Source organism: Leucobacter sp. USCH14, assembly GCF_037619215.1.
Classification (GTDB): domain Bacteria; phylum Actinomycetota; class Actinomycetes; order Actinomycetales; family Microbacteriaceae; genus Leucobacter.
This window is the reverse complement of sequence record NZ_JAQPZP010000010.1, coordinates 1-54,345: the sequence shown is the minus strand read 5'-3', so window position 1 is coordinate 54,345 and position 54,345 is coordinate 1. Positions and strand designations below refer to the sequence as shown.

The 54,345-nt window shown below is 68.4% G+C and carries 60 protein-coding genes and 1 pseudogene (1 of these 61 only partly in view); 35 read left to right on the top strand and 26 right to left on the bottom strand.

The window, feature by feature from the left end:
- The 18 genes and pseudogenes from PQI23_RS10765 to PQI23_RS10680 form a co-directional block, all read left to right on the top strand.
- Positions 1-1,552: pseudogene (locus PQI23_RS10765) on the top strand (heavy metal translocating P-type ATPase); it begins 357 nt to the left of the window's first position.
- Between the two features lie 64 nt (positions 1,553-1,616).
- Positions 1,617-2,045, top strand: coding sequence for a hypothetical protein (locus PQI23_RS10760; protein WP_339974382.1), 429 nt, complete (start codon positions 1,617-1,619; stop codon positions 2,043-2,045).
- Between the two features lie 439 nt (positions 2,046-2,484).
- On the top strand, positions 2,485-3,258 hold the full coding sequence (locus PQI23_RS10755) for a M23 family metallopeptidase (protein WP_336992084.1): 774 nt from the start codon (positions 2,485-2,487) through the stop codon (positions 3,256-3,258).
- A 62-nt stretch (positions 3,259-3,320) separates the two neighbouring features.
- A complete protein-coding gene (locus PQI23_RS10750) occupies positions 3,321-4,229 on the top strand; it encodes a cytochrome c oxidase assembly protein (protein ID WP_233615402.1) in 909 nt (302 codons plus the stop codon).
- Positions 4,229-4,606, top strand: coding sequence for a hypothetical protein (locus PQI23_RS10745; protein ID WP_024356173.1), 378 nt, complete (start codon positions 4,229-4,231; stop codon positions 4,604-4,606). The genes PQI23_RS10750 and PQI23_RS10745 overlap by 1 nt, the downstream gene beginning before the upstream one ends.
- Positions 4,607-4,674: 68 nt before the next feature.
- The gene (locus PQI23_RS10740; protein ID WP_238560329.1) at positions 4,675-5,112 is read left to right on the top strand and encodes a hypothetical protein; all 438 of its coding nucleotides are present in this window, start codon (positions 4,675-4,677) and stop codon (positions 5,110-5,112) included.
- 187 nt (positions 5,113-5,299) lie between these two features.
- On the top strand, positions 5,300-5,815 hold the full coding sequence (locus PQI23_RS10735; RefSeq protein WP_017883919.1) for a TlpA family protein disulfide reductase: 516 nt from the start codon (positions 5,300-5,302) through the stop codon (positions 5,813-5,815).
- Entirely contained in the window at positions 5,812-6,576 is a 765-nt protein-coding gene (locus PQI23_RS10730) for a cytochrome c biogenesis CcdA family protein (RefSeq protein ID WP_017883918.1), read from the top strand. The genes PQI23_RS10735 and PQI23_RS10730 overlap by 4 nt, the downstream gene beginning before the upstream one ends.
- Positions 6,557-8,278 carry a cytochrome c biogenesis protein ResB gene (gene resB / locus PQI23_RS10725; protein WP_339974368.1) on the top strand — a complete coding sequence of 574 codons (1,722 nt, stop codon included), beginning with the start codon at positions 6,557-6,559 and terminating at the stop codon, positions 8,276-8,278. Before PQI23_RS10730 ends, resB begins: the two co-directional genes overlap by 20 nt.
- The gene (locus PQI23_RS10720) at positions 8,275-9,015 is read left to right on the top strand and encodes a DsbA family protein (RefSeq protein ID WP_339974366.1); all 741 of its coding nucleotides are present in this window, start codon (positions 8,275-8,277) and stop codon (positions 9,013-9,015) included. Before resB ends, PQI23_RS10720 begins: the two co-directional genes overlap by 4 nt.
- Before the next feature lie 2 nt (positions 9,016-9,017).
- Positions 9,018-10,025 (top strand): c-type cytochrome biogenesis protein CcsB, encoded by a 1,008-nt coding sequence (gene ccsB / locus PQI23_RS10715; protein ID WP_339974364.1) that lies wholly within the window; start codon positions 9,018-9,020, stop codon positions 10,023-10,025.
- A gap of 48 nt (positions 10,026-10,073) precedes the next feature.
- Positions 10,074-11,735: an apolipoprotein N-acyltransferase gene (gene lnt, locus PQI23_RS10710; RefSeq protein ID WP_339974363.1), complete on the top strand. Its 1,662-nt coding sequence runs from the start codon at positions 10,074-10,076 to the stop codon at positions 11,733-11,735.
- Complete coding sequence (locus PQI23_RS10705; protein ID WP_017883913.1) at positions 11,732-12,373, top strand: signal peptidase II; 642 nt, start codon at positions 11,732-11,734, stop codon at positions 12,371-12,373. Before lnt ends, PQI23_RS10705 begins: the two co-directional genes overlap by 4 nt.
- Positions 12,370-12,702, top strand: a complete 333-nt coding sequence (locus tag PQI23_RS10700; protein ID WP_017883912.1) for a DUF6804 family protein — start codon at positions 12,370-12,372, stop codon at positions 12,700-12,702. Before PQI23_RS10705 ends, PQI23_RS10700 begins: the two co-directional genes overlap by 4 nt.
- 49 nt (positions 12,703-12,751) lie before the next feature.
- On the top strand, positions 12,752-13,954 hold the full coding sequence (locus PQI23_RS10695) for a M23 family metallopeptidase (RefSeq protein ID WP_339974361.1): 1,203 nt from the start codon (positions 12,752-12,754) through the stop codon (positions 13,952-13,954).
- A 150-nt stretch (positions 13,955-14,104) separates the two neighbouring features.
- Positions 14,105-15,145, top strand: coding sequence for a zinc-binding alcohol dehydrogenase family protein (locus PQI23_RS10690; protein ID WP_339974359.1), 1,041 nt, complete (start codon positions 14,105-14,107; stop codon positions 15,143-15,145).
- 108 nt (positions 15,146-15,253) lie between these two features.
- Positions 15,254-16,183: an SURF1 family cytochrome oxidase biogenesis protein gene (locus PQI23_RS10685; protein WP_339974357.1), complete on the top strand. Its 930-nt coding sequence runs from the start codon at positions 15,254-15,256 to the stop codon at positions 16,181-16,183.
- 63 nt (positions 16,184-16,246) lie between these two features.
- Positions 16,247-16,462: a hypothetical protein gene (locus PQI23_RS10680; RefSeq protein WP_017883907.1), complete on the top strand. Its 216-nt coding sequence runs from the start codon at positions 16,247-16,249 to the stop codon at positions 16,460-16,462.
- Positions 16,463-16,580: 118 nt separating this feature from the next.
- Here PQI23_RS10680 and PQI23_RS10675 read toward each other — a convergent pair whose 3' ends face one another.
- The 4 genes from PQI23_RS10675 to PQI23_RS10660 all read right to left on the bottom strand — a co-directional run bounded on the left by PQI23_RS10675 (position 16,581) and on the right by PQI23_RS10660 (position 19,858).
- Positions 16,581-17,273, bottom strand: a complete 693-nt coding sequence (locus PQI23_RS10675; protein WP_339974354.1) for a hypothetical protein — start codon at positions 17,271-17,273, stop codon at positions 16,581-16,583.
- A gap of 78 nt (positions 17,274-17,351) precedes the next feature.
- Positions 17,352-17,708 (bottom strand): hypothetical protein, encoded by a 357-nt coding sequence (locus PQI23_RS10670; protein WP_339974352.1) that lies wholly within the window; start codon positions 17,706-17,708, stop codon positions 17,352-17,354.
- A gap of 22 nt (positions 17,709-17,730) precedes the next feature.
- Positions 17,731-18,888 carry a heparan-alpha-glucosaminide N-acetyltransferase domain-containing protein gene (locus tag PQI23_RS10665; protein WP_339974350.1) on the bottom strand — a complete coding sequence of 386 codons (1,158 nt, stop codon included), beginning with the start codon at positions 18,886-18,888 and terminating at the stop codon, positions 17,731-17,733.
- 28 nt (positions 18,889-18,916) lie between these two features.
- Positions 18,917-19,858: a cation diffusion facilitator family transporter gene (locus tag PQI23_RS10660; protein WP_024356167.1), complete on the bottom strand. Its 942-nt coding sequence runs from the start codon at positions 19,856-19,858 to the stop codon at positions 18,917-18,919.
- A 143-nt stretch (positions 19,859-20,001) separates the two neighbouring features.
- Between PQI23_RS10660 and PQI23_RS10655 the strand changes: the two genes are divergently transcribed.
- The gene (locus tag PQI23_RS10655) at positions 20,002-20,382 is read left to right on the top strand and encodes an ArsR/SmtB family transcription factor (RefSeq protein WP_339974347.1); all 381 of its coding nucleotides are present in this window, start codon (positions 20,002-20,004) and stop codon (positions 20,380-20,382) included.
- 13 nt (positions 20,383-20,395) lie between these two features.
- Here PQI23_RS10655 and PQI23_RS10650 read toward each other — a convergent pair whose 3' ends face one another.
- Entirely contained in the window at positions 20,396-20,629 is a 234-nt protein-coding gene (locus PQI23_RS10650) for a hypothetical protein (protein ID WP_017883901.1), read from the bottom strand.
- A gap of 87 nt (positions 20,630-20,716) precedes the next feature.
- Here PQI23_RS10650 and PQI23_RS10645 point away from each other — a divergent pair, with 87 nt between their 5' ends.
- From PQI23_RS10645 to PQI23_RS10620, 6 genes are all read left to right on the top strand, one after another.
- A complete protein-coding gene (locus PQI23_RS10645; protein WP_017883900.1) occupies positions 20,717-21,094 on the top strand; it encodes a BlaI/MecI/CopY family transcriptional regulator in 378 nt (125 codons plus the stop codon).
- Between the two features lie 6 nt (positions 21,095-21,100).
- Positions 21,101-21,916, top strand: a complete 816-nt coding sequence (locus tag PQI23_RS10640; protein ID WP_339974343.1) for a M56 family metallopeptidase — start codon at positions 21,101-21,103, stop codon at positions 21,914-21,916.
- An 87-nt stretch (positions 21,917-22,003) separates the two neighbouring features.
- On the top strand, positions 22,004-22,237 hold the full coding sequence (locus PQI23_RS10635) for a heavy-metal-associated domain-containing protein (protein WP_339974341.1): 234 nt from the start codon (positions 22,004-22,006) through the stop codon (positions 22,235-22,237).
- Positions 22,234-24,294, top strand: a complete 2,061-nt coding sequence (locus PQI23_RS10630; RefSeq protein ID WP_339974339.1) for a cytochrome c oxidase assembly protein — start codon at positions 22,234-22,236, stop codon at positions 24,292-24,294. Before PQI23_RS10635 ends, PQI23_RS10630 begins: the two co-directional genes overlap by 4 nt.
- On the top strand, positions 24,291-26,531 hold the full coding sequence (locus PQI23_RS10625) for a heavy metal translocating P-type ATPase (RefSeq protein ID WP_339974337.1): 2,241 nt from the start codon (positions 24,291-24,293) through the stop codon (positions 26,529-26,531). The genes PQI23_RS10630 and PQI23_RS10625 overlap by 4 nt, the downstream gene beginning before the upstream one ends.
- Before the next feature lie 390 nt (positions 26,532-26,921).
- On the top strand, positions 26,922-27,365 hold the full coding sequence (locus tag PQI23_RS10620; RefSeq protein ID WP_339974335.1) for a CPBP family intramembrane glutamic endopeptidase: 444 nt from the start codon (positions 26,922-26,924) through the stop codon (positions 27,363-27,365).
- An 8-nt stretch (positions 27,366-27,373) separates the two neighbouring features.
- Here PQI23_RS10620 and PQI23_RS10615 read toward each other — a convergent pair whose 3' ends face one another.
- Entirely contained in the window at positions 27,374-27,982 is a 609-nt protein-coding gene (locus PQI23_RS10615) for a DUF5134 domain-containing protein (RefSeq protein WP_339974333.1), read from the bottom strand.
- Between the two features lie 147 nt (positions 27,983-28,129).
- On the opposite strand from PQI23_RS10615, the gene PQI23_RS10610 reads away from it, so the two are divergent.
- From PQI23_RS10610 to PQI23_RS10590, 5 genes are all read left to right on the top strand, one after another.
- A complete protein-coding gene (locus PQI23_RS10610; RefSeq protein WP_024356163.1) occupies positions 28,130-28,519 on the top strand; it encodes a hypothetical protein in 390 nt (129 codons plus the stop codon).
- A gap of 21 nt (positions 28,520-28,540) precedes the next feature.
- Positions 28,541-29,599 (top strand): CPBP family intramembrane glutamic endopeptidase, encoded by a 1,059-nt coding sequence (locus PQI23_RS10605; protein WP_339974331.1) that lies wholly within the window; start codon positions 28,541-28,543, stop codon positions 29,597-29,599.
- Between the two features lie 82 nt (positions 29,600-29,681).
- Positions 29,682-30,062, top strand: coding sequence for a cupredoxin domain-containing protein (locus PQI23_RS10600; RefSeq protein WP_339974329.1), 381 nt, complete (start codon positions 29,682-29,684; stop codon positions 30,060-30,062).
- Between the two features lie 101 nt (positions 30,063-30,163).
- Positions 30,164-30,778 carry a vitamin K epoxide reductase family protein gene (locus PQI23_RS10595; RefSeq protein WP_017883891.1) on the top strand — a complete coding sequence of 205 codons (615 nt, stop codon included), beginning with the start codon at positions 30,164-30,166 and terminating at the stop codon, positions 30,776-30,778.
- 82 nt (positions 30,779-30,860) lie between these two features.
- A complete protein-coding gene (locus tag PQI23_RS10590; protein WP_024356160.1) occupies positions 30,861-31,220 on the top strand; it encodes a TFIIB-type zinc ribbon-containing protein in 360 nt (119 codons plus the stop codon).
- Between the two features lie 39 nt (positions 31,221-31,259).
- On the opposite strand, the gene PQI23_RS10585 is transcribed toward PQI23_RS10590, so the two are convergent.
- Complete coding sequence (locus tag PQI23_RS10585; RefSeq protein WP_339974326.1) at positions 31,260-32,276, bottom strand: DinB/UmuC family translesion DNA polymerase; 1,017 nt, start codon at positions 32,274-32,276, stop codon at positions 31,260-31,262.
- Between the two features lie 174 nt (positions 32,277-32,450).
- On the opposite strand from PQI23_RS10585, the gene trxB reads away from it, so the two are divergent.
- From trxB to PQI23_RS10560, 5 genes are read left to right on the top strand one after another with little or no spacing between them, the layout of a single operon-like run.
- Positions 32,451-33,425 (top strand): thioredoxin-disulfide reductase, encoded by a 975-nt coding sequence (trxB, locus tag PQI23_RS10580; protein WP_339974325.1) that lies wholly within the window; start codon positions 32,451-32,453, stop codon positions 33,423-33,425.
- The gene (trxA, locus tag PQI23_RS10575) at positions 33,422-33,748 is read left to right on the top strand and encodes a thioredoxin (RefSeq protein WP_010157039.1); all 327 of its coding nucleotides are present in this window, start codon (positions 33,422-33,424) and stop codon (positions 33,746-33,748) included. The genes trxB and trxA overlap by 4 nt, the downstream gene beginning before the upstream one ends.
- Entirely contained in the window at positions 33,745-34,845 is a 1,101-nt protein-coding gene (arsB, locus tag PQI23_RS10570; RefSeq protein WP_339974322.1) for an ACR3 family arsenite efflux transporter, read from the top strand. The genes trxA and arsB overlap by 4 nt, the downstream gene beginning before the upstream one ends.
- Positions 34,842-35,843, top strand: coding sequence for a metalloregulator ArsR/SmtB family transcription factor (locus tag PQI23_RS10565; protein WP_339974320.1), 1,002 nt, complete (start codon positions 34,842-34,844; stop codon positions 35,841-35,843). The genes arsB and PQI23_RS10565 overlap by 4 nt, the downstream gene beginning before the upstream one ends.
- Positions 35,844-35,859: 16 nt before the next feature.
- Positions 35,860-36,264, top strand: a complete 405-nt coding sequence (locus tag PQI23_RS10560) for an arsenate reductase ArsC (protein ID WP_339974318.1) — start codon at positions 35,860-35,862, stop codon at positions 36,262-36,264.
- A 146-nt stretch (positions 36,265-36,410) separates the two neighbouring features.
- On the opposite strand, the gene PQI23_RS10555 is transcribed toward PQI23_RS10560, so the two are convergent.
- The 19 genes from PQI23_RS10555 to PQI23_RS10465 form a co-directional block, all read right to left on the bottom strand.
- A complete protein-coding gene (locus tag PQI23_RS10555; protein ID WP_339974316.1) occupies positions 36,411-36,719 on the bottom strand; it encodes a hypothetical protein in 309 nt (102 codons plus the stop codon).
- Positions 36,716-37,270 (bottom strand): signal peptidase II, encoded by a 555-nt coding sequence (gene lspA, locus PQI23_RS10550; protein WP_024356154.1) that lies wholly within the window; start codon positions 37,268-37,270, stop codon positions 36,716-36,718. Before lspA ends, PQI23_RS10555 begins: the two co-directional genes overlap by 4 nt.
- On the bottom strand, positions 37,267-39,177 hold the full coding sequence (locus PQI23_RS10545; protein WP_339974310.1) for a heavy metal translocating P-type ATPase: 1,911 nt from the start codon (positions 39,175-39,177) through the stop codon (positions 37,267-37,269). The genes lspA and PQI23_RS10545 overlap by 4 nt, the downstream gene beginning before the upstream one ends.
- On the bottom strand, positions 39,174-39,533 hold the full coding sequence (gene cmtR, locus PQI23_RS10540; RefSeq protein ID WP_017883886.1) for a Cd(II)/Pb(II)-sensing metalloregulatory transcriptional regulator CmtR: 360 nt from the start codon (positions 39,531-39,533) through the stop codon (positions 39,174-39,176). The genes PQI23_RS10545 and cmtR overlap by 4 nt, the downstream gene beginning before the upstream one ends.
- 235 nt (positions 39,534-39,768) lie before the next feature.
- Positions 39,769-41,253, bottom strand: coding sequence for an ATP-binding protein (locus PQI23_RS10535; protein WP_339974306.1), 1,485 nt, complete (start codon positions 41,251-41,253; stop codon positions 39,769-39,771).
- The gene (locus tag PQI23_RS10530) at positions 41,250-42,101 is read right to left on the bottom strand and encodes a hypothetical protein (RefSeq protein WP_017883884.1); all 852 of its coding nucleotides are present in this window, start codon (positions 42,099-42,101) and stop codon (positions 41,250-41,252) included. The genes PQI23_RS10535 and PQI23_RS10530 overlap by 4 nt, the downstream gene beginning before the upstream one ends.
- Before the next feature lie 61 nt (positions 42,102-42,162).
- Positions 42,163-43,626, bottom strand: coding sequence for an SCO6880 family protein (locus PQI23_RS10525; RefSeq protein ID WP_017883883.1), 1,464 nt, complete (start codon positions 43,624-43,626; stop codon positions 42,163-42,165).
- Positions 43,627-43,629: 3 nt separating this feature from the next.
- Positions 43,630-44,952, bottom strand: a complete 1,323-nt coding sequence (locus tag PQI23_RS10520; RefSeq protein ID WP_017883882.1) for a hypothetical protein — start codon at positions 44,950-44,952, stop codon at positions 43,630-43,632.
- Positions 44,953-44,969: 17 nt separating this feature from the next.
- On the bottom strand, positions 44,970-45,242 hold the full coding sequence (locus tag PQI23_RS10515) for a DUF6112 family protein (RefSeq protein WP_017883881.1): 273 nt from the start codon (positions 45,240-45,242) through the stop codon (positions 44,970-44,972).
- 83 nt (positions 45,243-45,325) lie between these two features.
- Positions 45,326-45,592, bottom strand: coding sequence for a DUF6112 family protein (locus tag PQI23_RS10510; RefSeq protein ID WP_024356150.1), 267 nt, complete (start codon positions 45,590-45,592; stop codon positions 45,326-45,328).
- Positions 45,589-46,758: a M23 family metallopeptidase gene (locus PQI23_RS10505; RefSeq protein WP_024356149.1), complete on the bottom strand. Its 1,170-nt coding sequence runs from the start codon at positions 46,756-46,758 to the stop codon at positions 45,589-45,591. Before PQI23_RS10505 ends, PQI23_RS10510 begins: the two co-directional genes overlap by 4 nt.
- A 16-nt stretch (positions 46,759-46,774) precedes the next feature.
- On the bottom strand, positions 46,775-47,437 hold the full coding sequence (locus PQI23_RS10500) for a hypothetical protein (protein WP_339974300.1): 663 nt from the start codon (positions 47,435-47,437) through the stop codon (positions 46,775-46,777).
- Between the two features lie 87 nt (positions 47,438-47,524).
- On the bottom strand, positions 47,525-48,628 hold the full coding sequence (locus tag PQI23_RS10495) for a ParB N-terminal domain-containing protein (protein ID WP_017883877.1): 1,104 nt from the start codon (positions 48,626-48,628) through the stop codon (positions 47,525-47,527).
- On the bottom strand, positions 48,615-49,493 hold the full coding sequence (locus PQI23_RS10490) for a hypothetical protein (RefSeq protein ID WP_024356147.1): 879 nt from the start codon (positions 49,491-49,493) through the stop codon (positions 48,615-48,617). Before PQI23_RS10490 ends, PQI23_RS10495 begins: the two co-directional genes overlap by 14 nt.
- Before the next feature lie 93 nt (positions 49,494-49,586).
- Positions 49,587-50,063, bottom strand: a complete 477-nt coding sequence (locus tag PQI23_RS10485; RefSeq protein WP_024356146.1) for a hypothetical protein — start codon at positions 50,061-50,063, stop codon at positions 49,587-49,589.
- A complete protein-coding gene (locus PQI23_RS10480; RefSeq protein ID WP_445238429.1) occupies positions 50,036-50,896 on the bottom strand; it encodes a DUF2637 domain-containing protein in 861 nt (286 codons plus the stop codon). Before PQI23_RS10480 ends, PQI23_RS10485 begins: the two co-directional genes overlap by 28 nt.
- A 2-nt stretch (positions 50,897-50,898) precedes the next feature.
- Positions 50,899-51,804: a bifunctional DNA primase/polymerase gene (locus tag PQI23_RS10475; protein ID WP_339974293.1), complete on the bottom strand. Its 906-nt coding sequence runs from the start codon at positions 51,802-51,804 to the stop codon at positions 50,899-50,901.
- On the bottom strand, positions 51,804-52,910 hold the full coding sequence (locus PQI23_RS10470) for an ArdC-like ssDNA-binding domain-containing protein (RefSeq protein ID WP_017883872.1): 1,107 nt from the start codon (positions 52,908-52,910) through the stop codon (positions 51,804-51,806). The genes PQI23_RS10475 and PQI23_RS10470 overlap by 1 nt, the downstream gene beginning before the upstream one ends.
- A gap of 232 nt (positions 52,911-53,142) precedes the next feature.
- Entirely contained in the window at positions 53,143-54,141 is a 999-nt protein-coding gene (locus PQI23_RS10465; RefSeq protein ID WP_339974288.1) for a helix-turn-helix domain-containing protein, read from the bottom strand.
- Positions 54,142-54,345: the final 204 nt, after the last annotated feature.

Genomic DNA, 54,345 nt, shown 5'->3' with positions numbered 1-54,345 from the left:
GACACCGCACGCGTGTCCCGATTGCGCGGCGAGGTCACGCTCCCCGTCGCCGAGGTGCGCGAACTCGACATCCTCATCATCGGTGCGGGAGAGCGCATCGCCACCGACGGCATCGTGGTCGACGGTGCATCCAGCATCGACACCTCCGCCGTCACCGGGGAGTCCATCCCGGTCGCGGTACATCCGGGGGAGGCGGTTCCGGCCGGCGCAGTGAACGGCTCCGGCACACTGCTCATCGAGGCCACCGCCGATGGTCGCGACAACTCGCTCACGCAGATCGTCGCCCTCGTCGAGCAGGCGCACGCCCGCAAGGGAGAACGCGCCAGGCTCGCCGACCGGATCGCCAAGCCGCTCGTGCCGACCGTGCTCATCATCGCCGCCCTCGTCGTCTTCGGCTTCATCGTGGGAGATCCGGCCACCTGGATCGAGCGCGCCCTCGTCGTCCTCGTCGCCGCTTCCCCGTGCGCGCTCGCGATCGCCGTTCCGGTCACCGTGATCAGCGCGATCGGCTCCGCCTCCAAGTACGGCATCGTGATCAAGTCCGGCCAGGCGTTCGAACAGCTGGGCACGATCCGCACCGTCGCCCTCGACAAGACGGGCACGCTCACCCGCAACGAACCCCAAGTTGTCGAGGTCGTGAGCGTCGGATGCACCGAACGCGAGGTGCTCGGCTTCGCCGCCGCACTCGAAGCATCCAGCACGCACCCGCTCGCGGCCGCCATCACCGCGGCCGCCCCCGATGCGGCGCCCGGGCGTGACATCGAGGAGGAGGCCGGGCACGGCATCACCGGCACCGTCTCCGGCCGGAGGATCCGGGTCGGCAATACCCGCTGGCTCGACCCCGGCGCGCACCGAGCCACCGCCGAGCGGCTCGCCGAGCGCGGCATGACCGTCGTCGCGGTCGAAGCCGACGGGGAACTCGCCGGCCTCATCGGGATCCGCGACGAGCTGCGCCCGGAGTCGGCCGAAACGATCCGCATGCTGCGGGAGATGGGCATCACCCCCATCATGCTCACCGGCGACAAACGAGCGCACCGCACGCGCACTGGCGGCCGAGGCCGGCATCGAGGACGTGCGCGCCGAGGAACTCCCGAAAGGCAAAGCCAGCGCCATTGGCACGCTTGTGACCGCGTCCCCGACGGCGATGGTCGGCGATGGCATCAACGACGCACCCGCGCTCGCGACGGCGACCGTAGGCATCGCGATGGGGGCCAAGGGTTCCGCGGCTGCCATCGAATCCGCTGATGTCGCCTTCACCGGCCACGATCTGCGCTTCATCCCGCAGGCCCTCGCGCATGCTCGGCGGGGCCGGCGCATCATGACCTGGAACATCGGGCTGGCGCTGGCCATCATCGTCGAGCTGTTCCCGCTGGCGCTCCTCGGAGTCCTCGGGCTCGCCGGAGTGGTGCTCGTCCACGAAGTCGCGGAAGTGCTCGTGATCCTCAACGGCATCCGCGCCGCACGCAGACCCACGCGAGCGAAGCCACCAGCCCTGGCGTGGAGCGCTTCGCCGACACCGGCAAACGCGCCGACGGGCGCCCTCTGGCAGTAGCATCCCCTGGCTGACCCCAGGTTCCGATGCTAAATTGTTACATAACTATGGAGGTGATGGAGTGATGAGTGCAGGCGTTGCATCGCGACGACCGCTGTCGCGGCGTGCGCTCCTGACCCTCGTCTGGGTCGGCGCCTTCGTCATCCTCGGTCTCGTCGGACTGCGCGCGCACAGCGCCGAACTCAGCAGCGTGCCGGTCATCGCCGAGGCCTCGGCGATCACCAGCGCGACCACCCCCTCAACAGCCTCGACCGCCACGCTCGTCGAGGGGGGCGAGCACGCCGCCCACGGCAGCGTGCAGAGCTGGCACCTCGATCTCATCGCGATCTGCATGCTCACCATGCTCGCCACCCTGATGCTGGTCGTGCTCTTCACCCGGCGACCGTGGCTACAGCTGCGGCTCGGCAGGATCCGCGAATGGGCGGTCGCCCTGCCGCGCGCACCCGCCCGCCCGCAGCCATTGCTGCTCCTTCACTCGATCTCGCGAACCTGATCTCCACCGGGAAACCCGTGCACGGGGATAGCCCGCGAAGCTCCGTGTGCCTCCAACCGGCACCACGTTCCCTCTGGGAGCTTCGCCGGCCCCTGCAAAAGCGCTGACATCGGCACGCCTTCCGGCATTGCGCACTCTCGAACATCACTCGGGCGCACGAGCGCCCCCGATCAGGAGCCAGCAGTTTGAACTCCACAGATTCACCGATCAAAGCTAAACACTTCCTCTTCGTCTTCGGCACCGTGCTCCTGAGCATCTGTTTCGCCGTCGTCTCGTTCTTCGTCCTCGGAGTCGTCTTTTGAGGCGGCGTCGGCACGCCGAGGAATCGGCGGGGCCGAGGCGGAGCACCTGGATCGAACCCACTGATACAGACGAACGCTCGACCGACGACTCGGCTCGGCCCCGCCGATCCAAGCATGCAGCCGCAGCACCGTCCACGGTGCCATACACCGATCTCCCGGCGCAGCCCGTCAGCGAGCGGCCTGCCGCCGAGGAGACGCCGACCGGGGGCGGAACGGAACCCGAGACCGGCACGGCACGGCGACGCTCACAACTGCGCAGCTTCGTCGCTGGCAGTACGGCGCTCGCGAGCGTCACCGTACTCGTGGCGGGTACCGTCTTCCCTGCGACCAGCGCCGCGACCGCCGATACCCCCGTCTTCGCGAGCCGACAGCAGGCCTTCGTCACGGGAGGCACAACCGACACTCCGACGCTGCTCGACGAGCTCTCGGTCTCCCCGACTGCGATCGCGCCCGAGATCGGGCTGAGCGGTGGGGCAGTGACCGTCAGCGGCCTCACCGACACCACATTGCAGTACCCCTTCGCCCAAGAGGTGCCGCTCACCGATGGCTTCGGATACCGCTCCGCACCAGTCGCAGGCTTCCACGACGCACAAGACATGGCCGCTGCCGGCGGCACTCCGATCCGCATCGTCGGTGACGGCGTGATCACTGAGGCTGGCTGGGCCTCCGACGGCTGCGGCTTCTCGCTGAAAGTCCAGCACCAGGTTGCCGGTCAAGAGGTCATCAGCCGGTACTGCCATATGCAGGAGAACTCCCACTCCTGGCAGGTTGGCCAAACCGTTCAGGGAGGCGACCAAGCCGGACTCGTCGGAACCACCGGGATGTCCTTCGGCAACCACCTGCACCTGGTGGTGCGCGTCGAAGATGAGCCCGTCGACCCGCTGCCGTTCATCGCCGCGAACTCGAAGTAGCCCCCTCCCCGGCGAGCACTCGCCAGCGTCAGTAAGGACAACCCCCGACCGTGTACCCCGCGATGGCCAGCCTCGAGCTCGGCGACCTCTTCCAGTTCGATTTGCGCAGCATGTCGCCGCTCGCCTGGCTCGCCGTCGTCTGCCTCTCCATCTACCTGACCGGGGCGATCTCCCTCTGGGTACGGGGAAAACGATGGGGCGTCGGTTCGACGCTGCTGTTCACCGTCGGCTGCCTCCTCTGGTTCGCGGCCACCGGACTGCGCGCGAACGCCTACGCCGAGGAACTCGTCTCGGTGCTGCTCTTCCAGCAGATCACGCTCATGGTCGTCGCACCCCCGTTCCTGCTCATGGGCTCTCCCGGCCGTCTGCTCCTGCGCGCGACGCCGCGCCGGGGACTCGGGCGGCCGGTGATGCGCGCCGCGCTCAGCGCCTACCGCTCGCGCACCGCCCAGGTGCTCCTGCACCCGGCCACCGTGATCGTCATCGCCGTCGTCGCCTTCCCCACCCTGTACTTCACCGACACCCTGAGCTGGTTCCTCGAGCTCCCGTCCGGGCATCTCATCCTGCTCACCCTGTTCCTCGCCTTCGGCATGATCGGTGGCGCTCCGCTGTGGTCACTCGACCCGTTGCCGCGCGCCCCATCGTTCGTGGTACGCATCGTCGACGTGCTCCTCGAGATCCAGATCCACGCGATCTTCGGGCTCGTGCTGCTGCGCAGCACCGAGCCCATGTTCCGCTGGTACGCCACCGACCCCGAAGCGTGGGGGATCAGCCGCGCTCTCGACCAGGCCATCGCTGGCGGCCTGATCTGGTCATACGGCGAGCTGCCGCTGATCATCGTGCTCATCGTCACCATTTCCAAGTGGCGCACGAGCGATCTGCGGCAAGCGAAACGTCGAGAAGCTCAAGAGGACGCGGAACTCGACGCCTACAACGCCTACCTCGCCGCGAAGTTCGGAAAGGAGCAGTGATGGCGACGATCCTGATCTTCGCGCTCACCGCGATGCTCGGCGTGCTGGCCATCTTCCAGATCGCCCTGGCTGCCGGTGCACCGCTCGGCAAGTACGCGTGGGGCGGGGAACACATCACGCTCCCGCTCAACCTCCGCCTCGGCGCGATCTCCGCTGTGCTCCGCTACGCCTTCATCGCTTTCATCGCCCTCGATCGCAGCGGCACCATCGCTGTGCTGCCCGGGGAGTTCAGCTTCTGGGTGATGTGGCTCATCGTCGCTCACCTCGGGTTCAGTGTGATCCTCAGCCTGCTCTCCAAGAGCAAAGACGAGAAGATGACGCTCGCTCCCTACACCTTCGTGATGGGCCTGCTCAGCCTGCTCATCGCTCTTCAATAGGGTGCAGTATGCCGTGCGCGTCAGTCCACTCCCATGATCGCCTTGAACCCGCTCGGTATAATCGGGGTGTGTCCTCAGTTCCCCGCAGTGCCCGCATCACGCGGCGACGATTCACGATGAGAGCCGCGACGCTGCTCCTCGCCGCAATCGTCACCGTCGTGGGCTTGTGGGGCGTCTCCCACGCCGATGATGTCGGCTTCTCCGCGCCGGCGGCCGCCTCGAACACGGTCGCAGCCACCTCCTTCGACGCCGCAGTGGGACACTTCGCCGACACCGTGGGGGAGACCACCGCCAGCGACGACATCCTGATCGGTGTTGTCACCTGCCTGCTCGGGATACTCTGCGGCTTTGCCTTGGCGATCCTGATCGTCTTCGCGCTCCGCTGCAGGCAGATGCGGTTCCAACGCCAGCGCCCCCAGATCGCTCCGATCGCCGCAACTGCAGCGTTCAATCATCGCGGCAGGCATCGCTTCGGCCTGCACGACCTCAGCCTCCTGCGCATTTAAGCGCCCCTCACGCTGCCCCCTGAGGCAGGAACGGGCCGGCACGTCCGCCATGCCCGCGACCACGCGTTGAGGAATGAGGAGAACCAGGAACTTGAGGACGTCCAAACCGACGTACCTGCTGCTGACCGCACTCGTAGCGACCGCCGCAATCAGCATTGGGCTGATCGGCTGCACAGCCGCCGCGCCGATGTCGGAACAGTACCAGCAGGGCAGTGAGCGAAGCGGCACTTCTGATGGCCGCATCGTCGAGATTCCGGTCGACGAGCGTGGCGCCGCCGTGAGCTTCAGCGGCACCACCGAATACGGCGACCCGGTTTCCAGCGACGACTACGCCGGAGAGGTGTACGTCGTGAACTTCTGGTACGCCGCCTGCGGCCCCTGCATCATCGAGGCCCCCATGCTCGAGGAGGTCTGGCTGAACTACCAGGATGAGGGCGTCGGGTTCCTCGGTGTGAACATCTACGACCAGCCCGCAACCGCCGTCGCCTTCGCCGAAGAGAACGGCATCACCTACCCGAGCATCATCGATGTGAACGACGGCCGCGTCAAGCAGGCCTTCGCCGGCGTCACCCCGATCCAGGCCACGCCCACCACGCTCGTGCTCGACCGCGAGGGGCGCGTCGCGGCCCGCATCATCGGGCAACTCGAGTCCGCCTCCATCCTCGACACGCTCGTCGCCGACGCACTCGCGGAGACGCCATGAACCCGAGCGATCTCGTTTTCGACGGCGCACTCTGGGCGGGTGTGCTCATCGCCGCACTCGCCGGCTTCGTCTCCTTCGCCTCCCCCTGCGTGCTTCCGCTCGTACCCGGTTACTTCGGCTACCTTGGCTCCGCCGTCGCCCCCGTCGAGCCGAGCTTTGCACCTGCCCGCGGCACCACCGCACAGCGCCGCCGCCTGCTCCTGGGTGTTCTCCTGTTCATCGCCGGATTCTCCATCGTGTTCGTCACTGTCACCGTGCTCGGAGGTGTCTTCGGCCAGGTCTTCCTCGCCTATGCCGACATCGCCACCCGTATCCTCGGCGTCGTCGTGATCGTCATGGGGCTCGCCTTCGTCGGGGTCTTCCGCAAGATGCAGCGCACTGTCCGACCCCGCTTCCGCTCACGCCTGGGCCTCGCCGGGGCGCCACTGCTCGGTCTCGCCCTCGGTATCGGCTGGACACCGTGCATCGGGCCCACCCTCGCCGCGATCATCTCCGTGTCGTGGAACCTCGGCGACCCCGTCCGTGCGGGGCTGCTCGGCGTCGCCTACTCGCTCGGCCTCGGTATCCCGTTCCTGCTGCTCGCCCTCGGGCTCGGCTGGGCCACCCGCTCGATGTCGTTCCTGCGGCGTCACATCCGCGCCATCAACATCGCCGGCGGAGTTGTCCTCGTCGTGCTCGGCCTGCTCATGGTAAGCGGGCTCTGGACGCGCCTCATGTCCTCCCTGCAGGGGGTGATGGCGAATGTCCAGCTCCCGCTCTGAGAACGATACCCTCCCCGGACGCCCAAGCGATCACGTCGACTCCACCGAACGCGGCAGCGGCGACGTCGGCCTCGGGTGGCAGGGCTGGCTCCGATGGGGGTGGCGGCAGCTCACGAGCATGCGCACCGCGCTCATCCTGCTCCTGCTCATGGCGATTGCCGCGATCCCCGGCTCGCTCTTCCCACAGCGCCAAGCCGACCCCAACGGCGTCGTGAAGTACTTCGACGACAACCCCGAGCTCGCCCCCACCATCGACAAACTGCAGCTGTTCGACGTCTACAGCTCGGCCTGGTTCTCGGCCATCTACCTGCTGCTGTTCGTCTCCCTCATCGGCTGCATCATCCCGCGGATCAAGCATCATGCGAAAGCGCTCCGCGCGCCGGCGCCGAAGACCCCGGCCCGGCTGCAGCGCATGGTCGGCTATTCCTCCAACGATCTGCAACTCGTCGATGATCGCACCTCCGAAGCCGACGTCGCCCAGGCCATCGCGATCGCCGAGAGCGAGCTGCGACGCCGCGGATACCGCACCGCCCGCTACGACAGCGCGACTTCCTGGTCGGTATCCGCCGAACGCGGTTACCTGCGCGAAACCGGCAACCTCGTCTTCCACTCGGCACTCGTCGGGATCCTCGTGACCGTGCTGCTGAGCACCGGCCTCAACTACACCGGCGATCGCGTCATCGTCCAAGGCACCACCTTCGTGAACAGCGAGAGCGCCTACTCCTCGTTCTCGCCAGGACGGTACTTCGACCGAAGCTCACTCACCCCCTACGCACTGAGCCTCGACAGCTTCGACGTCGAGTACGTCGACCCTGGGAAGCCCGGTGCGGGGCAGGCAGGCAACTTCGCTGCCCACCTCTCCATCCGAGAGGCCGGGGACGACGACACCCGTGCCGAGACCGTGCGGGTGAACGCACCGATCGAGGTGAATGGCGACCGCATCTACCTCCTCGGTAACGGCTACGCGCCGATGATCACGATCCGCAACGCCGCCGGAGACGTCGTCTACCAGGAACCCCAGCCCTTCCTCCCGCAGGATTCCGCGATGACCTCGCTCGGCGTGATCAAAGTCCCCGACGGTCTGCCTGAGCAGGTCGGGCTCATCGGCTTCCTGTACCCGACGCAGAGCACCTTGGACACCGGCGCCTACTACTCGGTGTTCCCCGACCTCTACAACCCGATGATGACGTTCAACGTGTTCACAGGAGACCTCGGCATTGACGACGGCACTCCGCGCTCGGTGTACCAGCTCGACACCCAATCGATGACCCAGATCACCGGCGGCGACACCGGTATCGACTCGATCGAGCTCACCCCCGGCGACACCGCCGACCTCCCGAACGGGATGGGAACTATCACCTTCGAGGATCTCACCGTCACCGAGGGCGCCGAAGAGTCGATCAAGCGCTTCGTCTCGCTGCAGATCCAGCGCGACACCGGCGCCACCTGGGTGCTTGTCTTCTCCATCCTCGCCACGGTCGGCCTCATCACCGGCCTCCTCGTGCCGCGCCGTCGGCTCTGGGTGAAAGCCACCCTCACCCGACCAGTCGTCGGCGGCCGCAAGGTCAAGATCGAGTACGCCGGCCTCGCCCGCGGTGAGGATCCAGGCCTCGAGCGCGCCGTCGAACAGTTCCGCACCAGCCACCTCTCGGCCATCGCCGAGCAACTACCGTCACCGCTTTTCAAGAAGGGAACCCCATGAACCGGCCCCCGCACACCGTGCAGAAACCGAACAAGAAGCTGAGCACCTCGCAGAAGGCGGCACTCATCGCCATTCCCGCCGTGCTGCTCATCGCGCTCATCCTGATCCTCATCTCGGTGCTCAACCGGCCCGAAGTCCAGGCGCCCGGCGAGGCGTCGAACAGCGGCGGAACGGGCGGCGGAACCCCCACGCAGAGCGAAGTGCCGCTCGTGCAGGAGAACTCGCACGTCCTCGACGACGCCGGCGAGGGTGCACCCGTGCTCGTCGAGTTCCTCGACTTCGAATGCGAGGCCTGCGGCGCCGTCTACCCGGTGATCGAGGAGATCCGCAAACAGTACGACGGGCAGATCACCTATGTCGCCCGCTACTTCATCACCAACCACACGAACTCCATGAACGCCGCCATCGCTGTCGAGGCCGCGTCGCAGCAGGGCAAGTTCGAGGAGATGTACCAGAAGCTCTTCGAGTCGCAGTCCGAATGGGCGGAGCAGCAAGACTCGCAGGCCGACAAGATCCGCGGCTATGCCGAGGAGCTCGGACTCGACATGGACGCCTTCGATGCGGCCGTCGCCGACCCTGCAACCCAAGCGAGGGTCGAAGAAGACCACAACGCCGGCATTTCGCTCGGCGTGCGCGGCACCCCGACGTTCTTCCTGAACGGTGAGCTGCTGCAACCCCAGACCATCACCGACATCACCGACGCCCTCGACGCGGCGATCGCGGAGAGCAAGGAGTAGCCATGGATCTGCAACTGCAGGCCGCGCTCGACGAGTTCTCCGTGCTCGCCGTCTGGTCAGCGATCACGATCTACGTCCTCGCGTTCCTCGCCTTCGCCTACGACCTCTCGCAGCGCGCCTCGGCCGCACCCATCAAACAGCGGGAGGCCGCGCTCGTCGGCGCGGCCGGAGGCCCCGCAGCCTCCCCGCAGAACGGGGGAGGGGAGGGGAGCCTCCGCGTGCCCAGTGCCGAACGGTCACGGCGCTACTTCGCGCGCCTCGGTATCGCGTTCACCGCCCTCGGCTTCGCGCTCCATCTCGCCGCCACGGTCACGCGCGGGATCGCGGCCGAACGGGTGCCGTGGGCGAATATGTACGAGTTCGCCCTCATCGGCACCCTGCTGATCGTCTCCGTCTACCTCGCCGCCTTGCGCTGGTACGACCTCCGGTTCCTCGGCGTCTTCATCGTCGGCATGGTGGTGTTCTTCCTCGGTGGATCGACGATCTCCTTCTACGTCGAAGTGACCCCGCTGATGGATCCGCTCAAGAGCATCTGGCTCATCATCCACGTCTTCGTCGCCTCGCTCGCCACCGCGCTGCTCGCGATCGCGGCGGGCCTATCGACGATGCAGCTGCTGCAGGCACGCCGCGAGCGGATCAAGGCCACCGGGGGCGAAGAGGTTGCCCCGGATCGCGGCTACCTGCGCACGCTCCCGAAGGCCGAGGTGCTCGAGACGCTCGCCTACCGCTTCGCGATTCTCGGCTTCATCTTCTGGACGTTCACGCTCATCGCCGGAGCGATCTGGGCGAACGAATCCTGGGGCCGCTATTGGGGCTTCGACGTCAAGGAGGTGTGGACGTTCGTGATCTGGGTGATCTACGCCGGGTACATCCACGCCCGCGCCACCCGCGGCTGGCGCGGCACGAAGTCGGCGTGGCTGTCGCTCATCGGCTTCGCCACGGTGATCTTCAACTTCACCATCGTCAACCTCTACTTCCAGGGCCTGCACGCCTACTCCGGCGTCAGCTGAGCCGCCCCCGACCACACCCGCGATTCGAGCACCAGGAAGGAGGCCGCTGTGACGACCACGGACACGCTCCCGCTGCGCGACGACCCCGACGTGCCCCGCACGGCACTCGGGCGCGGTGCGCGCGAGCAGCGCACCACCACCACGGTGCGTCGCCTGCCGTGGGGCGCGGCGATCCCGATCGCCGCCCTCTCGGGCCTGCTGCTCGACGCCGCGTTCCCGAGCCTCGGCTGGTGGCCGCTCGCCTTCCTCAGCATCGCCGGCGGGCTCTGGACGCTGATAGGCCGCAGCATCGGGGGAGCGTTTCTCGTGGGTCTCGCCTACGGCGCCGCGTTCTACTTCACGCACCTCATGTGGGTCGTGCAGTTCCTCGGCCCGATCCCGTGGGTCGCGCTCGCCGGGGTCGAATCGCTGCTCTTCGCGCTCGGTGCGATCCCGATCGCCCTCGCCTACCGCTGGGGCGCTCTCCTCGAACGCCGCGCCACCCGCCGATTCCTACTCCCGGTGCTCATCGCGGTGCTGTGGGCCGCACGCGAGCTCCTCCTCGGAACCTGGCCCTACAGCGGGTTCCCGTGGGGCAGAATCGGCATGTCCCAGGCTGGTGGCCCCTTCGCCGAAGCCGCTTCCTGGGTCGGCGTCGCCGGCCTCACCCTGCTCATCGTCTGGCTCTGCGCGTGCGTCGTCGACTGGGCCGCCCGGCCCGCACCCCGGAGACGCGCCAAGCTGCTGCCCGCAGCGGTGATCCTCGCCCTGCTGCTCGTGCCGGCGTTCCCCACGACTGCAGCGGGCAGCCTCCGCGTCGGTTGGGTGCAGGGTGATGGGCCTGCCGGCTACTTCGACACGCGCAGCCCCGGCGATGTGCTCGCCGCCCAGCGGCAAGCGAGCGACGCACTCCTCGGTGAACCGATGGATCTGCTCGTGTGGCCCGAGGGTGGGGTCGATTCCGATCCGCTGAACACCCCGGCCACCGCCCGCATCCTCGACGAGCTCGTCGCAAACGCCGAGGCCCCGCTCCTCATGAATGCGGCCACCGCGCGAGGCGAGGACACCTACAACACGTCGATGCTCTGGGAGGCCGGCAGCGCCGAGCAGATGCATGACAAGGTGAACCCGGTGCCCTTTGGCGAATATGTGCCCGACCGGTGGTTCTACGAACGCATCGTCCCCGACCTGGTCGGCCTCATCCAGCGCGAGTACACGCCGGGTACGAACCCGCCGCTCGTCTCCGTCGACGGCATCCAAGTCGGGCTCGCAATCTGCTTCGATGTCATCTACGACTCGGTGATCTGGGACGGGGTGCGAGGCGGTGCGCAGTTCTACGCCTTCCAGACCAACAACGCCGACTTCCGGGGCACTGACGAGAACCTGCAGCAGCTCGAGTTCGCGCGTATGCGCGCCATCGAGACCGGACGTGCCGTCGTGAACGTATCGACCGTGGGCACCAGCCAGATCATCGCCCCCGACGGCACCATCATCGACGGCGCACCCGCCGATTCTCCGGCGGCCGCCGTCACCGCCGTACCACTGCGCACCGGGCTCACCCCGGCCGTGCTCGTCGGCCCGACCCTCACCCTCATCATCCCCATCGCCGCGCTCGGCGGGCTCCTCGCACTGGGCCTGCTCGAGCGACGGAGCCGCACGACCTCCCTCCCGCCCGCGCCTGCCTCCGCAAAGGGCGGCGCAGCAGCCGAACTCCCGCCGAAAGCATCATGACCTACGAACTCCCGCACGACCCGCCCGCCGATGAGCGCACCGGCCCGTCGGCGCAGCCCCGAAGCCGCCGTCCCTCCCGCCGACTGCTGTTCGTCTACAGCTGCGCCATCGCCGCCCTCACGATCGCGGTCGACGTGATCAGCAAACAACTCGCCTTGCACTTCCTCGACACGGAGAACCGCATCCCCGTGCTCGGCGACCTCTTCGGGCTGCAGCTCGCCTTCAACACCGGGGCCGCGTTCTCGATCGGTGCCCAGCTCACCCCCTTCATCACGCTGCTCGGCATCGTCGCCTCCGTGCTCCTTATCCGGGCCGCCCTCCGCACGAAGTACCGCATCTACGCCGCCTCGATCGGGCTGATCCTTGGCGGTGCCCTCGGCAACCTCGCCGATCGCATCTTCGCCCCGCCAGGATTCGGCAGCGGTGCGGTCACCGATTTCCTCGCCTACGGTCACCTGTTCATCGGCAACCTCGCCGACGTCGCGATCGGGGCCGGCGTCGTGCTCTATGCCCTCGGTGCTTGGCGCCTCCACGCAGCCTCCCGCGCTCGAGATACCGACGATTCGGTCGAGAGCGCCGAGGCCGAACTGCCGACCAGTAGTCCCGTAACCACCCGAGCAGAAACGACGGACTCATGAGTCAGAAACAGCAGCCCCCGTCCTACCAGCGCAACGCGCTGCTCCCGGGATTCATCGCACTCGCCCTACTCATCGTCGCGGTCGCCTTCATCGGCACCGACTGGTTCACCGTCTTCCGCTTCATCATCGCTATCCTCGCGCTCATCGTCGCCTGGTTCGCGGTTCAAGCCCGCCACTGGTGGTGGGTGCCAGTCTTCGTCGCGATCGCCGTGCTCTGGAACCCCGTCTATCCGTTCAACTTCAGCGGCATCTTCTGGATCCTCGCCCAGCCCATCGCCGGCAGCGTCTTCCTGATCGCCGGAGCACTCATCAAACGGCCTCGCGACTAGAGACCCAGGATCCGACCGTTCACACTCCGCAGACAGGAGGAGCAGACAGATGAATATCACCTCAAGCGTTCGGAGACGCCGGCTCGTCGGCGCTCTCGCGGCCGCCCTGGTCGGCCTCGCCCTCTTCCTCTCGGGAGGGGCGACGCCCGCCCACGGGGTCGAGCTGCCCACCTGGGACGACGTGCAGGCCGCGAAGCGGAACGAGGCGGCCGCCGCCGCGAAAGTCACGGAGATCGAAGGACTGCTCGAGCAGAGCCTGGCGGAGCTCGAGCTGCTCCGGGTCGCGACCGAACAAGCGAACGCGAGCTGGCAGGACGCCGAGACCGCAGCAGCCGACGCCGCGCTCCGCGCTGAGACGCTCCAAGCGAAGGCCGACAAGAGCCGTGAGGAAGCCAACGTCGCCGCAGACCAAGCGGGGGTCGTCGTCGGCCAGATGTATCGCTCCGGCGGTATCGACCGCAGTGCCGACATGTTCTTCGAGACCGACGCAGCGACCACCGACGCCCTGCTGAACCGCCTCGCGATGATGGAGCAAGCCACCCGGCGCAACACCACCATCGCCGCGAGGGCTGAGCTCGCCCGCAACACGGCTTCCTCGCTGGGCGAGCAAGCCGACGCCGCGAGCACGGAGCGCGATCAGTTGCGAGCCGATGCCGAACAGCTGGCCCAGACCGCCGCTGAGAACCTCGACGCACAGCGCACTACGTTCCTCGCGCAAGAAGCGCAGCAGCGTGAGCTCGAGGCGCAGCTCGCCGCTCTGAAAGACGCGACCACCGACACGGTCGCCGGTTACGAGGAACGCCTCCGCGCCGAAGAGGAGGAGCGCAGAAAGCAACAGAGCGGCGGAGGTGGCGGCGGTGGGGGTGGCGGCGGGACCCCCGGCGGTGCCGGCTGGTACCAGCCGGTGCCGATCTCCTGGATCTCCACCTACTTCCGGCAACCACCGAGTCACACCGGGCTCGATCTCCCAGCCGGCTGCGGCACCCCCATCGTCGCGCCCTCCTCCGGCACCGTCGCCGTCGCCGGTTGGGTCGACAACTTCGGCGGATACATGACCTACCTCAACCAGGACAACGGCTATCAGACCCGTTTCGCGCATCAGATCGGCACACCGCCGGTGGTCTCCGGCCAATGGGTGCCCGCCGGAGCTGTCATCGGCTACGTCGGCAACACCGGGATGAGCTTCGGCTGCCATGTCCACTACGAAGTGCTCTCCGGCGGCAACTTCATCGATCCGACCCCGTTCATCTAGCACGATGTCACCTCTAGACACCGCATCCGCTCAAGACCCGCCTCTGGCACGCCGACGCCCCATGCCGTGCCGCGCGCAGAGGCCGCAACCGGTGACGCCGCACTCGTGCCGGAGCCCACGACTCATCTACATGCAGGAAAGGGGACAAACATGAAGGCCGTTGGATATACCCACCCAGGCCCCCTCGACGAAGACGGGGCTCTCCGCGACGTCGAGCTGCCGATACCCGAAGCCGAGGAACACGATCTGCTGGTGCAGGTGCACGCTGTCTCCGTGAACCCGGTGGACTGTGCGATTCGCGCCACCGAGCAACCCCGCGCCGGGCAGCCTCGCGTTCTCGGCTACGACGCCGTTGGCACAATCGTCGGACTCGGCGCGTCCGTCGAGGACGAACCGCTGCTTGAACACTTCGCCGTTGGCGACCGCGTCTTCTACGCGGGAGCGATCGACCGGCCGGGCAGCAACGCCGAATACCAGATCGTCGATGCCCACCTCGCTGCTCACGCTCCGGCCTCGCTGAGCGACACGCACGCGGCGGCGCTGCCGCTGACAGCGCTCACCGCGTGGGAGCTGCTCTTTGACCGGCTCGAGGTGACGCGGCCCGTGCCGGGAGCCGCATCCGCAGTCGTCATCATCGGCGGGGGCGGGGGAGTCGGGTCGATGGCCATTCAGCTGCTGCGCGCCCTCACCAACGTCACCGTGATCGCCACCGCCAGCCGCCCAGTCACGAAGGCGTGGTGTGCGAACCTTGGCGCCCACCACGTCCTCGACCACCGCCGGCCGCTCACCCCACAGGTGGCCGAGCTCGGCCTCGGGGCGCCCGGCTTCGTGCTCTCCACCGCGGGATCCGAGGAGAGACAGGGCGACATCCTCGAACTGCTCGCCCCGCAGGGGCGCTTCGGGTACACCGATCACCCCGAGCTCGACGTGCAGCCGTTCCAGTCGAAGTGCATCTCACTGCACCCCGAAGACGTGTTCATGCGCTCTCGCTTGCAGACCCTCGACCTGGCCGAGCAGGGCGAGATCCTCCGACAGGTCGGCGAGCTCGTCGACGCCGGGAAGCTCCGCAGCACGCTGACCAGCACGCTCGGCGAGATCGACGCCGCGACCGTCGCCGAAGCCCATCGCTTCATCGAGAGCGGCACGGCGGTCGGGAAGATCACACTCGAAGGCTTCAGCTCCCTGCCGTAGCAGCGAGGCCGCCCAGCTGCGGGCGGCTCAGGAAAGGATGACCGGCATGATGCTTGCCGCCCTCACACTCCGTGTCGACTCCGGCATGCTGCGCACCCCTTGAGCGGCATGACGACACACACCGCCACCTCCGGGCAGGGCCCAGTCCACGGAGGACATGAGCGACCCCAGGAGCCGCCCCAATCGCAACCGGGCTGGTCGTTCCTGCGATCGCGCCGCTGGCTCGGGTACTACGTCCTCCTCGTCATCTTCTGCATCGTCTGCGTCTGGCTCGCTGACTGGCAGTTCGACCGGCGAGCCGATGCCCGAGCGGAGATCGCGCGCATTGAGCAGAACTACGACGCCGCAGCTATCCCGCTCGATGACGCTGTGCCCGACCCTGCTGGCTTCGACGAAGACGCACTGAAATGGCAGACCGCCACCGTGCGCGGCGAGTACCTCGGCAACCCCTTCCTCGCCCGCAACCGACCCGGGCCCGAAGGGGTCGGCTCACATCTCCTCCAAGCTCTGCGCACCGATCAGGGGTTGATGTTCATCGTCGACCGCGGCTGGGTGCCGGTCAATGGCAACGAGGCGAATGCGGGCGACGCCTGGCTCGACAGCATTCCTGCAGCCCCAACCGGGCCGGTCGAGGTCGACGTGCGACTTCGGGCGAGTGAACCGCAGATCGCCGGGCGCCTCGCTCAGGGCAGCACGGTCGCCAGTATCAACTTGCCCGAGATCGCCCGGATCGGCGGTTTCGATGAGGCCTACACCGGGGCGTACGGCATGCTCATCGGGGAAACCCCCAAGGCCGAAACCGGGGTGCTCCCCGAGCCACCGGAGCGCGATGAAGGCCCGCACCTCTCTTACGCGCTGCAATGGTATGTGTTCATCCTCATCGCCGCCTTCGGCGTCGTCTACGCCGCCCGGCAGGAGCATCGCGGTCTGAATGCGGGCAGCGAAGCCGTGCTGCGGCAGCAGCGACGAGCCGCAGCGCGCAAGGCCCGGCGCGGCACGACCGACGCCGAAGAGGAAGACGCCTTCCTCGAGCAGTAGCGGTCGCCACCGGCCGCATGCGCCGGAGCGTCTTCCCGACCCGGGCCATCGAAAGGAGCAGGCGTGGAGATCGCCCTCTGGATCACGCAGCTGCTCATCATGTCCGCCCTGATCGCCGTCATCGGTGTCGCCGGCGCACCCCCGCGCGACAGCCGCGAGGATCCGACCGTTCGCGAGGAGCTCGACGACTTCGTCTACCGCTCGCGTCGGCTCGGCTCACGGCTCAAGCGCCGATGGCAGCAGCGCGGCAGGCGGAAGAAACGCCCTCCGCGTCGCTGATCTGTCGTCTTGCCGGGTCTTGCCTACACTGGACGATGCGGCTACACTAGTGAGTGCAAACCGGAGCATTCCAGCCCAGCGCTCGATAGCTCCGGCGGCCCCCGGTCTCTTGCTTCGGCTACCGGGGGTTGCTTTTTTCCACGGGCACGACCCGCAGCAGCGGCGCCAGCGGCACGGCATAGCCCGCGTCGCTCCCACGCTCAAGGTGGCTCTGCGCGAACGCCACGATGTCGGGCACCCACAGCAGCGGCTCCACTGACGGTGAGGTGAAGGTCACCTGCATCTGGCCGATCACCTGCGCCTGTCGCATCGTCTTGATCGTCCGCAGATCACGGGCCCGCTGTCCTTGGTGGCGTCGCTCCTCGGCCACGACGAGCGACGGCCGAGGCGTCAGCTGCCCCTCGTGCAGGTTCCCCAGCAGTGCCGTCAAGCATGCCTCGCGAGCGAGTTCATCGCCGCCAGGAGCATCTTCGATCGGCGACTGCACCGCCAACAGGAACGCTTCGTCCTCCTCGGCTGCGGCGAGGTAGCGGCAGAGCTCGTGGATCGTCTCCGCGTCGCCCTCCACGTGTGCCTCGCTCGTATGCCAGTAGCTTCCGCCGACGATCGACCCGAGATCATCACGCACCGGCTGATGGAGTCGAACCGGCGACACATATGCGGTCGCGATGTAGAACGTGCGTGCACCGTGTGCGACCTCGGGTACGACGTAGCTCTCATCGACGAACGCCACATGCGCATCTGGTCGGAGACGACGGTAGGACTCGGAGAGCAGCCGACGCCGAGTCTCATCCGTGTGCGAAGCTGCCATTCCGCCATTCTCTCAAACCTCAGCCGGGCGGCGGGCGATGTCACCGCGGCGCGGCGTGCCGGTCAGCGTCGAACTCACTCATCCCCAGATCACCATCATGCGGTAGAGCATGACGGCGACGGCGAAGTTCACGACGACCAGCACGAGGTTCGCCGTGCGGCGACGGTCGACGAGCGCCCAGAACGCCGCACCGAACGGGATGAGTAGCGCGACGATGAGATACATCCAGAACTCGAGCGGATCCCCCACGGCGGGATTGCCTGCGACAGGCTGCACGATGCCGACGACTACCTGCGCGATGAGCAGCACCCCGACAAGCAGGGTCGCGCCGAGGGTGTAGTCGTTGGGGCCTCGCTTGCGGGAGAACTCAAGGATGCAGACGAGCGCCGCGAGCAGGGCGAGGACGATCTGGGCAATGCCGAACCAGACGATCATGCGGCGAGAGCGGGGTCGACAGTCACGGCTCAAGGATATGCTGGCGCTGCTGCGCATTGCCCCCGGAGGAGCCAGGCGGCCCGCCGAACGACGAGAGCCGACCGATCAGAGCTTCCAGCGGCCCTTGCCCGACCAGCAGACTCCACACCACGGAGAGCACAATCGTGGCGAGCGTCATCGGGAGAAACGGGTCGAGATCGCGGAACGCATGCTCATGCGCGGAGCCGAGCAGGATCGTCGAGGCGAGGGCCCAGCCCACGATCTGCAGCACATAGGCCGTCAACGGCATCGACCCTACCGCCCGGAGCGGGAAGGTGAGCCACGGCAGCCGTCCGGCAGAGCACAGCAGCAGGCACACGCCGATCACCGCGATCGCGAAGCCGCCGCTCCCGATCGCCTCGAGCACGCCGCTCGAGTGCGGATCCGCCGTCCACCAGGCCTCAAGGAACGGTCGATCAGCCGACTCCTCCGACGACTCCGCGCCGGGGGAGAGACTGTATCCGGCTACCGCCAGCAACATGCCAAGGCCGAGTGCCGCCCACTGCACCCGCCGCGACCACATCCCCGCGCGCGCCAGACCGAGGCCCGCGAGGGTGAACGCGACCCACAGCGGAAACGGATAGTTCCATCCGATGTAGAGCCCGGTGAGCCAGCCTTCGTAGCTCTCCCACCACGGCGAGGCATTCGCCCACACCACCACGGGCGAAGCCACGAGCACGACGATCGCGGCTGCGAGGAACAGCCGTGAGGCGCGCTGCGCGAGCAGGGGGAGCGCCAGGACGAAGATGACCGCATAAGTCGGCAAGATGATCGCCGCCGGTACGTCGAGGCTGATGAGCAGCACGCCGATAAGCCAGATCAACAGCGCCCGGATCACCACCCGCAGCCTCGCCCGGCCGAGCCCGGCACCGCTCGGAGGCCTCGGGCCGCCCGTGGAGAGGCCGAGCGAGACGCCAGCGAGCGTGGCGAAGAGGATCGAGGAGCGACCGTTCACGATCGCCCCCCATGTCGACGGCTCCGTCCACGACAGCGAGCCGAGCCAGAGCAGATGCGCCGCCAACATGCCCAGCACCGCGAGCCCGCGAGCGAGGTCGACCCCCGCGACCCGGGCGGGGCCGTTCAGCCGCCGCCAGTTTCGTTCGATGCGGCGGCGCAGCGGAGTCGTGGGGGCGCTCGTCATGCTCCGCCGCCGATCCCGCGCCACTCGCTCATGGGTGCTTGACGCCCACCGGCTCGTCGTCGCTGATGTGCGCCGTCTCGATCTGGAAGGTCGAGTGGTTGACCGACACCTCGAAGTGCTCCGCTACGCACTCCTTCACCGCATGGAGCACTTCGGCAGCATGCCCGTCGGTGAAGCATTCATCCTCGACGACGACATGCGCGGTGATCGTCGGCAGACCGGTCGCGACCGTCGAAGCGTGCAGGTCGTGCACATCCTTGACGTGCTCGAGCTCGAGGATGTGCGCACGCACCTCGTCGAGATTGAGGCCCTTGGGGGTGAACTCCATGAGCACGCTCGTCGTCTCGCGCATCAGCTTGAAGGCGCGGGGCACGATGAGCGCGGCGATGAAGAGGCCGGCGAGGGCGTCGGCGCGCTGGAAGCCCGTGGTGGCGATCACGATGGCGGCGACGATCACGCCCAGGGAGCCGAGCGCGTCGTTGAGCACCTCGAGGAATGCGGCGCGCATATTGAAGTTTGCGCCTCGGCTCGAGGAGAGAATGAGGATGGCGGTGATGTTCGCGGCGAGGCCGACGATACCGAAGACCAGCAGCTCGGTCGCAGGCACCTCCGGCGGTTCGAATAGGCGCCGGATGCCCTCGATGGCGGTGTAAAAGCCGACCACGAGCAGTAGCGTCGCCTGCCCGAGCGCGGCGATCACCTCGATCCGGCGGAACCCCCAGGTGCGCGTCGACGTCGCCGGCCGCAGCATCAGTGTCGCCGCGATCAGCGCGACCAGCAGCCCCGAGGCGTCGGTGATGGCATGCGCGGTGTCAGTGAGCAGTGCGAGGCTTCCGGTGACGACGGAACCCACGGCCTGCGCGACGACGATCGTTGCGGTGATGCCGAAGGCGATCCAGAGCTTACGGCGATAGTCGCCGGGCTGTCCCGCCTCGGCCACGCCCGGGCCGTGATCATGTCCTGCGCCCATTCGAGATCTCCGTTCTCATTCGGTACTGGTCAATACACTTCACTATATAGATAACATCGTCGTTTGGCGATGTTATCTTTCGCCAATAGGTCGCGGCTGCCTCCAACCTAGAGTGATTGCCGATTCGGAGATAACATCGTGATATGACGATGCAAGCCGAACGTTCTCATGAGCTGCCGACGATTGCCGAAGCCGAGGCGCTGACCTCTGCGGCAGCCCTCTTCCATAGCCTCGGCGATCCTTCCCGACTGGTGATCCTGCAGCATCTGCAACTCGGGGAGCACCGCGTGGTCGACCTGGTGAAGCACCTCGGTCTCTCCCAGAGCACCGTCTCCAAGCATCTCGCCTGCTTGAAAGACACCGGCATGGTCGTCTCGCGAGCCGAGGGGCGGGCCTCGATGTACTCGCTCGCGCATCCCGACGCCGTCGTTGCGATCCTCGCAGCAGCCGAGAAGGTGCTAGCTCTCACCGGGGACGCCGTCCGCTTGTGCCCCATGCATCATGAGGGCATCACCGCTGACTGACCGGCCAGCGTGCTCACTCCGGCGTCTCTTCGACAGGCGCGGGCTCGGCAGCCGCCGGCGACTGCGCGGGAGGCTGCTGTTTCGGCGGGAGACCAGCTTTCGCGCGCTCCTCGGCCTCGATCTGCTTATAGACCCGGCGCTCCGTGCGATCGGCCCGAGAGATCGCGCGGATCACGAACCAGAAGAAGGCGCCGATGATCACCGACGGGGTGAGCGACCAGAGCGCGTTCGCCCACCAGTTCTCCATGCGCAGAGGCTACTGTTGCATGCTGTGAGAACAATGCAATAACTCGACGAGATGTAGAGTAAAAATCATCGACGAGGAGGGTACGACATGGCCGGGGTGCGCAAACGCGAATGGGGCGGTCTCGAAGACGAGGTCATGCAACGACTCCACGAACAGGAGCGCGCCGTGAGCGCGCGCGAACTGCAGACCATGTTCAGCGAACCCGTGCCGGCCTACACGACGCTCATGACGGCACTTACCCGCTTGGAAGGGAAAGGCCGCGTCGAACGGATCGGCGACTCGCCCCGGAAGATCAGCTTCCGACCGCTGCGATCAAGTGAGAAGGAGGCGAGCGAGACGATGACCTCCGCGCTCGAGCAGGCCGCCGACCGGCGGGCCGCCCTGCTCGCCTTCGCCGGGAATCTCGCCGAAGACGACGTCGCCGCGCTCATGGACGCCTTCGGCGAGGCGAAGCCCGAAGGATAACCGACCGTGCTGCTCCTTGCCCTAGTTCTCCTGGGCACGGCCCTCGCGCTCGCCGTGCTCTGCCCGCGCGTGCTCACCGCAGGACGCTGGCACCTCTTCCACCCGAGAGCCGCGCTGACGGTCTGGTTCGGGTCGTTCGGCGTGGGCATCGCGACCGCCCTCGCCGGCATCGCCCTCGGCATCGTCGCGGTCGAGTCGCTGCGGCACACCATCCCGCACACCACCAGCGTGACCGTATCAGCGGCGATCTGGGTCGCCGCCGGGATCTCCGGCGTCTTCCTCGTCTTCGCCTTCACCTTCGCCGGCTCGCTGCAGTCCCTGCGCCCGGCCTCCCACTCCCACGCTGTCGCCTACGCGAGAGACGAGCACATCGGATTCACCCTCGTCCGCTTCCACTCGGAGACGCCCGAAGCCTATGCTGTCCCCGGCAGACGTCCCGAGATCTTCGTCTCCTCAGCCATGGAGCAGCTCCTCACCCCGCCGCAGTTGCAAGCCGTGCTCGCCCACGAGTTCGCCCACCTGCGCCACCAGCACGGACTCGCCATCCGCATTGCCCAGCTCAACACGCTCGTCCTGCCGGGTACCCGAGCCAGCCGAGCGCTCGAACGCGCCACCCGCCTGCAGATCGAGCTCGCTGCCGACGATGCCGCCGCCCGTCAAGTCGGGGCCGCACACCTCGCGAATGCACTCATCGTCCTCGCAGCCGCGACGCACGATGTCGGCATGACCCTCCGGGCCGAGCGCCTCACCCGGAAACGCTGGCCTACCCCGCAGCGACGCCGCATCCCGCAGGGCCTGCACGCCGCCGCACAGTTGCGCTGACCTCGTCGCGCCGGCTGCCCGCGCCAAGCTCGCGTACGTCTACATCTTGTAGTCTTAAGCGAGTATCCCGAGGAGAGGACGACGGCGATGGACGTGACCAGCAAGCAGGAACTCACCGTCAACGGCATGACCTGCAGCCACTGCGCTCAGACGTTGACCACGGTGCTCAGCGCGCTCAGCGGCGTCGACGTCGACGACGTCGACGTGACCTCCGGCCGGGTGATCCTCGACGTCGCCCACCCCCTCAGCACCAACGCCCTCACGCAGGCCGTCAGCGAGGCCGGCTTCGAACTCACCGCCATCCGCGAGCGGGCACGATGAGCAGCAGCGCGGCCACGACCACGCCCGCTCAGGCCTCACGGGAGCGCTCGCCACGTCGCACCGCCGTCGCTCTGGCGATCGCGGCATTCGGTCTCCTTGCGATCATCGTCCCCCCGATCGTCGCCACGCTCCGCATCGGGCCGGCCGCCTATGAACAGATCTACCTCACCTTCCCTGGCTTCGACGTCGCCGTGCCGACCGCGCTCGGGCAGGGACTCGGCGATCTCGCCGCCATGCTCACCCTCGGCGCCCTGCTGTACCTCCTGTTCTTCCGTGACGCTCGCGGCAAACAGGCCAAACGGATCGAGCCATGCCTCGAACTCGCCCTGCTGCGTATCGCCTCGGTCGCCTGGGCGATGGTGTCGGCAGGCATGGTGGTCTTCGAATCGCTCGACAGCAGCGGCATGCCCCTCGCGCGTCTCACGGAGCCGGGCGCATTCGCCTTCCTCTACGAGACGAGCGCCTTCCCGCGAGCCTGGACGGTGTCGCTGGTCGCCGCCGTCATCACCTCACTCGTCTGCCAGTTCGTCACCCGGTGGACAGGACTCCTCATCCCGCTCTGGGTGACCTGCTTCGGCATCCTCGCCCCCGTGGTCGTCGGGCAGATCCTCGTCGGCCCGAATCACGACCTCGGCAGCGACGCCGGCACCTATCAAACCCTCGCCACCGGAGCAGTCTTCGGCGTCATCCTCATCGCCGCCATCCGCGCCGCGAGCGGCCGCACCCTCGACCCGGTCATCGTCACCCGCCTCACCAGCTTCGTGCTCGCGGGCATTGCGCTCATCATCGCCACCGACCTCGTTCTGACCTGGTTCAAGCTTGCCGGATCGAGCCTCCTCGAGTCCGAGACGGGCTGGCAGATCCTCGCACGCTGGACATGCCTGGCACTCCTCACCGTCGCCCTGCTCGGCTGGCGCGCGGCCCAGCGCGCAAACCCGGCACAGCCCGCTGCCCTGCCGCCCGCCATCGCGACCCTAGCGATCACCGGATGGATCGGGATCACCGCGGCGATGACGAGGATCCCGCCACCCCACTACTTCCAGCCCACCAGCATCTCCCAGGTGTTCCTCGGCTTCGACGTCGACGAGGCACCCTCGATGCTCGTGTGGTTGACGCACTGGCGGCCCAATCTCCTCTTCATCGTGCTCGCGATCGCCGCCATCGCCGCCTACCTCTGGGCGGTGCGCGTGCTACGCACGCGCGGCGACCGGTGGCCGATCGGCCGCACGGCCTCCTGGATCGGCGGGTGGTGCGTCATCGTCTTCGCCACGAGCTCGGGCTTCGGCAAGTACTCCGCCCCCGACTTCGGCACGCACATGATCGTGCACATGAGCCTGAACATGCTCGCCCCGATCCTCCTGGTGATGGGCGGCATCATCACCCTGCTGCTGCGGGCGACCCGCGCAGACCCCACCAGACCAGCAGGCCTGCACCTCTGGATCACCTGGATGCTGCACTGGAAGGCGCTCCGCCTCGTCTACAACCCGCTGTTCGTGTTCGTGCTCTTCGTCGGCTCCTACTACGGGCTGTACTTCACCGGGATCTTCGAAGAGGGCATGCGGTTCCACTGGGCGCACCAGCTCATGAACGTCCACTTCATCATCGCCGGGTACCTCTTCTACGGGCTCGTAATCGGGGTCGACCGACCGCCGCGCCCCCTCCCGCACATCGGCAAGCTCGGCTTCGTGCTCGCCGCGATGCCGTTCCACGCGTTCTTCGGCGTGATCCTGATGATGGCTGATGGCGAGTGGATCGCGGAGAACTTCTACCTCTACTTCGGGCTGCCCTGGACAAACCTCCAAGCCTCCCAATACCTCGGCGGCGGCGTCGCCTGGGCTGGCGGCGAGCTGCCGCTGCTGCTCGTCATCATCGCGCTCGGCATCCAATGGTCGCGGCAGGACGCGAAAGAGGCCCGCCGCAAGGATCGACACCTGGACTCCGGCCGCGATGAGGAGTTCGACGACTACAACAAGATGCTCGAAACTCTCGCCAATCGACGGCAAGCCGCAGGCCCTGGACGACCCGCGCCCCGGAGCGAAGAGGAGCCCCAGTCGTGACCCTCGCCCCCGATGTCGTCGAGCCGTTGCAGCTCGACGTCTCAGGCATGACCTGCGCCGCCTGCGCGGGACGCGTCGAGCGCGCCCTGAACAAGATCGAGGGTGTCACCGCGAGCGTGAACTACGCGACCGAGCGCGCCATCGTCTCTGGCCTCGGCGCCGCTCGCGCGAGCGAAGCACTCGAGCGCGTCGAGAAAGCCGGCTACGGGGCGCGCATCCACGACGACGCCGACGACGCCTGGTCAAAGCGCGCTACCGAAGTGCGCATCACCTCGCTGCGCAGACGGCTCATCCTCGCCGCCGTGCTCACCGTGCCGCTCATGGATCTCACGATCGTGCTCGCCCTCGTCCCCGAGTGGCGCTTCCCCGGCTGGGAATGGCTCTGCGTCGCCCTCGCCGTGCCGATCGTCACCTGGGCGGCCTGGCCGTTCCACAAGGCCACCCTCAGAAACCTCCGCCACGGCGACGTCAGCATGGATACCCTCGTCTCCCTCGGCATCGCCGCGTCCTTCGGCTGGTCGGTTGTGACGCTGCTACTCGGTATCGAGGGGAGCGGGGCCGGATACTGGCTTGGCATCGGCGCCACTCCCGAGGGGGCAAACGCCATCTATCTGGACGTCGCCGCCGGCATGACCACCTTTCAGCTCGCCGGCCGCTACTTCGAAACCCGCTCACGCCGCAAAGCCGGCGACGTGCTCGGCGCTCTCAGCGAGCTTGCCGCCACGCACGTCCGCATCCAGCGCGACGGCACCGAGGAGATCAGGCCCGCCACGGAACTCCGCGTCGACGACGTGTTCGTCGTGCTCCCCGGCGAAACTCTCCCCGCCGACGGCACCATCATCGTCGGTAGCGCCGACATCGACGCCAGCATGCTCACCGGCGAACCGCTCCCCGTCACTGCCTCGAGCGGCGATGCGGTGATCGGCGGCACGATCAGCACCAACGGCCGCCTCGAAGTGCGCACGAGCTCGGTCGGCGCACACACCCAGCTCGCGCAGATGACCGCCCTCGCCGAACAAGCCCAGGCCCGCAAAGCCCGCGTGCAGACCCTCGTCGACCGCGTCACCCGCTACTTCGTACCCGGAGTGATCGTTCTCGCCATCCTCGTCACCACTGGGTGGATGCTCGCCGGCCGCTCCTTTGAAGAGGCCTTCGGGATCGGGATCTCCACCCTCATCATTGCCTGCCCATGCGCCCTCGGGCTCGCCACTCCGACCGCGCTCATGGTCGGCATCGGCCGGGGCGCCAGCCTCGGCATCCTCGTGAAGGGGCAGGACGCGCTCGAGGCAAGCGGCACGATCACCACCGTGGTGCTCGACAAGACCGGTACCCTCACCACCGGCGAGATGACCGTGCGCAGCATCGCCACCGTTCCCGGCGTCGCCGAGCACGAGCTGCTACGCGTCGCCGCCTCCGTGGAGCAGGGATCGGAGCACCTCATCGCCCGTGCCATCGTCGCGGCCGCGAAGCAGCAGATCGCCGACCTCGACCCCGTCAGAGACTTCATCGCCGTGCCCGGCCGGGGCGCCTCCGGCACCGTCGCCGGCGACACCGTCCACATCGGCAGCCTCGCCTACCTGGACGAGCAGGGCGTCTCGACCGGTGCCGCCCGCGTCTACCTCACCGAGGCCGACGCCACGGAATCGACCGTGTTCGTCTCCCAGGCAGGACGCCTGATCGGGCGCTTCGGACTCGCCGACACCATCAAGCCGAACGCCCGTGCTGCAATCCAAGCGCTGCAGCAGCAGGGCCTCACCACCGTGCTGCTCACCGGCGACTCCCGAACGGCCGCAGAGGAGATCGCCGACACCCTCGGCATCGACCGCGTCTCCGCAGAAGTGCTGCCCGCCGAGAAAGGCGATGCGATTCGCGAGCTGCAAGCGGCGGGAGAGCGGGTCGCGATGGTCGGCGACGGCATCAACGACGCCGTCGCCCTCGCCGCCGCCGACCTCGGCCTCGCCGTCGTCTCCGGCAGCGACATCGCCCTCAAATCGGCCGACGTCATCCTCGTTCGGGAAGACCTCGCCGTGATCCCCGAGGCGATCGAGCTCTCCCGTCGCACCCTTCGCACCATCCGCGTGAACCTCGGCTGGGCGTTCGGCTACAACCTCGCCGCGATCCCGATCGCCGCTGCCGGCTTACTGAATCCCCTCATCGCCGCCGGCGCCATGGCACTCTCCTCGGTGCTCGTCGTCTTCAACAGCCTTCGGCTGCAGAACTACCGCCGCCGGATATAGACGGGCTCTCAAAGGTGCGACCACCCCAATACGCGCGCTTCGACGTTGCCCCGATCTCGAAGCGTCGACTGCGCTGGGAGCTCGCGATCGTGCTCGCACTGTCTTTCGGCTACGCGGGCGTGCAGTCGATCATCACGATCCTGCGCCGCCTCAGCCAGGAGACCGCGCTCGCCTCCCAGACCGCCACCATCAACCGGCCGCTGGCCGAGCAGCCCCTCTTCGACCTCGCCTACCAGCTGCTCGGCTTCGTGGGGGAACTCGCACCCGTCGCGCTCGTGGCGTATCTGCTCTGGCGCACAGCGGCCCCGCACCTGGGAAACCTCGGCCTCGGACGGCTCCCCCCCCGGCAGGGGCGGCCGGTGGTGGCTGGCAGACACCGGCTGGGGTGTCGTGCTCGCGGCTGCGATCGGGATCCCGGGGCTCGCGTTCTACCTCTTCTCGCGCATCATCGGGATCAACGCGAACGTCGTACCGACCGCCCTCGACGCCTACTGGTGGACGGTGCCCGTGCTGATCCTCTCCGCCCTGCGTGCAGCTCTCGGCGAGGAACTCATCGTCGTCGCCTACTTCTTCGACCGTATGCGACGCCTCGGGGTCGGCCCGATCTCCACCATCGTCTCAAGCGCACTGCTGCGCGGCAGCTACCACCTCTACCAGGGCATCGGCGCATTCATCGGCAACGTGGTCATGGGGCTCCTCTTCGGCTGGGTCTACCACCGCTGGGGGAGGTCGTTGCCGCTCATCGTCGCGCACTGGCTGCTCAACATCGTCAGCTTCGTCGGCTACCCGCTCGCGCTGCTGCTCTGGCCCACTCTCTTCCAAGTCGCGCCATAGCAGGCCGACTACCCGTTCATGAGCAGCAGCATCGCCGTCATCCCCGCCGCCATCAGGCAGTGGCAGAGCGCGTGCAACCGATCCCCGCGAACCGTCTCCGCGCGGAAGGCCCACCACAGTGCAATCGCTGCGCTTCCAGCCACAAACACCACGTTGACGACGTCCACCCACACCGGGGTGGTCATCGCCAACATCATCGCCTCATCAGCGGCCTCTCCGTGGCCGCCACCGTGCTCCCCGCCGCCCATGTCCGCCATGAGCAGCGGCATCGCCGCGATCATCCACACCATCGCGCCAGCGAGCCAGATATGCCCGGCGAGATCGACGCGGCGGGCCGGCAACGGCGCCTTCCAGAGCCCCGGCACTAGGGCGAGCGCAAGTACGGTGAAGACCACGATCTGCGCCCAGTTCGACGCCGCCGGAATCGACATCATCCAGCACATCGCGATCATCCCGGCGCTCATCACCAGGTGCATGAGATGGATCGCCATCGACTCGAGCACCGGGCCGCGCCGCGCGCCGGGAGGGGGCCGGTGCGCGATGAGGCGCACGAGGCAGTACACCCCGGTGAACGTGAAGACGACGGTGAGAATCAGATTCCACGGGGAAGCCAGCATACCCACGAGCTTACATCTACATCATGTAGAGTACGGGCCAAGGCCCGCATCCCTCGAGGTTCCCCGAACCCGGGGGAGGGGAGGAGACATCCCGGGCGCCCGGCGCGGCCCAGAACCCCTGCGGCGTCTGCGAAAGGAATACTGACCATGACCGGACTCACCTTCGCCGTCGGCGGCATCCTCACCGCCACCGGCGTCGTCGCCTACTTCGCGTCCGACGCGAGCAGCATGACCGCACTCATCCCCTCCGCACTCGGCGTGCTCATCCTCGTCGCAGCCGTCATCTCACGCGCGCCGAAAGCCCGCCGCCACGCGATCCACGCCGCCCTCGCGATCGCCCTCCTCGGCATCGCCGGCACCGCGATGAACGTGATGAAGATCGGGGAACTCTTCGCCGGCACCGCCGAGCGACCGAACGCCGTGATCGCGAGCACCGTCACCTTCGTCGTGCTCCTCGTATTCCTCGCCGTCGGCATCGCCTCCTTCGTCCGCGCCCGCCGCTACCGCGCGCAGCAGCCGACGAACGCCCCCGCCTGAGCCGCAACCGCAGTTCCCCGCATGTCCAGCCCCGAGTCCGAGCCCCACGCGCCGTCTGCAGTGTCGCCGTCCTGGGGCTGGGCACGGGGCACGCCGCCGCAGCTGCGCATCATGGAGACCGAACCGCTCGACTACCACAGCCTGCTGCGCGGCACCTCCGCCTACCGATGGTGGAAACCGCTCGCCCTGCTCCTGCTGTCAGGGGCCTTCTTCGGCATCCTCACCGTGGTAGTCACCGTGGCCGTCATCCCAGTGCTCCTGCTCACGGATCCCGACTATCCGGCGCAGGTCGCCGCCGGCACTGCCGCGGCGCTCGACACCCAACGGCCCGTCTCGGTACTCGTGAGCATGGTGTCGATCATCATCATGCTCCCGGCGGTGCTGCTCGCGATGCTCGTCCTCGGCATGCGGCCCATCGGCCGGATCTGGTCAGTCGCGGCCCGCATGCGCTGGGGGCTGCTCGGGCGACTGTTCGTCATCTCCGTGCTCGCGATCGCCGTGATGAACCTCGTCGGTATCGCCGCAGGCGTGCTCCTCGAGCCCGCCACCGACCCTGCAGCGGCTGCGAACGAGACTGCCTTCGATGCACGCGCCGCGCTGCTATCGATGCTGCTCGTGCTGCTCCTGGTGCCGCTGCAATCCACTGCCGAAGAGATCGTCTTCCGGGGACTCTTCATGCAAGTGCTCGGAGCCTGGCTCAGAAACCCCTGGTTCGCGATCCTGATCCCCTCGATCGGCTTCGCGTCCCTCCACATCTACGACATCTGGGGACTCCTCGCCGTCGGGTTGCTTGGCGCAGTATCCGCCTGGCTCACCTGGCGCACCGGCGGCCTCGAGGCAGCGATCGCGATCCACGTCGTCAACAACTACGTCGCTTTCGGCATCATGGCGTCGGGCCTCACCGGGGAAACCGCGCAGACCACAGGCGACGGCAGCGCCGCCGGACTGATCGGCCAGATCGCCGGTCTTGCGCTCTTCGCCTGGCTCACGCTGCGCGTCTTCACACGGGGCGGGTACGGCCGGCAGCGCATCGACCTCATCCAGCACACCTCCGCGCCGAAGGAGCGGGGAACCCGGTAGAGCGCCGCCGAGTCGACACCGGGAGAGCAGTCCCGCGTCGCACGCCCACACTAACCCAGAAATCGAGAGTAAGAGAGACACCATGGACGCCGACACTCGCCGCATCCTCGTGCACGCCCTCGGAGCCGTCCTAACAGTCGGCCTGCTCGGAGGACTCGCCGCCTGTGCCGCCACGAAGCCCGAGGTCACCCCCTCTGCCGAGGACGCCGCCCCCGCCGTCACGGTACGGGCCTACGACAACGCCTACGACATGGCCGAGGTCGAGGTTGCCGAGGGCGAAGCGGTGCGCTGGGTGTTCGAGGGACAGAACGAGCACGATGTCGTCGCCCAGGATGCGAGCTTCGTGAGCGATCTCATGCGACAGGGCAGCTTCACCCACGTCTTCGACCAGGCCGGCAGCTACGAATACGACTGTTCCATTCACGCGGAGATGAAAGGCGTCGTCAACGTGACGGCCGACTGACCCGTGCCGAGGATCTCACACGCAGACCGTCCCTGCCCGGCCGCCGCATCCGTCTCGAGCAGCCGTCATCCGTTCAGCCTCCCCTTGTGTAGATTCGAACCATGACCACGAGCGCTGAGACACCGCTACGCCGACGACGCATCGGCTTCGCCTGGTTCTCGATCGTGGCCGGCATCGTCGGCTGGTTCGCCTCCTTCGAGCTGCTCACCGAGTACATCAAGACCCTGCAGGAACCCACCCACGCGCCCAACTGCAACATCTCGAAGCTCGTCACTTGCGGGCCGAACATGGACTCCTGGCAGGGTTCCCTCTTCGGGTTCTCGAACACCATCATCGGCGTCACCGCCTTCACCGCGCCGATCCTCGTCGGGGCCGCGATCCTCGCCGGAGCACACTTCGCCCAATGGTTCTGGCGGCTCTACTGCCTCGGCCTCCTCGGAGGCATCGTCTTCATCACCTGGCTGCAGTACCAGAGCTTCTACTCTCTCGGCACCCTCTGCCCCTGGTGCATGGTCGTCTGGACGGCCATGATCCCGCTCTGGTGGGTCACCGTCGCGAAAGCCGGCGCCGACGGCCTCCTCCTCCCGGGCGACTCCGCCATGCGCGCGCTCAAAGGATTCGCGTCCTGGGCATGGGTCGCGATCCTCCTCCACTTCGTCATTGTCGCCACCGTCGCGCAGCTCGCCGTCGACTGGCTCTTGGAGTTCCGACTCTGACTCGGCAACGCGCGACGAACTCCCAGGCTGCGGCAGTCAACTTCACAGCCAGGGAGCGACCCGGCTGCTTTACGCTGACATCATGAACTGCCCCAGCGATGGAACCACCCTGTTGATGAGCGAGCGACAGGGAGTCGAAGTCGACTACTGCCCGCAGTGCCGGGGCATCTGGCTCGACCGGGGCGAGCTAGACAAGATCCTCGAGCGTATGCAGGCCGAAAGCGACGCGGCGCCAGGCTCGCAGTATGCAGAACCCCGCTATGACGACTACGAGGCACCCCGGTACGACGATCGACGTCGCGACAGTCATCACGACGACCGCCGACGAGAAGGCCACCACGGTGATCGACGCGGCGGCTACTCCGACGATCGCCAACGCGACCCCCGCTACCGCAAAAAGAAGAGTCCCTTCGAGTTCCTCGGAGACATCTTCGACTCCTGAGAGCTTCAGCACAGTCGTAGCTGCAGACGGTAGTCGGCCCTACGCCCGGACGATCATGAGCTCGTCCCAATGAGTTGTCGCCCTGGGCGTCAGCAGTCCACGCTTCATCTGCCAGGCCGGGCCGGGCCGGAGACCGCCATAGCCGAGCCCGAGCACCTCTCGGCCGGCCTTCTTCTGCACCGCGTCCACGAGCGTCGCGATACTCGCATCCTCGTGGACGTGCCTGAACAACTCGAGGGCCTGGTGCGCCTCAGCCGCGTGCAGATCCGTAAGCAGGAGCCCGGCCCGCGCATACCGCGTTCCCTCCTGAATCTGCGGGAGCAGCAGATGTGCCGCTCGCGTCAGCATGACCGGATCGGCCGTCGGATAGGGGAGCGGCACCCGGACAGCCGGATAGTGCTGCTGCTCGTGCCAGTGACTCGTGCCGGCGAACGCCTGCACCGACTTCGCCACCTGCCGGTGCTTCACCAGGCGCGCCGCGGCCTGCTGCGCATAGATCGAGAGCGCCTGCCGCATCCCCTCAATCGTGGACACCTTCTCTGAGAAGGAACGCGACACGATCAGCTCGTCTTTCTTCCCCGTGCGATCCTCCCCCGGGTCGATGCACGCGACCCCGCGCAGCTCGAGCGCGGTACGCATGACGACCACGGAAAAGCAGCGTCGGATCTGCGCAGGATCCGCGGTGGCGAGATCCCACACGGAGGTGATGCCGTACCCTGCGAGCCGCCGCTCGAGGCGCCGCGCGATCCCCCAGACCTCCGAGACCGGCAGTCGGCGCATCAGCTGCTCGCGCCACGCCTCCCGCGTCGCCGGCCACACGCACACCCCTTCGAAGACCGGGATCTTCTTGGCCGCGCGGTTCGCGAGCTTCGCGAGGGTGCGGGTCGGCGCGATCCCGACGCAGACGGGCACGCCGACGAGCCGGCGCACCTCGTCTCTGATTGTGCGCCCGAGCACCGACATGGCCTCGGGATCGGCCGAAGTGCGACGATCCACCGCGGCGAACGCCTCGTCGATCGAATACACGTCGAGCTCGTGCGTGAAGCGCTCGAGCACCTCTACTGGTAGGTCCGATTGTTGAAGAGTGCACTTTTCATGCACTGTTCGTCGATGATGCGGAGGTCACGCGCGAAGGGCGTTGGCAGCCCTGCCTGAGCACGGTAGGTGAACATCCGGTGACGAAGCCGGCATGGGCTCGCGAACTGATTCGATAGATGTCAATATAGAAGTATGTCGAATCAAGAAGTCGAACTGGTCATCGTCGGGTCCGGTCCCGCCGGATACACCGCGGCGGTCTACGCGGCCCGCGCGGGTCTTGCGCCGAACGTGATCGCGGGCTCGGTCACCGCGGGCGGTGCGCTGATGACGACGACCGAGGTGGAGAACTTCCCCGGCTTCGTCGATGGCGTGCAGGGGCCGGAGCTGATGGAGTCGATGCGGGCGCAGGCTGAGCGGTTCGGCGCTCGGATCGTCTACGACGACGCGATTCGCCTCGAGCTCGACGGCGACGTGAAGACCATCGAGACGGGTGCCGGGATGACGTACCGGGCGCGGGCGGTGATCCTGACGATGGGTTCCGCGTACCGCAAGCTCGGCCTCCCCGAGGAAGAGCGCCTGTCGGGGCACGGGGTGTCGTGGTGCGCGACCTGCGACGGGTTCTTCTTCCGCGACAAGGAGATCGCCGTGGTCGGTGGCGGGGATTCCGCGATGGAGGAGGCGCTGTTCCTCACCCGGTTCGCATCGAAAGTCACCGTCGTGCACCGCCGGGACGAGTTCCGAGCGTCGAGAATCATGGCACAGCGCGTGCTGGACGATCCGAAGATCGAGGTCGCCTGGAACAGCGAGGTCGCCGCGATCCTCGGCGACGAGCAGGTCACCGGGCTCACGCTGCGCGACACGATCACCGGGGCCGAGCGGAGGCTCGACGCGACGGGGGTGTTCGTCGCGATCGGGCACGACCCGCGCTCCGAGCTCGTGACTGGGCAGGTCGACACCGACGCGGACGGGTACGTGCGGGTCGCGCACCCGTCGACGCGGACGAATCTGGCCGGGGTGTTCGCGGCCGGGGATCTCGTCGACCACACGTATCGGCAGGCGATCACCGCCGCGGGCACCGGCTGCGCGGCCGCGCAGGACGCCCAGCACTACCTGTCGCACCTCGCACCCGCCACCGTTTCCGAGCCTGTTCTGGAGGTCTCCGTATGAGCACCGTCACCCCCGTCACCGACGCCACCTTCCAGGCCGAGGTGCTCGAGTCCGAGCTGCCCGTCGTGGTCGACATCTGGGCGACCTGGTGCGGCCCGTGCAGGGCGATCGCCCCGATCCTGGACCAGCTCGCCGGCGAGTACGAGGGCCGGGTGAAGATCGTGAAGATCGACGCCGACCAGAACCCCGAGACCGTGACCGCGGCCGGCGTGACCTCGATCCCGACCCTCGGCTTCTACCGGAACGGGGAACGTGTCGACGTGCTGATCGGCGCGCACCCGAAACCCGTCTACGTCGCGAAGCTCGAGGAGCTGCTCGCATGACCGACGCCCTGACCCGCACCACCCCGAAACGGCTCTCCACCCTCGACAAGTGGCTGCCGCTCTGGATCGGCCTCGCGATGGTCGCCGGCCTCGTGCTCGGCCGGTTCGTGCCGGCGCTCTCCGACGCGCTGTCTGCGATGGAGGTCGGCGGGATCTCGGTCCCGATCGGGCTGGGCCTGCTGGTGATGATGTACCCCGTGCTCGCGAAGGTCCGCTACGACAAGGTCGCAGCCGTCACGGGTGACAAGAAGCTCCTGGTCTCCTCGCTCGTGCTGAACTGGCTCGTCGGGCCCGCGGTGATGTTCGCGCTCGCGTGGATCTTCCTGCCGGACCTGCCCGAGTACCGGACCGGGCTGATCATCGTCGGTCTCGCCCGATGCATCGCGATGGTCGTGATCTGGAACGACCTCGCCTGCGGCGACCGCGAGGCGACCGCGGTGCTCGTCGCGATCAACTCGGTCTTCCAGGTCGTGATGTTCTCGGTGCTGGGCTGGTTCTACCTGACTGTGCTGCCGGGCTGGCTGGGCCTGGACGCACAGGGACTGGAGATCTCGGTCTGGCAGATCGCGCTGAACGTGCTCGTGTTCCTCGGGATCCCGCTCATCGCGGGCTTCGCGTCCCGCTTCATCGGCGAGAAGCGCAAGGGGCGCGACTGGTACGAAGAGAAGTTCCTCCCGAGGATCGGGCCGTGGGCGCTCTACGGGCTGCTGTTCACGATCGTGCTGCTGTTCGCACTGCAGGGCAACGCGGTGCTGGCGAAGCCTCTCGACGTGGCGCGCATCGCGCTGCCGCTGCTGGTCTACTTCGGCCTGATGTGGTTCGCGGGGCTGCTGCTCGGCAAGGGCATCGGCCTCGGCTACGCGCGGTCGACGACGCTGGCGTTCACCGCAGCGGGCAACAACTTCGAGCTCGCCATCGCGGTCGCGATCGGCACCTTCGGCGCGGCATCCGGACAGGCCTTGGCCGGGGTCGTCGGCCCGCTCATCGAAGTGCCCGTGTTGGTGGGGCTGGTCTACGTCTCGCTCTGGGCGGCGAAAGCCTGGTTCCGCACCGACCCCTACACCACCGAATCCATGATCGAATCGAGGACGTCATGACCGACGCTGCTGTCCTTCCCGACGCCGAGGCGTGCGCGCCCTCCGCGATGCACGCGATCGGCGCCGACGCAGCTGCGACTGTGGCCGGGGCGCTCAAGGCGCTGGCGGATCCGCTGCGGCTGCGGATGCTGTCAGTGATCGCGACCGACCCGCGCGGCGAGTCATGCGTGTGCGATCTCGCGGAGCTCGCCGACGTGTCCCAGCCGACCGTCTCCCACCATCTGAAGGTGTTGAAGGAGACCGGGATGCTGCGGTCCGAGCGGCGCGGTACGTGGGTCTGGTACCGGATCGCGCCGGGCAAGCAGCGCGCCGTCGCGTCCCTCCTCGACGCGTTCGCACCAGCGGCAGTCGCCGATGAGCCGGAGGACGCTCAGGCGCGAGTTGAAGCGTTGCGGCAGATGGACGCCCGCGTGACCCGCCTCGCCGAGGAGCTCGCGGACGAGCTGACCGGGCTGAACCGGGACCTCGTGATCGCGATCGTGCGCGAGTCCTACGCCGGCCTGGTGCGTTCAGCGAAGCTGACGGCGCACATGATCCCGCTGACCGAACGGTTCGCCCGGCAGCGCCTCGCCGACCTGGCCAGGGACCGCTCGGCCGGGGTGCCGCAGGTGCTGTTTGTGTGCGTGCAGAACGCGGGCCGCTCCCAGCTCGCCGCCGCGATCGTCAACCAGCTCGCAGGCGGTGCCGTGATCGCCCGCTCAGCAGGCTCCGCCCCTGCCTCGGACATGCACCCGCACGTGCGCTCCCTGCTCACGGAGATCGAGGGCGAGCAGGAAGCCGAGACGGCGTTCCCGAAGCCGCTCACCGACGACGCCGTGCGCGCGGCCGACGTGGTGGTCACCATGGGCTGCGGCGACGTCTGCCCGATCATCCCCGGCGTCCGCTACGAGGACTGGGCCGTGGGCGACCCGGCTCTCGCTTCCCCGGACGGGGTCGACGCGATCCGCCACGATATCGAGGGCCGCGTCCGCGAGCTCCTCGCCACGCTCACCGACTGAACGAAAGCGAACAACAATGACTGACCAGAAGCCTTCCGTCCTCTTCGTCTGCGTCCACAACGCCGGGCGCTCCCAGATGGCCGCCGGCTGGCTCCGCGAGCTCGCAGGCGACCGCGTCGAGGTCCGCTCCGCCGGATCCATACCCGCCGACCAGATCAACTCCGTCGCCGTCGAGGCGATGCGCGAAGTCGGCATCGACATCACCGTCGAACAGCCGAAAGTGCTCACCACCGAAGCGGTGCAGGACTCCGACGTGGTGATCACCATGGGCTGCGGCGACGCGTGCCCGTTCTTCCCCGGCAAGCGCTATGAGGACTGGAAGCTCGACGACCCGGCCGGACAGGGCATCGATGCCGTGCGCCCGATCCGGGACGAGATCAAAGGTCGCGTCGAAACGCTGCTGGCGGAACTGCTCGTCTGAGGGACTGCGAGGGACTGCGAGCACGGGAGAGGCAGCGGCCAATGGCCCTGCCTCTCCGCTGTGTTTCCGGGTTTCCTGGTCCCTGCGGCGAACACCGATGTGCCGTGAGGCGTGCGCCATCGATCGCGCTACAGCCCGTTCTTGCTCTACCGGGACGCGCCTCGCAGCGCTGCTTCGATCTGCTCCTGCGTAGGCGCTCCGGCGAACCCGTTCCTCGTCGCATAGACGCGGCACGCGAGCGAGCGGACCGGTGCTGTCGGGAACAGGTCGACGCCGTCGACGAGGATCGTAGGCGAGCCTCCGAACCGGGTGCTTACCGCCTCGGCCTCGGTCCGGATCGTGACCAGCTCGACAGGCACGGCCCTGAATCCAAGAGCGTCCAGTGCTGCGCGCGCGTTGGCTTCGGCCACGTCCGTGTTCGGGCAACCGACAATGTGCAGCAGCTCGAGCTTCATGCGGCATCCTCGAATCGCGCGTCGTTCGACGCCCGGTCCGGGCCTGGCGGGAGAAGGTTCAGGCAGACCAGGCCGACACCGGCGACGACGAAGACATCGGCGACGTTCCCGACGAACAGGTCGCCGTAGGCGAGGAAGTCCGTGACCTGCCCCTGTCCGAAGGAGGGCGGGTTCAGGAGCCGGTCGACGAGGTTGCCGACCGCGCCGCCGAGGACCAGGCCCAACGCGGCACCCCACCGCGCGCCACGCAGCCGCACAGCGAACACAACTACCGCGATGGCGGCGAGGAGGCCGACGAGGGTGAAGATCCAGGTGGACCCGGAGCCGAGCGAGAACGCGGCTCCGGGGTTGTAGACCAGGGACAGGCCGAACAGGTCGCCGACCAGCGGAACCCGCTCGCCAGAAGTCAACTGCGCCACAGCGAGGGCCTTCGACCCCTGATCGAGGGCCACGGCGAGCACGGCGACCGCGAGGGCGACGCCGAGTGCCCTCCGACCTTTCGGGGAGGGCGGGCTCGTCCCCTCGGCGACGACGGTGCCCTGCGCGGTCACGCGATCGACTTCCTGGTGCGCGCGGCGCGCAGCCCGTTGAGGATGACGATGACCTCGGCGATCTCGTGCACGAGCACCACGGCCGCGAGGCCTATGACGCCGAACAGGGCCAGCGGCAGCAGGACGGTGATGATCAGCAGCGACAGGATGATGTTCTGATTGATGATGTGCCGGCCGCGGCGGGCGTGGTCGAACGCGCGCGGCAGGAGGCGCAGGTCGTGGCCGGTGAAGGCGACGTCGGCGGACTCGATCGCGGCATCGGAACCGGTCGCGCCCATGGCGATGCCGATGTCCGCGGCGGCCAGGGCGGGGGCGTCGTTGATGCCGTCGCCGATCATCGCGACCGAGCCGTGCCTGCCCAGCTCGCTGATCGCGGCGGCCTTGTCCTCCGGGCGTAGCTCGGCGCGCACGTCCTCGATCCCGGCCTGCGCGGCCAGGGCGCGGGCGGTGCGGGCGTTGTCGCCGGTGAGCATGGTCGTCCCGACGCTCTGGGCGGCGAGCGTACGGACGACCTCGGGGACTTCGGGGCGCAGCTCGTCGCGGACGCCGATCGCGGCGACCGCGGCGCTGTCGCGGTGCACGATGACGACGGTCATGCCCTGCTCCTCCAAGCCGGCGACCTGGTCCTTGAGCGGGCCGGCGTCCAGCCAGCGGGGGCTGCCGACGGTGACCTGGGCCCCGTCGAGGGTGCCTTCGATGCCGTGCCCGGCCTGCTCGGTGACGTCCAGGGCGGCGGGGGCTCCGGGTGCGGCGGCGGTGATCGCGGCGGCCAGCGGGTGGGTGCTGTGCTGCTCCAGGGATGCCGCCCACGCCAATGCCTGCGCCTCGTCCACGCCGTCGGCGGTGAGCACCGCGGTGACGGCGGGCTCGTTGCGGGTCAGGGTGCCGGTCTTGTCGACGGCGACGTGACGGATCACGCCGAACCGCTCGAACACCGCACCGGACTTGATGATCACGCCGAACCTGCTCGCCGCCCCGATCGCGGCGACCACCGTCAGGGGCACGGAGATCGCCAGCGCGCACGGCGACGCCGCGACGAGGACCACGAGGGCGCGGATGACCCACAGCTCCGGGTCGCCCAGCAGCGACCCGATGACCGCCACCAGGACGGCGAGGATCAGCACGCCGGGCACGAGCGGGCGGGCGATGCGGTCCGCGAGGCGGGCGCGGTCCCCCTTCTCCGCCTGCGCCTGCTCCACCAGCTCCACGATCGTGGTCAGCGAGTTGTCGGTGCCCGCCGCGGTCGTCTCGACCTCCAGGGCACCGGCGGTGTTGATCGCCCCGGCCGACACCGCGTCGCCGGGCTCGACCTCCACCGGGATGGACTCGCCGGTGATCGCCGAGGTGTCCAGGCTCGACCGGCCCGTACGGACGATCCCGTCGGTCGCGATCCGCTCACCCGGACGCACGAGCATCAGCTGACCAACGGCCAGATCCTTCGCGGCGACCTCCACGGACGCGCCATCCTGCCGGATGGTCGCGGTCTCCGGGACGAGTTTCAGCAGCGCCCGCAGCCCGCCACGGGCGCGATCCATCGCCTTGTCCTCCAGCGCCTCGGCGATCGAGTACAGGAACGCCAACGCTGCGGCCTCCTCGACGTAGCCGAGGATGACCGCGCCGATCGCGCTGATCGTCATCAGCAGGCCGATGCCGAGCTTGCCCTTGAACAGCTTGCGGATCGCGCCCGGGGTGAACGTCGACGCGCCCAGCAGCAGGCCGATCCAGAACGCCACCAGCGCCGGGATCTCCGCCCCTGTCCATTCCAGGACCAGGCCCGTGCCGAAGGCGACGCCGGAGAGCACCGGGACCATGATCCCGTGGTCACGCCACCAGGGACGCTCCCGCTCCTCCTCGGTTTCCTCCCCGACCTGGGTCTCCGGCTCGTCGCAGCCGCACGCCGCGCTCACGCGCCCGCTCCCGTCCCGCAGCAGCCCGGCACCGTGCACTCGGCGTCCATGCACGGCGCGTGCTCGTCCACGGCCAGCGTCACGTCCACCAGCGCCGTGAGCGCCGCCGCGAGGTGCGGGTCGGCGATCTCGTAGCGCGTCTGCCGACCCTCGGGCTCGGCGACTACGATCCCGCAGTCGCGAAGACAGGTCAGATGGTTCGACACGTTGGAGCGCGTCAGCTCCAACTCGCGCGAGAGCACGGCCGGGTAGCTCGGGCCGTCCAGCAGGGTCATCAGGATCCGGGAGCGCGTCGGGTCCGCCATGGCCCGGCCCAGCCGGTTCATGACGTCGAGACGCGAAGCAATAGTCAGCATGCACTGAACTATACAGTAAGCACTGAACTATTGTCGATGATGGCGAACCATGCACCCGCGACCCAGCAGCGGCACTCCCGCCCCCGCGGAGCCCTCACGACACCCGCACCGGCGGGCGCGGTACAGTCGCAGAGGAGGCAGTTCCTCGAACATCCACCCGCACCCACACCAAAACGACGGCACGGGCGGAAGTTCCCGCCAAAACCGTCAATATTCACCGGAACATCTAGGTTTTTTAGAGCATTCGGGCGCGGGTGTCGAAGAGTTCCAGTTCGGCGGGGTGTAACTGCGCTTGCACGACGAAGCTGCGGTCTTTGATCTTCCAGAGGCCCTGCCCGATGCCGAGCCCAGGGAGAAGTGAGCGTTCGGTTCCGGTGAGTCCGAGGGTTTGTGCGGTGACGCCGAGCTGATCGCTCTCTTGCCGGTACACGATCCTCGTTTCGGCGTTCGCGAGCAGCGACGATGCGAGGGCGCGCATTCTGGAGCCTTGGTCGCCGACGTTCTCCAAGTCGGTGAGCTTGTGGAAGATGAGCAGGTTGCTGATGCCGTAGTGGCGGGCGAGCCGCCATTGCGCATCCATGCGGGCAAGCAAGCTTGGGTAGGACATGAGGCGCCAGGCTTCGTCGTAGACGACGAAGCGCTGACCGCCGGACGGGTCTTGGAGCGCTGATTCCATCCACGCCGCAGAGCAGGTCATGAGCACGGCGAGCAGGGCGCTGTTCTCCGAGACGCGGGACAGGTCGAGGGAGAGCATCGGCAGCGTCGGGTCGAACTTCTCCGTCGACGGCCCATCGAACAAGCCGCTGAGATCCCCGGCGACCAGCCGTCGGAGCGCGTGCCCGAGCATCCGCCCGTCTTCTGCGAGCCGGCCGTCGGGATCGTCCGCCGATGAGGGCGAGAGGATGCGGTCGACGACCATCGGTAGGATCGGCACCTCCGCTGATCTGACGGCGTCTGCGAGAGCGATATCGATCGCGGTGTGCTCGACCGGAGAGAGCCGCCGGTCGAGCACGGTCTCCGCGAGGGCGCCGATGAGATCCCGGCGGCGGGCTGCGACCTGTGTAGCCCAGTCGGCGTCCGGGATGCCCGCGGCCCGGTATCCCTCATCGAGCGGGTTCAAACGGGTCGGGAGCGAGGGGCCGAGGACGATCGCGCGGCCCCCGACGGCGCGGGCGACGGGGGTGTGCTCGCCTTTCGGGTCGCCGGGAACGTAGACGCGCCGCCCGAACGGGAGCGCCCTCGTGTAGAGCGCTTTCGCAAGCGACGACTTCCCGCTTCCGACGATCCCGGCGAGGATCAGGTTCGGGGCGGTGATGACGCCTTGCCGGTACAGCTCCCACGGGTCGTACACGAAAGATCCGCCGGAGTAGAGGTCTTGTCCGATGAAGGTGCCGGCGGAGCCGAGCCCGCCTTCGGCGAGGAACGGGTAATGCCCCGACAGCGTGGCCGAGGTGTCCTGGTGGCGCGGGAGCCGGAACCGGCCCGGCGTGCACAACGCCGCCGGTCCCTCCTCTCCGGCACGAGGCAGGTAGCGAGTGGCACGGCGGGCTTCGCGTGCTGCTGCCGCCTCCGCCCGCAACTTCGCCACAGTTTCGGCGCGGGTTTCGGCGTGGATGCGGGCGGCGGCCTGGGCGCGGGCTTTCCGGTGCCGGCGGAGCTCTCCTTCGGGCCCGACGAGCACCGAGGTATGCAGACGTCCCGGATCGGTGTCGTCGCTCATCGGCCGAGCCCCCGCCCCGTCTGCCTGCCGGGCTGCTCGCGGCGGATGGCCGGGGTGCCGAGGCGGTCTCGCCGCGACTGCTCCCGCGCGGCCTCGCGCGCGAGGATCGGCCCCGCCCGCACCCCAGACGGGGCGGCGATCGCAGACGACGGCGATTCGGTAGTGGTGGCGGCGTGGCGGGGGTCTTCGAGGCCGAGCAGCACCGGGGACGGGAGGACGTCCATGTGCCGGTAGAGGGCGAGGTGCCGGTGATCCTGGTTGTAGACCAGCGTGTAGGCGTCCAACTGGGCAGTGCAGTCGAGGAGGCCTTGCGGCGGCGTGTCGTAGACGTACCCGTTCTCGAGCGCGGCATCCACGGTCTCGTCACCGTAGTCGTAGCCCGCGAGTTCCTGGATCACGGCATCGGCGCCGCCCTGGTCGATGAGGTCGAGGAGCCGGTCGGCTTCGCCGCCTTGCAGGAAGACCACGTTGATCAGATGCCCGACTTCCGGCATTTCTGCGGCGGGGTGCCAGGCGATCCGGCCCGCCGCCGCGGATGCCGCATCGAGGCGTCGTTCCGCCTCACCGATGAGCGCCGCCGCCTGCCGCAGCTCCCCGGCGGTCGTGAGTGCATCGCGGACGCCCGTGGCGCGGTCTCCGGCGTCGTCGGCGGCGCGGTCGCGCGAGCTCTCGTGGGCGGTGGCGATCTGGGTGAGGACTTGTTCGAGGGATCGGACGCTGCCGAGGAGATCGCCGAGCACCCCGTACATGTCCTCCGGCTGCTCGAAGGTGCGGCTGGCGTGCGCGAGCGCCCGCATCGCCTCATAGGCTTCCTCCGCGTCAGCGACGGGATCGGTGAAGGTCAGCATGTCCGATGCTCCAATCGTGAAGATGATTCGTATGCCAGGTGCGCGAAGGTTCGCCGCTGGTTCAGATGGGGCGGCAGAGCGGGAGCGCGGCCGCGGTGAAGGCCTGCGCCTGCTGGCCGACCAGGCGGCGGGTTTCGCAGGACGCCTGGATCGCGGCCTGCTCGATCTGCGATACCGCGGCATCCAGTTCCCCATTGGTGGGTGCGGAGACGGAGACGAGGCCGACGACGCGGAGCACCCCGTGCCCCGCGGTCAGCTCAGATTCTTGTTGCAGCACGTCGCCGTATTCGGCGGTGGCCTGGGTGTCTTCGACCTGGCCGATCTTCCGGCGCTGGGCGGCGTCGGCGACCATCTCGGTCTTCTTCCGCCGCAAATCCCTGGCGGCCTGATCCGCCCGCACCGGCAGATAGTGCAGCGACAAGGAGCGCAGCACCCCGCCGGTCAGCACGAGCGGGGCGAGGAACCCGGGGAAGGTCTGCGCCCTCGGCCATTCGCTGATCCACAGCACCGCGTGGTGCGCGCTGTCGGAGCGCAGCCGGTCCCAGGCCTCGTTCACCGCAACCGGGCCCGCGGTCGCGAGCTCCCGGCCGAGCGCGCCGTGACGTTCCAAGGCGGGGCCGGCGGCGGGGTCATAGGCGGTGCGGAGGATCAGGGCGACATCACCCGGGGTGAGCCATCCCGTCATCTGCAGCTCGGCGGAGCGCAGCGCGGTCTGGAACGACTGCATCTCCTGCCCGAGCACCACCGCCGCTCCCTTCATGCCGCCGCCCGCGGAACGGATCTGCCGGGTAGCGGCTCGCATGTCAAGGGAGAGCGACACGGTGGTGGCGTGGCGTTCCCCGGCGGGGCCCGCCCGTTCGATGAGCTCCCGGTAGGTGTTCGCCGCCCAGGAGCCGTCGTCGTGGCCGTGTTCGCGCCACCACTCGGTCAGCCCCGACCCGGAATCGGGCAGGGTGCGCTCTTGCACCTGGATGCGGGCGATCCTCCCGGACCGGCACGCGGCCGCAAGGACGCGACCCCAGCCGGTGACACGGCGCTGCTGCTCGCCGGGGTCGAGAAGCACGAACGCGGGATGCGCCACCCCGCACACGACGGTGAGGGTCTGGGCGTGAGGGTCGTGGATCATCGCCGCCCCCGTCTCGGGGTCCACCCATTCCCGGAGCGCGGCGAGGTCGCCGGGGAGCGCGAGCGTGCCCGCCGGGCGCGGCTTCACCACCCTGCGCCGATACTGGGTTTGCTTCGCGCGGGTGCGGAGGAGCCAGCGGGTGACGATCGGCGCCCACTCGATCAGCTTCCGCCCGCCGACGGGCACCCACGCGATCACCACCAGGGATGCCCACGCCGGCGACGACCAGGCAAGGCCCTGTCCGCCGCCCGTGTAGAGGCCGGTGACGATGATGCCGAGCGCGGTCGCGAGGACGAGAAGCTGTGGCAGGGAGAGGCCGAGGAGCAGGCCGCGCTTGGTGAGGCGAGAGAACTGCACCGGACGCAGCTCGAGCGACGCTTCGGAGGTGTTCGCGCTCATGGGTTACTGCTTCCCGGTCGGGGCGGGCGGATCGGTCCTTGGCGGCGAGGGCGGCGGGAGCACCGCGGGCGGCTGCTGCACCGGCGGCCCAGGCGGCGGAGCCGCCGGCTCGGACGCACTACCCGCGTGCCCGTCCGCTGCGTCACCGATGGCCTCGCCGATCTTCGGGCCCGCGGTCGCGGTCTCTTTCACGACGACTCCTGCGGCGACGGCCGCCGCGACCGGCGGCGCAGCAGCCGCAGCCGGGGCGGCCGGTGCGGCCGTGCCTCCGGTGGCAGCCGGGGCTGCGGTGCCGGCCGCGGCAGGCGCCGCCGCTGGTGCTGGGGTGGGTGTGGGCTTCGGCGTTCCGGCGCCCTTGCCGGTGTCTGCGCCGTTGAGCACTTGCTTCGGGGCGGGGCCGTTCGGCTTCGACGGGAGCGGGACGGGCCGGTTGAGGGCGTTCTTCGCCTCCTGCTCCATCGAGGACGCCTGATACATGTCGAAGCCCACGAAGCTCAGGAACTTGTACGCCAGGTACGGGGCGAACGCGGCGACGAACAGCAGCACGATCCCGGCGATGGGTTCGGACAGGGATTTCAGGTCGAGGCTGATGGGTGCGGCGACCTGGGTGGTGGCGATGAGGAAGATCACCACGATCACGAGCTTCGACGCGATCAGCGCGACCACGAACGTCGCCCACTTCCCGAACCAGCCGCGGGACGCTTCCCAGGTGAGGCCGGCGAGCGCGACCGGGCCGAACACGATCGCGACCAGCAGCAAGGCCTTCCGGATGAGGAGGCTGAACCAGAGGATGAAGATCGCGGCGATCATGAGGCCCGCGAGAAAGATCGTCAGCAGCGCCCCCGCACCCCCAGCAACCGAGGTGATGGTGACCGCGGTGATGAGGAGCGCGAGCCGGTCGTCCATGCTCTCGATCGTCTGCCCGGTGGCCTGGATGATGCCGACGCAGAGCTGATCGGTGATTTCGAGCAGCAGGGCGGTGCAGGTGATGAGCACGAACGAGCCGAGCACCGATTTCGCGACCCCGAGCGCGGCGCGGGTGAGTGCGGACGGGTCGCGGCGGGCGAGGCCGGTGATGAGCTGGAAGCAGAAGAACAGGAGCGTCACGAACACGGCGATGCCGAACAGGATGTTGTAGACCTTCACGTATCCGTCGCTGGTGACGTCGACCGAGGTGGTGGTGGAGAACACGTCCCACATGCCCTGGAACAGGGTGGACACGGCGAGCCCCATCGCGGAGGCGATCCACCCGAAGAAGAGGCCGGCGGGGCCCTCGCCGATCGCGGTGCAGACGGTGGAGACGCCGGGGATGTCGCAGATACTCACCCTGAACCACCACCCGGCTAGTTGACGGCCTGGCCGACGGTCCAGAAGAAGTTGATGAGCGTGACGGCCGCACCAGCGAGCACCGCCGCACCGCACGACACGAGCACGCCCGTCTTTCCCCTCGACGCGAGGTGCGGGTTGCTGCTATTCGCGCCGAAGCCCCAGACGATCGCGGACACGATGAGCGCCAGCACGCTGAGGATGAGGCCGACGGTCATCACCGCGCCGACGATGTCGCGCAGTTGCGCGATCCCCGGAAGCCCGTTGCTGTTCGGGTCGATATCGATCATGGTTGGGCACTCCTGCCGGTCGGTGAAGCGGACGCGATCCGTCCGACAAGCAGGTGCACTCAGCAGGCCCGGTGGCCGAGCCCTTAGATGCGGTCGCCGATGGTGAGGAGAAAGTTCGCCCAGGCGATGCCGGCGCCGGCGAGGGCTGCGGTGCCGAGGGCGACGAACACGCCGACGCGGGCTTTCTGCGCCGTGTAGGGGTTCCCGGTGTGGGAGGCGATGGCCCAGATGGTTGCAGAGACGAGGAGGGTGAGCACGGCGCCGATGAGGACGTAGGTGAGGAGCGCGCCGATCACCGACGCGAACTCCCCGGATGCGCCGACGGCGCCGAAGTCGGGAAACACGTTCACCGGGCACCTCCAAGGTTCGCGCGACACCCGGGCGCGCCCGTCGTGCCGTCACTCGGGACCGCGCCGTGCTGCGCCAGCCACTCGACTGCGTTCACCGGGGGCTGGGCCTGCCCGCCGGGGCGGATCTCGACGTGCAGGTGCGGGCCGGTCGAGCGGCCGGAGGAGCCGACATCGCCGATGTGCTGCCCGGCCGCGACGGTCTCCCCGCTGGTGACGTAGATGCCGTCCTGCCACATGTGCGCGTAATAGGACGCGACCCGGGCGCCTTGGACGGTGTGTTCGATGACGATGAGGCCGCCCCATCCGGAGCTGAACTCCGCGACGGTCACGCGGCCGTCGGCGACCGCGTAGATCGGGGTGCCGTCGGCGGCGGCGAGGTCGGAGCCGGAGTGAAACTGCCGCTCGCCGGTGAAGGGGTCGGTGCGCCAGCCGAAGCTATCCGTGTTCGTGTACGAGCCCTCGGGAAGCGGGAACACGACGCGGCTGGTCTCCGGCACCGCCCCGCCACGGTTCCCGCCGCCGCTGGGGGCGGGCTTGGTGAGGGCGGTGAGGATCGCTTCGGCGACGGGCTGCCAGTTCCGGTACCGATCCGGGAACGCCGACACTTCGACGGCTTGCGCGGCGGAGCCTGGGTCCATCTGCTGCCAGCCGGGAATGTCGAGCAGGCCCCGCGGCGAGGGGAAGTTCGGGCCCTGCTCACCACCGTAGAACGCCTTCGCCTGATAGGTCGGGTTCATAAGCTCAGCGACCGTACCCCAGCCCGCGGCCGGCCGCATCTGGAACAACCCCAGGCTGTCGTGATCGGAGGCGTCGCCGTCGTTCGGGTAGTTCCCGGATTCGGGGTAGGCGCCGGTGTTGGCGAGCATCCGCAGCCGGGACTCGGTGAGCGCCGCCATGAGCGCGATGCGCACACCCGCCTGGCCGACGCCGGGGATGCTCGCCCCGGTGGTGATGATCGTCGCCGCGTGGGTGAGCTGCCGCTTCTCGAGCGTAACCGAGGTGCCATCGGCAGTGGTCGCGGCGAGCTTGTCCGGGATCGGGCCGACCGTCAGGGAATCCGTGAGGCAGAACCCTAACGGGCCCATGAACGCTCCCATGCCGACCAGCGCGGTCGACGGTCCGACGCAGAACAGCACCAAGAACAGGACGAGCAGCTTCTTCACCATCACCGAGCCGTCCTCGCTATCGGAGCGGGGTGTCGAGAGCGGAGAGCCGCAGCAGCCGGCAGTCCTCGTCGTCCGGGCAGGCGGCGAAGATCGTGAACGACACCGGGCGCGCATCGGTAACGCCCTGCCCTTCCCAGACGCCGGTCCGGTGCCGGGTGCCGGTGACTGTGTACGCGGTCGCACCCGGCAGGAGCGTGCCGGGGCGGGCGTCGGCGGCGATGCCCGCCCAGCTCTCGGGAAAGGTGATCGTGTCGATGGTGAGCCATTGCCGGGTCGAGTAGTTCCGCAGTTCGGCCCAGGCGGCATCGTCTGGGAGGTAGGCGCGGAGGTCTGCGGCGAGGCCTGGTGCTTCGTCCGGGTCCGCGACATCGATGATCGCCTGCATGTACTCGTGCGGGCTGTAGCCGAGGCCGGTATCCCACGCGAACAGCCCCTCGGCTACGTCCCGCGCAAACCGTTCCGCGTCTGAGACGGCCGGGAGCTCGCGCGGCGAGAGATCCCGGTCAGCACCAGGCGTCTCGGACGTCGAGACGCGGGGGCCGGGTGATGATTCGGGGGCGGGGCCGCGCAGCAGGCCATAGATGCCGGCGCCGACGAGCAGGGCGAGGACGATGCCGCCGCCGATGAGGGCGATGCGCAGGCGCCGCGACGCCTGCTCCGGCTCGGTGGTCTGACGCATACGGGCTTCCTTCCGGCGAACGGGCGAGTTCGGTACCCGGAAGGTGCACACGCACAGCCGGCGGCTCGTAGCCGCCGGCAGGCAGGTTTAGACGGCCTGCACCTCCGTGCTGCCCGCCGCAGCGTTTTCGCGGGCGGCGCGGATGAGGGCGAAGAACGCGATGGTCTCGGCGAGCACGGCTTCGGCGCGCTCCCACTCCGCCCCGGTCAGTTCCGCGGCGAGGGTGCCCGGGTCGTATTTCTGGGTCCAGCCGTCCATGTCGGCCCAGAGCGCGACGAACGCGCGCGGCGGCAGCACCACGAGCGTCAGCTTCGGACGCTCCACCGGCCGTACCGGCTTCTTGCCCTTCTTGCGACCCGTGGAGGTGATGCGGGCGATCGCCGCAGCGGCGAGCTGCGCGAGCTCCGCCGTCCGTGCCTCCCTGGCGGCTGCGGCACGCACTTGCTCGGCAGAGGCGGCGGCCTGCATGCGCACGGGGTCCGGCTGGGCGGGGTTGACGGCGATCCGGTCGAGCTCGTGCAGGGAGAGGGCGGTGTTCATGCGCAGGTGCGCGCCGTGCACTTTCCCGCCGGCCTCGATCCGCGCCAGCTCCTCGACGGCCTGGGCGCGGATGTGCTCGGGTCGGGTGTCGTCGTTTGCGAGATCCTTCAATCTGCCGATTTGTTCGAGCATCGTCTGCGATCCGTGCCCGGTGACCATGCGGGCGGCCTGCACCCGGGCTTCCCCGGCGGAGCGCGGTGCCGTCGATTCGACGGCACCGTGGACTTCCGCAGAATCCTGCGGATTCTCGCCGTCGGCTCCGAACCGTGTTGCGGCCTGCCGGCGGGCGGCGTCTTCGGCGAGCACGACCTTCAGCTCCCGGTAGAGGGATTCGGCTTCGATCAGGGAGAGGGGTTTGTGCAGCGAGTTGTCGTTCTGTTCCGCGAGGAGCTGGGAGAGGCGGCCGGAGAGGTTCGACCGCACCCACACGTTCGTGGAGCGCTGCCCGAGCAGGCGCAGCGCTTCGAGGCGGCGGCGCCCGCAGACGAGCACCCCGTCCGGGGTGACGGTGATCGGCTGCAACAGGCCCTCTGCACGGATGGACTCGGCGAGCGCCGGAATGTCGCCGAGGTCGGTGCGGTGGCGCTTCCCGACGGTGATGGAGTCGAGGGAGCGTTCCAGCTCGATATGCCCCGGGCTACTGGCAGCCATGGCAGCCACCTCCGTCTGGGGTGGACAGCACCACCTCCGACAGCACCCGGTCGTCGGCGAGGAGCGCGCGGAGGGGTTCGCCGGTGACCAGGCGGTGCAGGATGCCGCGTGCGGCGCTGGTGTGCGCCTGGTTCGGGTCCGGCGTCCCCAGCGCCACCCGCAGCATCGCAAGCCACGAGGCGGCGGGGATGTCGAGGAGGGCGCGGGCGTGGTAGTCGCGGCGCAGCGACTCGAACGCGGAAGCCCGCGACGCTGATTCTGCGAGCCGGGTGATGATGTACTCGATCCCGCCCCGTGCAGCCTCGACCGGCCAGCCGAGCAGATGGAACAGCGCGACCGCGTCTTCGACGGCCTGCCCCACCCGGGCGGGGGTCTCGTCGTGCTCGGGTTCCTCGATGAGGTCGGGGGCGGGGATTGTGAGGCTGTGGTGGTAGTCGGTCAGCGGGTTCTCCCGGTCCGAGAAGCGCTCTGCGTCGTGGTGGGTGGAGAACTTCGGTCGCCGCGCCTGATGCACGGAGCACAGCAGCCCGTTCGCGCGTTCCTCGGCGATGCAGGTCACTTTCACTGCGCGGGTGATGACGGCCCAGGGGTCGTCGGCGCGCCTCACGGCGCCGGTGCGCATCGCGTCGAACGCCGCGGCGGCCGCTTCCCACGGGTCGAGGCCGTGCCGGCGCGCGAGCGCGGCGTACTTGTCGGCCGCGTGCCGCATGAGGGCTGCGACTTCGGGGTCGTGCCGCCACGCCCATCGGCCTTCCTCGTGCAGGCGGATCAGCAGGGCGCGGAGCCCTTCGGAATGCTCGAACCCCCACCGCGCATCCCGTTCGGGACGTGCGGCAGGGGTGCTCTTCGTGCGGGTCTGGTTCATGATGACGGCACCTCCTACATGGCAGGTGCGCCCCGCGTGCCTGGGGCCGGGAAGGTCCTGCGCGAACCGGGCTGCTGACTCGTGCATGGCGGATCACCTCAGCCCCATCCCCGAACGCGCGGGCTCCGGTCGTGTCTGGCGTCTGCGGCCCCGGATCGACAGATCGGGCAATCGCGATGCCCGCTCACTCCGGACCGCACGCTGTTCGGCGCGGTCCTGCTTGCGGTCGGCGCGGGCGTCGCGGAGGCGCTGGGCGAGCTCGGCCCGCAGATCGAGCCCCCACCCGGTCGCGCGGGCGCCGCCCTGCATCGCCAGCTCGGTCGGCCGCACCCACCGAATCTGCGTCCGCCGCTTCGCCTCAGCATCCGGCTCGGCTTCTACCGTGTCGCGCTCGGCGCGGTCGCTCCCGGTCAGGGAGGGGTCGCGGTGTACGGCGAGCATCGACCGCTCCGCCTCCACCTGCTCAGGCCCGCCCGGCGAGGTTCGTTCGGCGTTCATCGCCGCAGCGAGCGCGGGATGCAGACGCGACCGCGCCGCCTCCGCTACTTCGGGGCCGTGTTCGTGGTACATGACGGGTCCTCCTCGTCTCTGGGGTCATCTGCAGCCGTCGCGGCTGCTGCATCGGTCGTTGGCATAGCGATGACTGGCTGTTCGGTGCCGGGCTCGGCTTCCGGCGTGGGGCTGGGTTGCGGGAGCCAGCGGCCGACGGTCGAGGGGTGCACGTCGAGGTAGCGGGCGATCTTCTTGTTCGACCAGCCGCCCGCCCGCAGCACCTCCGCCACCTCACGCCGCGACCACCCATCCCGCCCCTGCTCTGGCATCGGCGGATCACCCGCTTCGGCGCCGGGCTCCGCATCGGGCGCCAGCACCGCAGCGAGCACCGGCGCTCGGAGCGCCGGTTCCAGCAACGCCACCGGCACCGGCCCGCCCGGCCGCTCCGCGGCCTCGACGTGCAGTTCCGCGGCTTCCTCAGCAGCCGTCTCAGGGGCCGGTTTGGGTTGGTGGCGGGTGAGGATCACGGTGAGGTGCGTGATCGCGAGCAGCACCAGCGGTGGCACTGCCGCAACCGACGCCGCGAGCACCGCAGGCACATCCGCATCGGCGGCGACGATCGCGTGGATCGAGTTCGCCGTCACCGACAACCCAGCTCCAGCGATGAGCAGCATCCAGGGGTACCAGGCGGTGCGGGTGCCGGCGAGCGCGACGACGGCGACGGTCGCAACGACGATGACGCCGTCCACGATCAGCGGCCACGCCCACGCCTGCCCCTCCTCGATCCCGGAGCGGCGGGCGAGATCGGCCAGCGCAATGAAGGAAAGCCAGAACGCCCCGCACGCGATCAACACCGTCCCCGCCACCGCCGTCACCACGGCGAGCCAGCCACCCCGGCGCTCCCTCCTCATGTTCATGCGAGCACCCGCCCTCGATCAACTGGGGCACGCTGCGCAACCGGGCGCGTCGTGGCAGGTGCGGGTGCTGCCGGGGTGGTGTTCGGAGTGCGGTAGGCGGAGCGGATCGTGCGCTCGATCTCCCGCGGCGGCAAGCCAATCCCTTCCGCAACCGGCCCGAGCGTCTGAAACGCTTCCGCCAATGTGGCGCCGTTCTCCGCGAGGCGGCACGACGCCCAGAACAGGCCCTGGTTCCGTTCGCCTTCGCCTTGCCCTTCCAGCCATGCCGCGATCCGCTTCGCCCGCTCCTCCACAGTGCCGCGGAACGGGCGCGCCTCCCACGACGACCGCACGGGCCTCGGGTCCAGAAACTCCCGCAGCGCGCCCGCGTCGACGGGATGCACGTCGCCAGTGGCGAGGTCGAGGAGCTGATACGCGACCGTCTCGCCGTCGATGATCGTTCTCGACGGCGGGGCGACGATGTAACCAGCGGTGCCTCGGAAATCGAGCTGCGCCGCCCCCGACGCCCACGACCGCTGCTCGATGGCGGCTGCCGGATAATAGGCGTGCAACCCGCCCGACGGGGTGACGACCTGCACCGCCCACCCATCGAGCAGGCCCGCCTCGGTGGCCTGCTGCCAAGAGGCGGGACCGCGCGGCGGGTCGCCCTTCACATCGACATCGACAACCTCGATCCCCGAGATGGGGCCGGTCGGGATGCCGATGTTCGCATCCGGCCACCGCCGCCACCACGCCTCAACCTGCGCGGGATCGGTGCTGGCATCCTTGAAACCATGCGCGACGAGCGGCCGCTTCTCACCCGGCACACAAGGAAACACCGGCACCCCCAGCGAAACATAGTGGCGGGCGGCGTCCGCGAGACTCATGCGGGCGACCGGCGCGAGGAGCTGTTCGACGTCCATCACAGCCCCCGCACCAGCGACGAGGAACGCGCCGACCGTGCCGCAGCTGGCTTCCGCGCGGACGAGCGGGCCGACGGCTTACGCTCGACCTGCTTCGCCGCCGAGACTTCGGGACCCTCGCGGGTGAGGCCCGGCGGGGTGCCGTCGCCAAGCTGTTCGGTGTCGAGCCGATCCAGGATCTCGACGGCGACCTTCCGCACCCGCTCCGCGGTCGCCTGCACCACCTGGATCGGGTTCTTCCCGTCGGCGGCCATCGCCCACCCCGACACATACGGGATCGTGAAGGCGGTCGTGTCCATCCCGTGCGCGGCCCCGACCATGAGCGCGACGGACTCGGCTTCGACTTCGCCGATCCCGCGATGCTGGCGGGCTTCCTCCTGGTCGGGGCCGTGCATCTTCACGTGCGCGAGCTCGTGCACGAGGGTCTTCACCTGGGCGGCATCGTCCATATTCGTCCGCACCGCCACCTGCCGAGTGTCGAAGTTCGTGCTGCCGTTCGCGCCGTGGATCATGCCCTCGTGCGGCACCGGCAAGAACTGGAACCCAGCCTCGGCAACCTGCCGGATCAGCCCATCACGAAGCCCCGCCGGGGCCTCGCCTTCGAGAAGCTGCGGCGAAGGCGGGAGCGGCACATCCGGGCCGCTGGTTTGAGAGATGTCGAAGACGTAGGCGACTTTCGCGCCGATCATCCGCGACCTGACGACCTCGCCCGGCTTCGGCTGCTCTTTCGGGGCGAGCTTGCGCCACGACATCGGACCAGCAGGAGTCTTCGACGCGAACTTCCCGGTCACCGGCGCGAGAATCGCGTACCCCTTCTGCCCCTTCTGAACCTGGCGGCCGAGCTGCTCCCACTGCCGGAACCCGGCCACGTACGTCGGCATCGGCTCGGGCACCCGGCCGGCTTCCCAGGCGGCCTGATGCTGGGCGAAGATCAGCCACGAGTTGTTCACGCTGCGGGACCGGAACTTCGCCGCGAACGTCAGCGCCTGCTTCCAGTCTTCACCGGTGACCAGCTTCTCGACCTGCGCGTTCAGCTGCTCGCGCACCTCGTCGAGCTTCGCCTCCCGCGCGGCGCGCGCCTCTTCGGGGGTTCTCCTCGCAGCCATGACCGCCTCCTCTCGTCATCGGGGCGGCCCGAGAACGGGGTGCCCGTGCAAGCGAGGTACGCCGGGGATGCCGGCGGCGGGTCGAGACGGTCAGCGAACAGTAAGAGGTAGGTTGGCCGTCAGGACCCAACGGCACCTGACGTAGGACTACCGATAGCAGCCCATGAGAGATTCGTTCCCGCGGTCGGGCGAACTGCGTCCATTCCCTGCGCAGAGAATGTCTAAATGCTGGTCACAACGATTTTTCTTGCATCGCCCGGTACCGGCCCGGAGTGAGACCAGTGCATTCCCGAAAAGCCGTCGCAGCACGATTCCGACTCACCCACCCAACCAGGTTGCCGGCCTCGGCAATCGACACTCCAGACTCACGAAGGAGCCGCGCCATCTCCTCAACACGGAGCATCGTGAGATATGCCAGCGGCGTCTTCCCGTAAGCGTTCGTGAACACTCGGACGAGTTGCTTTTCGGAAAGGTGTACCGCTCCTGATAGTTCCGAGAGCAACCATGCACGGCGCACATCAGAGGCCAGGAGCTCTCGCACAGCACGGGCCTCGGCCCGCAGCGGTGCGAACCGCCGCCCACGCGGGACCGACGGGCGCGTGCGCGCCCGCTGAGCCGGAAGAGTGCGAGTCGGCGAGACGTGGATGAACGGGGACACCTGGTCGATCACCGCGTGCCAGAGCGCCTGCATCCGGTGGAATCGTTCCCGGTACTGCCCGTCGACGCTGAGCGCGACCAACTCATCAAGCCACGGCATCAGCATCCCGATCCGATCCTCACCAAGCCCCATCAACTGTGCGGGCTCGGTGTAGATCGTGTCCGCGACACTCTGCGACGCGAAGCGATCCTTGACGATATCGATGTACTGCCAGAAGAACTGATCCAGGATGAAATCGAGATCGAGATAGATCACCGTGACGGTGACGTGGCCCTCGGGTTGCGCGCCGCAGAGCACGTTCGCGCCGAGCAGCAGCACGTCACCGACCTTCGCGTGCTTCTCCCCAAACTCGCTGTAAACGATTGCCGATCCGTCGCGCACGGTGGCGAGCTTTACGCAGTCATAGGTCTCGGGGCCGACTGGTCGGTGAAAGGTGCGGGTGCGGGCGAGCAGTGGCTGGTAGCCACCAGTAGCCACCAGGTTCTGATTCGCCAGCGAAAGCCGATCGTTCCCGCTACTCATCGCTGACGCGCTCATGGTGAGCCCGGCCAGATCAGAGAGCGGGCTCCCCATGAGCGCGTCAGAGGACTTGAGCGGGACACCTGGCTTCCTTCCGTCGAATTACTCCCATTGTCGCAGGAGGGCTTCGAGAGCCGCGGCCGCTTGGAGCGGGAGCACGCCGTTGCCGAGCGCGGTTATCTGGGTCTGCTGCACGTTTAGGTGACAGATTAGTCAGGCAGCGAGTGCGACCTGCTCGTTCATGATGGCCTCGTACTC

What these genes read in the sequence shown, in the direction of transcription:
- PQI23_RS10760 (WP_339974382.1), top strand. Translation starts at nt 1,617, where the DNA reads ATGAGTGCAGGCGTTGCATCGCGACGACCGCTGTCGCGGCGTGCGCTC.
- PQI23_RS10750 (WP_233615402.1), top strand. Translation starts at nt 3,321, where the DNA reads ATGGCCAGCCTCGAGCTCGGCGACCTCTTCCAGTTCGATTTGCGCAGC.
- PQI23_RS10745 (WP_024356173.1), top strand. Translation starts at nt 4,229, where the DNA reads ATGGCGACGATCCTGATCTTCGCGCTCACCGCGATGCTCGGCGTGCTG.
- PQI23_RS10735 (WP_017883919.1), top strand. Translation starts at nt 5,300, where the DNA reads ATGTCGGAACAGTACCAGCAGGGCAGTGAGCGAAGCGGCACTTCTGAT.
- PQI23_RS10730 (WP_017883918.1), top strand. Translation starts at nt 5,812, where the DNA reads ATGAACCCGAGCGATCTCGTTTTCGACGGCGCACTCTGGGCGGGTGTG.
- resB (WP_339974368.1), top strand. Translation starts at nt 6,557, where the DNA reads ATGTCCAGCTCCCGCTCTGAGAACGATACCCTCCCCGGACGCCCAAGC.
- PQI23_RS10720 (WP_339974366.1), top strand. Translation starts at nt 8,275, where the DNA reads ATGAACCGGCCCCCGCACACCGTGCAGAAACCGAACAAGAAGCTGAGC.
- ccsB (WP_339974364.1), top strand. Translation starts at nt 9,018, where the DNA reads ATGGATCTGCAACTGCAGGCCGCGCTCGACGAGTTCTCCGTGCTCGCC.
- PQI23_RS10705 (WP_017883913.1), top strand. Translation starts at nt 11,732, where the DNA reads ATGACCTACGAACTCCCGCACGACCCGCCCGCCGATGAGCGCACCGGC.
- PQI23_RS10700 (WP_017883912.1), top strand. Translation starts at nt 12,370, where the DNA reads ATGAGTCAGAAACAGCAGCCCCCGTCCTACCAGCGCAACGCGCTGCTC.
- PQI23_RS10695 (WP_339974361.1), top strand. Translation starts at nt 12,752, where the DNA reads ATGAATATCACCTCAAGCGTTCGGAGACGCCGGCTCGTCGGCGCTCTC.
- PQI23_RS10690 (WP_339974359.1), top strand. Translation starts at nt 14,105, where the DNA reads ATGAAGGCCGTTGGATATACCCACCCAGGCCCCCTCGACGAAGACGGG.
- PQI23_RS10685 (WP_339974357.1), top strand. Translation starts at nt 15,254, where the DNA reads ATGACGACACACACCGCCACCTCCGGGCAGGGCCCAGTCCACGGAGGA.
- PQI23_RS10675 (WP_339974354.1), bottom strand. Translation starts at nt 17,273, where the DNA reads ATGGCAGCTTCGCACACGGATGAGACTCGGCGTCGGCTGCTCTCCGAG.
- PQI23_RS10670 (WP_339974352.1), bottom strand. Translation starts at nt 17,708, where the DNA reads ATGATCGTCTGGTTCGGCATTGCCCAGATCGTCCTCGCCCTGCTCGCG.
- PQI23_RS10665 (WP_339974350.1), bottom strand. Translation starts at nt 18,888, where the DNA reads ATGACGAGCGCCCCCACGACTCCGCTGCGCCGCCGCATCGAACGAAAC.
- PQI23_RS10660 (WP_024356167.1), bottom strand. Translation starts at nt 19,858, where the DNA reads ATGGGCGCAGGACATGATCACGGCCCGGGCGTGGCCGAGGCGGGACAG.
- PQI23_RS10655 (WP_339974347.1), top strand. Translation starts at nt 20,002, where the DNA reads ATGACGATGCAAGCCGAACGTTCTCATGAGCTGCCGACGATTGCCGAA.
- PQI23_RS10650 (WP_017883901.1), bottom strand. Translation starts at nt 20,629, where the DNA reads ATGGAGAACTGGTGGGCGAACGCGCTCTGGTCGCTCACCCCGTCGGTG.
- PQI23_RS10645 (WP_017883900.1), top strand. Translation starts at nt 20,717, where the DNA reads ATGGCCGGGGTGCGCAAACGCGAATGGGGCGGTCTCGAAGACGAGGTC.
- PQI23_RS10635 (WP_339974341.1), top strand. Translation starts at nt 22,004, where the DNA reads ATGGACGTGACCAGCAAGCAGGAACTCACCGTCAACGGCATGACCTGC.
- PQI23_RS10630 (WP_339974339.1), top strand. Translation starts at nt 22,234, where the DNA reads ATGAGCAGCAGCGCGGCCACGACCACGCCCGCTCAGGCCTCACGGGAG.
- PQI23_RS10615 (WP_339974333.1), bottom strand. Translation starts at nt 27,982, where the DNA reads ATGCTGGCTTCCCCGTGGAATCTGATTCTCACCGTCGTCTTCACGTTC.
- PQI23_RS10610 (WP_024356163.1), top strand. Translation starts at nt 28,130, where the DNA reads ATGACCGGACTCACCTTCGCCGTCGGCGGCATCCTCACCGCCACCGGC.
- PQI23_RS10605 (WP_339974331.1), top strand. Translation starts at nt 28,541, where the DNA reads ATGTCCAGCCCCGAGTCCGAGCCCCACGCGCCGTCTGCAGTGTCGCCG.
- PQI23_RS10600 (WP_339974329.1), top strand. Translation starts at nt 29,682, where the DNA reads ATGGACGCCGACACTCGCCGCATCCTCGTGCACGCCCTCGGAGCCGTC.
- PQI23_RS10595 (WP_017883891.1), top strand. Translation starts at nt 30,164, where the DNA reads ATGACCACGAGCGCTGAGACACCGCTACGCCGACGACGCATCGGCTTC.
- PQI23_RS10590 (WP_024356160.1), top strand. Translation starts at nt 30,861, where the DNA reads ATGAACTGCCCCAGCGATGGAACCACCCTGTTGATGAGCGAGCGACAG.
- trxB (WP_339974325.1), top strand. Translation starts at nt 32,451, where the DNA reads ATGTCGAATCAAGAAGTCGAACTGGTCATCGTCGGGTCCGGTCCCGCC.
- trxA (WP_010157039.1), top strand. Translation starts at nt 33,422, where the DNA reads ATGAGCACCGTCACCCCCGTCACCGACGCCACCTTCCAGGCCGAGGTG.
- arsB (WP_339974322.1), top strand. Translation starts at nt 33,745, where the DNA reads ATGACCGACGCCCTGACCCGCACCACCCCGAAACGGCTCTCCACCCTC.
- PQI23_RS10565 (WP_339974320.1), top strand. Translation starts at nt 34,842, where the DNA reads ATGACCGACGCTGCTGTCCTTCCCGACGCCGAGGCGTGCGCGCCCTCC.
- PQI23_RS10560 (WP_339974318.1), top strand. Translation starts at nt 35,860, where the DNA reads ATGACTGACCAGAAGCCTTCCGTCCTCTTCGTCTGCGTCCACAACGCC.
- PQI23_RS10555 (WP_339974316.1), bottom strand. Translation starts at nt 36,719, where the DNA reads ATGAAGCTCGAGCTGCTGCACATTGTCGGTTGCCCGAACACGGACGTG.
- cmtR (WP_017883886.1), bottom strand. Translation starts at nt 39,533, where the DNA reads ATGCTGACTATTGCTTCGCGTCTCGACGTCATGAACCGGCTGGGCCGG.
- PQI23_RS10535 (WP_339974306.1), bottom strand. Translation starts at nt 41,253, where the DNA reads ATGAGCGACGACACCGATCCGGGACGTCTGCATACCTCGGTGCTCGTC.
- PQI23_RS10530 (WP_017883884.1), bottom strand. Translation starts at nt 42,101, where the DNA reads ATGCTGACCTTCACCGATCCCGTCGCTGACGCGGAGGAAGCCTATGAG.
- PQI23_RS10525 (WP_017883883.1), bottom strand. Translation starts at nt 43,626, where the DNA reads ATGAGCGCGAACACCTCCGAAGCGTCGCTCGAGCTGCGTCCGGTGCAG.
- PQI23_RS10515 (WP_017883881.1), bottom strand. Translation starts at nt 45,242, where the DNA reads ATGATCGATATCGACCCGAACAGCAACGGGCTTCCGGGGATCGCGCAA.
- PQI23_RS10505 (WP_024356149.1), bottom strand. Translation starts at nt 46,758, where the DNA reads ATGGTGAAGAAGCTGCTCGTCCTGTTCTTGGTGCTGTTCTGCGTCGGA.
- PQI23_RS10500 (WP_339974300.1), bottom strand. Translation starts at nt 47,437, where the DNA reads ATGCGTCAGACCACCGAGCCGGAGCAGGCGTCGCGGCGCCTGCGCATC.
- PQI23_RS10495 (WP_017883877.1), bottom strand. Translation starts at nt 48,628, where the DNA reads ATGGCTGCCAGTAGCCCGGGGCATATCGAGCTGGAACGCTCCCTCGAC.
- PQI23_RS10490 (WP_024356147.1), bottom strand. Translation starts at nt 49,493, where the DNA reads ATGAACCAGACCCGCACGAAGAGCACCCCTGCCGCACGTCCCGAACGG.
- PQI23_RS10485 (WP_024356146.1), bottom strand. Translation starts at nt 50,063, where the DNA reads ATGTACCACGAACACGGCCCCGAAGTAGCGGAGGCGGCGCGGTCGCGT.
- PQI23_RS10480 (WP_445238429.1), bottom strand. Translation starts at nt 50,896, where the DNA reads ATGAGGAGGGAGCGCCGGGGTGGCTGGCTCGCCGTGGTGACGGCGGTG.
- PQI23_RS10475 (WP_339974293.1), bottom strand. Translation starts at nt 51,804, where the DNA reads ATGGACGTCGAACAGCTCCTCGCGCCGGTCGCCCGCATGAGTCTCGCG.
- PQI23_RS10470 (WP_017883872.1), bottom strand. Translation starts at nt 52,910, where the DNA reads ATGGCTGCGAGGAGAACCCCCGAAGAGGCGCGCGCCGCGCGGGAGGCG.
- PQI23_RS10465 (WP_339974288.1), bottom strand. Translation starts at nt 54,141, where the DNA reads ATGGGGAGCCCGCTCTCTGATCTGGCCGGGCTCACCATGAGCGCGTCA.